The 55,664-nt window shown below is 69.2% G+C and carries 51 protein-coding genes and 1 tRNA gene (1 of these 52 running past the window's edge); 26 read left to right on the forward strand and 26 right to left on the reverse strand.

What is annotated here, in order from left to right; translation table 11 throughout:
- Positions 1 to 171 precede the first annotated feature (171 nt).
- Entirely contained in the window at positions 172 to 1,494 is a 1,323-nt protein-coding gene (locus ACIQBL_RS13865; RefSeq protein WP_401940752.1) for an ABC transporter substrate-binding protein, read from the reverse strand.
- Between the two features lie 330 nt (positions 1,495 to 1,824).
- On the opposite strand from ACIQBL_RS13865, the gene ACIQBL_RS13870 reads away from it, so the two are divergent.
- Entirely contained in the window at positions 1,825 to 2,880 is a 1,056-nt protein-coding gene (locus ACIQBL_RS13870) for a LacI family DNA-binding transcriptional regulator (RefSeq protein WP_401940755.1), read from the forward strand.
- Between the two features lie 64 nt (positions 2,881 to 2,944).
- Complete coding sequence (locus ACIQBL_RS13875) at positions 2,945 to 3,730, forward strand: serine/threonine protein kinase (RefSeq protein WP_401940758.1); 786 nt, start codon at positions 2,945 to 2,947, stop codon at positions 3,728 to 3,730.
- Here ACIQBL_RS13875 and ACIQBL_RS13880 read toward each other — a convergent pair.
- The 5 genes from ACIQBL_RS13880 to ACIQBL_RS13900 form a co-directional block, all read right to left on the reverse strand.
- Entirely contained in the window at positions 3,702 to 4,199 is a 498-nt protein-coding gene (locus ACIQBL_RS13880; protein ID WP_401940760.1) for a GNAT family N-acetyltransferase, read from the reverse strand. The genes ACIQBL_RS13875 and ACIQBL_RS13880 overlap by 29 nt on opposite strands.
- Before the next feature lie 69 nt (positions 4,200 to 4,268).
- Positions 4,269 to 4,341: transfer RNA gene (locus ACIQBL_RS13885), tRNA-His, on the reverse strand.
- 82 nt (positions 4,342 to 4,423) lie between these two features.
- Entirely contained in the window at positions 4,424 to 5,026 is a 603-nt protein-coding gene (gene orn / locus ACIQBL_RS13890) for an oligoribonuclease (RefSeq protein ID WP_078651394.1), read from the reverse strand.
- Between the two features lie 120 nt (positions 5,027 to 5,146).
- On the reverse strand, positions 5,147 to 6,415 hold the full coding sequence (locus tag ACIQBL_RS13895; RefSeq protein ID WP_401940763.1) for a GlxA family transcriptional regulator: 1,269 nt from the start codon (positions 6,413 to 6,415) through the stop codon (positions 5,147 to 5,149).
- Between the two features lie 386 nt (positions 6,416 to 6,801).
- A complete protein-coding gene (locus ACIQBL_RS13900) occupies positions 6,802 to 7,122 on the reverse strand; it encodes a hypothetical protein (protein WP_401940766.1) in 321 nt (106 codons plus the stop codon).
- A 322-nt stretch (positions 7,123 to 7,444) separates the two neighbouring features.
- Between ACIQBL_RS13900 and ACIQBL_RS13905 the strand changes: the two genes are divergently transcribed.
- Positions 7,445 to 7,972, forward strand: a complete 528-nt coding sequence (locus ACIQBL_RS13905) for a universal stress protein (protein ID WP_019065779.1) — start codon at positions 7,445 to 7,447, stop codon at positions 7,970 to 7,972.
- A 120-nt stretch (positions 7,973 to 8,092) separates the two neighbouring features.
- Positions 8,093 to 8,665, forward strand: a complete 573-nt coding sequence (locus ACIQBL_RS13910) for a GPR1/FUN34/YaaH family transporter (protein WP_401940769.1) — start codon at positions 8,093 to 8,095, stop codon at positions 8,663 to 8,665.
- Between the two features lie 115 nt (positions 8,666 to 8,780).
- Here the strand turns inward: ACIQBL_RS13910 and glmS are convergent, their stop codons facing one another.
- Positions 8,781 to 10,598 carry a glutamine--fructose-6-phosphate transaminase (isomerizing) gene (gene glmS, locus ACIQBL_RS13915; RefSeq protein ID WP_401940772.1) on the reverse strand — a complete coding sequence of 606 codons (1,818 nt, stop codon included), beginning with the start codon at positions 10,596 to 10,598 and terminating at the stop codon, positions 8,781 to 8,783.
- A gap of 14 nt (positions 10,599 to 10,612) precedes the next feature.
- A complete protein-coding gene (locus tag ACIQBL_RS13920) occupies positions 10,613 to 10,870 on the reverse strand; it encodes a hypothetical protein (RefSeq protein WP_352184416.1) in 258 nt (85 codons plus the stop codon).
- Positions 10,871 to 11,035: 165 nt separating this feature from the next.
- Between ACIQBL_RS13920 and ACIQBL_RS13925 the strand changes: the two genes are divergently transcribed.
- Positions 11,036 to 12,607 (forward strand): purple acid phosphatase family protein, encoded by a 1,572-nt coding sequence (locus ACIQBL_RS13925; RefSeq protein WP_401940775.1) that lies wholly within the window; start codon positions 11,036 to 11,038, stop codon positions 12,605 to 12,607.
- A 70-nt stretch (positions 12,608 to 12,677) separates the two neighbouring features.
- Here ACIQBL_RS13925 and ACIQBL_RS13930 read toward each other — a convergent pair whose 3' ends face one another.
- Positions 12,678 to 13,556, reverse strand: coding sequence for a DUF4429 domain-containing protein (locus ACIQBL_RS13930; protein ID WP_401940778.1), 879 nt, complete (start codon positions 13,554 to 13,556; stop codon positions 12,678 to 12,680).
- Positions 13,557 to 13,652: 96 nt separating this feature from the next.
- On the opposite strand from ACIQBL_RS13930, the gene ACIQBL_RS13935 reads away from it, so the two are divergent.
- Positions 13,653 to 15,242: a beta-N-acetylhexosaminidase gene (locus ACIQBL_RS13935; RefSeq protein ID WP_401942484.1), complete on the forward strand. Its 1,590-nt coding sequence runs from the start codon at positions 13,653 to 13,655 to the stop codon at positions 15,240 to 15,242.
- A gap of 66 nt (positions 15,243 to 15,308) precedes the next feature.
- Here ACIQBL_RS13935 and ACIQBL_RS13940 read toward each other — a convergent pair whose 3' ends face one another.
- The 6 genes from ACIQBL_RS13940 to ACIQBL_RS13965 all read right to left on the reverse strand — a co-directional run bounded on the left by ACIQBL_RS13940 (position 15,309) and on the right by ACIQBL_RS13965 (position 22,505).
- Positions 15,309 to 17,087, reverse strand: a complete 1,779-nt coding sequence (locus tag ACIQBL_RS13940) for an IucA/IucC family protein (RefSeq protein WP_401940781.1) — start codon at positions 17,085 to 17,087, stop codon at positions 15,309 to 15,311.
- Positions 17,084 to 17,650 carry a GNAT family N-acetyltransferase gene (locus tag ACIQBL_RS13945; protein ID WP_401940783.1) on the reverse strand — a complete coding sequence of 189 codons (567 nt, stop codon included), beginning with the start codon at positions 17,648 to 17,650 and terminating at the stop codon, positions 17,084 to 17,086. The genes ACIQBL_RS13940 and ACIQBL_RS13945 overlap by 4 nt, the downstream gene beginning before the upstream one ends.
- The gene (locus tag ACIQBL_RS13950; protein ID WP_401940786.1) at positions 17,647 to 18,930 is read right to left on the reverse strand and encodes a lysine N(6)-hydroxylase/L-ornithine N(5)-oxygenase family protein; all 1,284 of its coding nucleotides are present in this window, start codon (positions 18,928 to 18,930) and stop codon (positions 17,647 to 17,649) included. Before ACIQBL_RS13950 ends, ACIQBL_RS13945 begins: the two co-directional genes overlap by 4 nt.
- Entirely contained in the window at positions 18,914 to 20,356 is a 1,443-nt protein-coding gene (gene desA, locus ACIQBL_RS13955; protein WP_401940788.1) for a lysine decarboxylase DesA, read from the reverse strand. The genes ACIQBL_RS13950 and desA overlap by 17 nt, the downstream gene beginning before the upstream one ends.
- A 152-nt stretch (positions 20,357 to 20,508) precedes the next feature.
- Positions 20,509 to 21,342, reverse strand: a complete 834-nt coding sequence (locus tag ACIQBL_RS13960; RefSeq protein ID WP_401940791.1) for a siderophore-interacting protein — start codon at positions 21,340 to 21,342, stop codon at positions 20,509 to 20,511.
- Between the two features lie 113 nt (positions 21,343 to 21,455).
- Positions 21,456 to 22,505, reverse strand: coding sequence for an ABC transporter substrate-binding protein (locus ACIQBL_RS13965; RefSeq protein ID WP_401940793.1), 1,050 nt, complete (start codon positions 22,503 to 22,505; stop codon positions 21,456 to 21,458).
- 263 nt (positions 22,506 to 22,768) lie between these two features.
- Between ACIQBL_RS13965 and ACIQBL_RS13970 the strand changes: the two genes are divergently transcribed.
- Both ACIQBL_RS13970 and ACIQBL_RS13975 read left to right on the forward strand, forming a co-directional pair.
- Entirely contained in the window at positions 22,769 to 23,860 is a 1,092-nt protein-coding gene (locus ACIQBL_RS13970) for a polyprenyl synthetase family protein (RefSeq protein ID WP_401940795.1), read from the forward strand.
- Positions 23,857 to 24,504 (forward strand): biliverdin-producing heme oxygenase, encoded by a 648-nt coding sequence (locus tag ACIQBL_RS13975; protein ID WP_401940796.1) that lies wholly within the window; start codon positions 23,857 to 23,859, stop codon positions 24,502 to 24,504. The genes ACIQBL_RS13970 and ACIQBL_RS13975 overlap by 4 nt, the downstream gene beginning before the upstream one ends.
- A 9-nt stretch (positions 24,505 to 24,513) precedes the next feature.
- Here ACIQBL_RS13975 and ACIQBL_RS13980 read toward each other — a convergent pair whose 3' ends face one another.
- The 4 genes from ACIQBL_RS13980 to ACIQBL_RS13995 are packed head-to-tail and all read right to left on the reverse strand — an operon-like array spanning position 24,514 to position 30,199.
- Entirely contained in the window at positions 24,514 to 25,674 is a 1,161-nt protein-coding gene (locus ACIQBL_RS13980; protein WP_401940799.1) for an acyl-CoA dehydrogenase family protein, read from the reverse strand.
- Between the two features lie 6 nt (positions 25,675 to 25,680).
- Positions 25,681 to 26,619, reverse strand: coding sequence for a hydroxymethylglutaryl-CoA lyase (locus tag ACIQBL_RS13985; RefSeq protein ID WP_401942487.1), 939 nt, complete (start codon positions 26,617 to 26,619; stop codon positions 25,681 to 25,683).
- An 8-nt stretch (positions 26,620 to 26,627) separates the two neighbouring features.
- Positions 26,628 to 28,541, reverse strand: a complete 1,914-nt coding sequence (locus ACIQBL_RS13990) for an acetyl/propionyl/methylcrotonyl-CoA carboxylase subunit alpha (RefSeq protein WP_401942488.1) — start codon at positions 28,539 to 28,541, stop codon at positions 26,628 to 26,630.
- A 41-nt stretch (positions 28,542 to 28,582) separates the two neighbouring features.
- Positions 28,583 to 30,199, reverse strand: coding sequence for a carboxyl transferase domain-containing protein (locus ACIQBL_RS13995; protein WP_401940801.1), 1,617 nt, complete (start codon positions 30,197 to 30,199; stop codon positions 28,583 to 28,585).
- A gap of 106 nt (positions 30,200 to 30,305) precedes the next feature.
- Between ACIQBL_RS13995 and ACIQBL_RS14000 the strand changes: the two genes are divergently transcribed.
- The 4 genes from ACIQBL_RS14000 to ACIQBL_RS14015 all read left to right on the forward strand — a co-directional run bounded on the left by ACIQBL_RS14000 (position 30,306) and on the right by ACIQBL_RS14015 (position 34,311).
- A complete protein-coding gene (locus tag ACIQBL_RS14000; RefSeq protein WP_401940804.1) occupies positions 30,306 to 30,908 on the forward strand; it encodes a TetR/AcrR family transcriptional regulator in 603 nt (200 codons plus the stop codon).
- A 360-nt stretch (positions 30,909 to 31,268) separates the two neighbouring features.
- Positions 31,269 to 32,426 (forward strand): acyl-CoA dehydrogenase family protein, encoded by a 1,158-nt coding sequence (locus ACIQBL_RS14005; protein ID WP_401940806.1) that lies wholly within the window; start codon positions 31,269 to 31,271, stop codon positions 32,424 to 32,426.
- A 36-nt stretch (positions 32,427 to 32,462) separates the two neighbouring features.
- Positions 32,463 to 33,335 (forward strand): acyl-CoA thioesterase, encoded by an 873-nt coding sequence (locus tag ACIQBL_RS14010; RefSeq protein WP_401940808.1) that lies wholly within the window; start codon positions 32,463 to 32,465, stop codon positions 33,333 to 33,335.
- A gap of 4 nt (positions 33,336 to 33,339) precedes the next feature.
- Positions 33,340 to 34,311 (forward strand): cation diffusion facilitator family transporter, encoded by a 972-nt coding sequence (locus ACIQBL_RS14015; protein ID WP_401940810.1) that lies wholly within the window; start codon positions 33,340 to 33,342, stop codon positions 34,309 to 34,311.
- A gap of 22 nt (positions 34,312 to 34,333) precedes the next feature.
- Here ACIQBL_RS14015 and ACIQBL_RS14020 read toward each other — a convergent pair whose 3' ends face one another.
- Positions 34,334 to 35,122 carry a phosphatase gene (locus ACIQBL_RS14020; RefSeq protein WP_401940812.1) on the reverse strand — a complete coding sequence of 263 codons (789 nt, stop codon included), beginning with the start codon at positions 35,120 to 35,122 and terminating at the stop codon, positions 34,334 to 34,336.
- An 80-nt stretch (positions 35,123 to 35,202) separates the two neighbouring features.
- Positions 35,203 to 36,741, reverse strand: coding sequence for a PucR family transcriptional regulator ligand-binding domain-containing protein (locus ACIQBL_RS14025; RefSeq protein WP_401940814.1), 1,539 nt, complete (start codon positions 36,739 to 36,741; stop codon positions 35,203 to 35,205).
- A gap of 146 nt (positions 36,742 to 36,887) precedes the next feature.
- On the opposite strand from ACIQBL_RS14025, the gene ACIQBL_RS14030 reads away from it, so the two are divergent.
- The 3 genes from ACIQBL_RS14030 to ACIQBL_RS14040 all read left to right on the forward strand — a co-directional run bounded on the left by ACIQBL_RS14030 (position 36,888) and on the right by ACIQBL_RS14040 (position 41,237).
- A complete protein-coding gene (locus tag ACIQBL_RS14030) occupies positions 36,888 to 38,357 on the forward strand; it encodes a sodium:solute symporter (RefSeq protein WP_401940816.1) in 1,470 nt (489 codons plus the stop codon).
- Positions 38,358 to 38,419: 62 nt separating this feature from the next.
- On the forward strand, positions 38,420 to 39,388 hold the full coding sequence (gene speB / locus ACIQBL_RS14035; protein ID WP_401940819.1) for an agmatinase: 969 nt from the start codon (positions 38,420 to 38,422) through the stop codon (positions 39,386 to 39,388).
- Positions 39,389 to 39,539: 151 nt separating this feature from the next.
- Positions 39,540 to 41,237, forward strand: a complete 1,698-nt coding sequence (locus tag ACIQBL_RS14040) for a thiamine pyrophosphate-binding protein (RefSeq protein ID WP_401940820.1) — start codon at positions 39,540 to 39,542, stop codon at positions 41,235 to 41,237.
- Positions 41,238 to 41,266: 29 nt separating this feature from the next.
- On the opposite strand, the gene ACIQBL_RS14045 is transcribed toward ACIQBL_RS14040, so the two are convergent.
- Positions 41,267 to 42,253: an ArsR/SmtB family transcription factor gene (locus ACIQBL_RS14045; protein WP_401940823.1), complete on the reverse strand. Its 987-nt coding sequence runs from the start codon at positions 42,251 to 42,253 to the stop codon at positions 41,267 to 41,269.
- A 242-nt stretch (positions 42,254 to 42,495) separates the two neighbouring features.
- On the opposite strand from ACIQBL_RS14045, the gene ACIQBL_RS14050 reads away from it, so the two are divergent.
- Both ACIQBL_RS14050 and ACIQBL_RS14055 read left to right on the forward strand, forming a co-directional pair.
- Complete coding sequence (locus tag ACIQBL_RS14050; protein ID WP_401940825.1) at positions 42,496 to 42,951, forward strand: hypothetical protein; 456 nt, start codon at positions 42,496 to 42,498, stop codon at positions 42,949 to 42,951.
- Positions 42,952 to 43,015: 64 nt separating this feature from the next.
- The gene (locus tag ACIQBL_RS14055) at positions 43,016 to 43,885 is read left to right on the forward strand and encodes a hypothetical protein (protein ID WP_401940828.1); all 870 of its coding nucleotides are present in this window, start codon (positions 43,016 to 43,018) and stop codon (positions 43,883 to 43,885) included.
- 369 nt (positions 43,886 to 44,254) lie between these two features.
- Here ACIQBL_RS14055 and ACIQBL_RS14060 read toward each other — a convergent pair whose 3' ends face one another.
- Positions 44,255 to 44,605: a hypothetical protein gene (locus ACIQBL_RS14060; RefSeq protein WP_401940830.1), complete on the reverse strand. Its 351-nt coding sequence runs from the start codon at positions 44,603 to 44,605 to the stop codon at positions 44,255 to 44,257.
- 185 nt (positions 44,606 to 44,790) lie between these two features.
- On the opposite strand from ACIQBL_RS14060, the gene ACIQBL_RS14065 reads away from it, so the two are divergent.
- From ACIQBL_RS14065 to ACIQBL_RS14075, 3 genes are read left to right on the forward strand one after another with little or no spacing between them, the layout of a single operon-like run.
- Entirely contained in the window at positions 44,791 to 45,042 is a 252-nt protein-coding gene (locus ACIQBL_RS14065) for a hypothetical protein (protein WP_401940833.1), read from the forward strand.
- The gene (locus ACIQBL_RS14070) at positions 45,005 to 45,520 is read left to right on the forward strand and encodes a DUF6879 family protein (RefSeq protein WP_401940836.1); all 516 of its coding nucleotides are present in this window, start codon (positions 45,005 to 45,007) and stop codon (positions 45,518 to 45,520) included. Before ACIQBL_RS14065 ends, ACIQBL_RS14070 begins: the two co-directional genes overlap by 38 nt.
- Positions 45,521 to 45,540: 20 nt before the next feature.
- Complete coding sequence (locus ACIQBL_RS14075) at positions 45,541 to 46,392, forward strand: helix-turn-helix domain-containing protein (protein ID WP_401940838.1); 852 nt, start codon at positions 45,541 to 45,543, stop codon at positions 46,390 to 46,392.
- A gap of 617 nt (positions 46,393 to 47,009) precedes the next feature.
- Here the strand turns inward: ACIQBL_RS14075 and ACIQBL_RS14080 are convergent.
- A complete protein-coding gene (locus ACIQBL_RS14080) occupies positions 47,010 to 47,405 on the reverse strand; it encodes an ATP-binding protein (protein ID WP_401942490.1) in 396 nt (131 codons plus the stop codon).
- A gap of 220 nt (positions 47,406 to 47,625) precedes the next feature.
- Between ACIQBL_RS14080 and ACIQBL_RS14085 the strand changes: the two genes are divergently transcribed.
- The 3 genes from ACIQBL_RS14085 (at position 47,626) to ACIQBL_RS14095 (ending at position 49,576) form a co-directional block, all read left to right on the forward strand.
- Positions 47,626 to 48,411 (forward strand): GntR family transcriptional regulator, encoded by a 786-nt coding sequence (locus ACIQBL_RS14085; RefSeq protein ID WP_401940840.1) that lies wholly within the window; start codon positions 47,626 to 47,628, stop codon positions 48,409 to 48,411.
- Positions 48,412 to 48,640: 229 nt separating this feature from the next.
- Positions 48,641 to 49,069, forward strand: coding sequence for a hypothetical protein (locus ACIQBL_RS14090; RefSeq protein WP_401940842.1), 429 nt, complete (start codon positions 48,641 to 48,643; stop codon positions 49,067 to 49,069).
- 312 nt (positions 49,070 to 49,381) lie between these two features.
- The gene (locus ACIQBL_RS14095) at positions 49,382 to 49,576 is read left to right on the forward strand and encodes a hypothetical protein (RefSeq protein WP_401940845.1); all 195 of its coding nucleotides are present in this window, start codon (positions 49,382 to 49,384) and stop codon (positions 49,574 to 49,576) included.
- Between the two features lie 308 nt (positions 49,577 to 49,884).
- Here the strand turns inward: ACIQBL_RS14095 and ACIQBL_RS14100 are convergent, their stop codons facing one another.
- Both ACIQBL_RS14100 and ACIQBL_RS14105 read right to left on the reverse strand, forming a co-directional pair.
- Positions 49,885 to 50,691, reverse strand: a complete 807-nt coding sequence (locus tag ACIQBL_RS14100; protein ID WP_401940848.1) for an endonuclease I family protein — start codon at positions 50,689 to 50,691, stop codon at positions 49,885 to 49,887.
- Between the two features lie 217 nt (positions 50,692 to 50,908).
- A complete protein-coding gene (locus ACIQBL_RS14105) occupies positions 50,909 to 53,233 on the reverse strand; it encodes an ArnT family glycosyltransferase (protein ID WP_401940849.1) in 2,325 nt (774 codons plus the stop codon).
- Between the two features lie 292 nt (positions 53,234 to 53,525).
- Here ACIQBL_RS14105 and ACIQBL_RS14110 point away from each other — a divergent pair, with 292 nt between their 5' ends.
- The 3 genes from ACIQBL_RS14110 to ACIQBL_RS14120 form a co-directional block, all read left to right on the forward strand.
- A complete protein-coding gene (locus ACIQBL_RS14110) occupies positions 53,526 to 54,791 on the forward strand; it encodes an ATP/GTP-binding protein (protein ID WP_401940852.1) in 1,266 nt (421 codons plus the stop codon).
- Positions 54,791 to 55,468 (forward strand): RloB family protein, encoded by a 678-nt coding sequence (locus ACIQBL_RS14115; protein ID WP_401940854.1) that lies wholly within the window; start codon positions 54,791 to 54,793, stop codon positions 55,466 to 55,468. Before ACIQBL_RS14110 ends, ACIQBL_RS14115 begins: the two co-directional genes overlap by 1 nt.
- A 140-nt stretch (positions 55,469 to 55,608) precedes the next feature.
- On the forward strand, positions 55,609 to 55,664 hold the beginning of the coding sequence (locus tag ACIQBL_RS14120; protein WP_401940857.1) for an N-6 DNA methylase. The gene runs 2,557 nt beyond the window's last position; only the first 56 of its 2,613 coding nucleotides appear in the window; the start codon lies at positions 55,609 to 55,611; its stop codon lies beyond the right edge, outside the window.

Raw genomic sequence — 55,664 nt, forward strand, 5'->3', positions numbered from 1 at the left:
TCCCCGCTCCCGGCGCCCCCGTCTCGCCCCCGGGTCCCCCCGGCCCCCCCCCCCACCGGGGGCGGGGCGCGGGGTCCCCGCCCCGGGGGGCGCCGGGGGCGGCGCGGGGGTGGGCGCGGGGCGCGGCGCCGGAGCCCGGCGCGGGGTGTGCGAGGGCCTGCTTCGAACTGCTCACTGCCCGAGCACGTCCTTGATCTCCTTGGTGGCGGCGCTCCATCCCTGGGCCGGGGTCTTGCCCTTCTGCTCCACCTGGAGGATGCCGACATCAGTGATCGCGGTGCCGATCGGCTGGTCCTTGATACCGAAGACCTGCACCGGGATCGTCTTCGCCGAGTCGGAGAAGATCTGGGTGATCGGCGCGTTCGAGAAGTAGGCCGTCGTGTCGGCCGCGGGCTTCAGGCCGGCGTACGCCGCCGGGGTCGACGGGAAGCTGGCCTGCTTGGCGAAGACCTTCGCCTGCTGCTCGGGCGCGGTCAGCCACTTCGCCAGCGCCACGGCGTCGGCCTGGTGCTTGGTCGCCGTCGGCACGCCGAGGAACGAACCGCCCCAGTTGGCCGCGGTCGGCGCAGCCGCCACGTCCCAGTTGCCCTTGCCGGAGTCGCCCGACTTCTGCTCGATGTAGCCGATCATCCAGGCGGGGCAGGCCACCGTCGCGAAACTGGCGTTGGCGAAACCCTGGTCCCAGGTCGGGTCGAACTGCTTGAGCTTCGCCGACATGTTGCTGGTCGCCACCGCCATCGCCGCGTTCCAAGCCGCCTTCACACCGGTCGACTTGTCCCAGATGACGTTGCCGTCCTTGTCGTAGTACCGCTGGCTCTCGCCGCCGATGGCCGCGTTGTAGACGGACGACGCGGAGTCCACGAACTTGGTGCCCTTGGGCGCCTTCTTCATGTAGTCCTTGCCGACGTTGACGTACTTCGTCCAGTCGCCCTTCCACAGGCTGGCGAGCTGGGTGCGGTCGGTGGGCAGACCGGCCTTCTTGAAGAGGTCCTTGCGGTAGCAGATCGCCATCGGACCGGTGTCGGTGCCGAGGCCTATCTGCTTGCCGTCCTTGGTGGTGGCCTGGGCGTTCTTCCAGGGCAGCCACTGCGACGTGTCGACGTCCTTGCCGAGGTCGACGAACTTGTCGGCCTGCGTCTGGACCGCCTCGGTGATGTTGCCGACCTCGATGGCCTGGATGTCGTCGGTGCCCGAACCGGCCTGGAGCCGGGTGAGGACCTTCGGCCAGTACACGTCGGTACGGGTGGTGACGTCCTCCTTGATGGTGATGTTCGGGTGGAGCTTCATGTACTCGTCGTACAGACCGGCCTGCTTGTAGCCGAAGACGCCGAAGGTACCGACGGTCAGCGTGGTCTTGCCCTTGGAAGTGCCGCCGCTCGAATTCGACGAGGTGCCGTTCGAGTCACTGGAGCAGCCGGCCAGCACCCCTGTGGTCAGTGCGGCGACGGCCGCGAGGGCCATCAGCCGATGGGACCGTCGGGTACTCGTGCGCATTGCGTCCTCCTGTTGCCTGACGTGCCGACCCCCCGGCCAACTGCATTGTTGGGCCCGTTAGTTCACGCTGCGGCTCGGGCGGGGAACGTGCGGGATGTGTATGTGTCAGGTACCGTGGGAGCGCTCCCACCGGTGATGTGTTGAAGAGTCGTCGGTTCGCGCGGGGGTGTCAAGGGAGCGGACGCGGAGAGATGCGTTCAGTTATCGGGCTGTTAGCTAACCCCGGGGGAGGGACGGAATCGGCCGGAGGCGGGGCTCCGCACGCCCCTCTTCGCTGATCAGGACTGTTACATTCCAGGCCAACGGGTGGGTCGACAGGAGGCGGAGCCAATGGCAAGCCACGGAGCGCGGGGCCGGAGCGGTGGCCGGCCGACCTTGGAGGAGGTCGCGGCGCGCGCCGGTGTGGGCCGCGGCACGGTCTCCCGGGTGATCAACGGTTCGCCGAGGGTCAGCGACGCGACCCGCGCGGTGGTGGAGGCGGCGGTCGCCGAACTCGGCTACGTCCCCAACACGGCCGCCCGCGCCCTCGCCGCGAACCGCACCGACGCCATCGCCCTCGTCGTCCCCGAGCCGGAGACCCGCTTCTTCGCGGAACCGTACTTCTCGGACATGCTCAAGGGCGTCGGCTCCGAACTCTCCGAGACCGAGATGCAGTTGCTGCTGATCTTCGCGGGCAGCGACCGCGAACGACAGCGCCTCGCCCAGTACTTGGCCGCACACCGGGTGGACGGCGTCCTGCTGGTGTCCGTCCACGCGGACGACCCGCTTCCCGATCTGCTGGCGCAACTGGAGATCCCTGCGGTGATCAGCGGCCCGCGCTCGGCGCTGGAAACCCTGACCTCCGTCGACTCGGACAACTACGGCGGCGCGCGCTCCGCCGTGGAACACTTGTTGTCCCGGGGCCGCACCCGCATCGCCCACATCACCGGCCGCCTCGACGTCTACGGCGCCCAGCGCCGCGTCGACGGCTACCGCGAGGCGCTGCTCGACGCGGGCCACGAAGTGGACGAACACCTCATCCAGCCGGGTGACTTCACCGAGGAGGGCGGCCGACGGGCGATGAAGGAGTTGCTGGCCCGCCGCCCCGATGTGGACGCGGTCTTCGCCGGCTCGGACGTCATGGCGGCCGGCGCCCGCCAGGTCCTCCGCGAGGAGGGCCGCGTCATCCCCGACGACGTGGCCCTCGTCGGCTACGACGACTCGGCCATCGCCCGCCACATGGACCCGCCCCTCACCAGCGTCCGCCAGCCCATCGAGGAGATGGGCCGCGCGATGATCGACCTGCTGCTGGCCGAGATCGCGGACCGCCGCCCGGCCACGTCCCGGGGACTGGAGCGCCGACAGGCGGTACTGGCAACGGAGTTGGTGACGCGGGCGTCGTCCTGAAACGTGGGGTGCGTTCAGGGATTTCCGCTCCCCACCCGGCCCTTCACCGTCCAGGCTGGTTCCCATGACACCCCGTCCCCACCCCCTCCTGACCGTCGACAGAATCCCCGCGACCGAGCCCTACCTCCACACCGTGGGCAAAGTCTTCCGAGCCTTCCGCGAACAGGACTCCGGATGTGTCTCCTACGGCGTCCAATTCCCGGACGGGGAACGCTGGTTCGTGAAGGAGGCGACAACTCCCGCCGCCCAGGCCTCACTTGACGGCGCCTGGGCCTTCCACCGAGCCGTACGGCACCCGGCGATCGTCCCGCAACTCCACCGCATCACCGTGACGGACGGTGGCCGCACGGCGGTCGTCATGCCCTGGCGCCCCGGCGAGTCCCTGTACGGCCCCGCCCGTGCCCGCTTCCGTGCCCTGCCCCTCGCCTCCGTCCTCCGCGCGGTCGACCGCGTCCTGGACGCCCACCTCGCCGTGGAGGCGGCGGGCATGGTCGCGGTCGATCTCTACGACGGGGCGTTCCTCTACGACTTCTACGGCGACGCGCTCCACCTCGTCGACCTCGACGAGTACCGCCCCGGCCCCTTCGTCCTCCAGGACGACCGCCTCCCGGGCTCCGCCCGTTTCATGGCCCCCGAGGAGTGGCACCGCGGCGCCCGCATCGACATCCGCACGACGGTCTACGCCCTCGGCCGCACCGCCCGCCTCCTCCTCGACGCCGGCGACGGTGAACGGGCCTGGCGGGGTACGGCGGCCCAACTCGCCGTCCTGGAAAGGGCCACCCGCGCCGATCCCGCCGAACGGTTCGCGGGCGTACGGGAGTTCACGGACGCGTGGCGCGCCGCCACCTGACCTCGCCGTCCTGCCACTCGTCCGTCGGCGTCAGTCCCGCCGCCGTAGCGACTGCCGCGGATGCCTGGTGGTCCGGGTGGATGTGCGCGACGACCGTAGGAACCGCCTGTTCTTCGAGCCAGGACACCAGGCCCCGCGCCGCCTCGCTCGCCAGGCCTCGCCCCTGCCAGGGTGCGCCGACCACCCAGGCGATCTCGGCCTCGGACCCGGTCACGGTGGCTTGCACGGTGCCCGTGAGGCGGGCTTCGGTGCGGAGGCGGAGGACCCAGTTGAGCCAGGAGACCGCCGGGTCCGGGGAGCCGGCGACCAGGCGCTCGTAACGGGTGCGAAGGGCGGCGGGGGTGAGGGGAGCCCCGCCGGTGAAGGTGTGGAGGGCGGGGGAGGAGAGGACCGTGGCCATCTCGGTGGCGTGCTCCGCGCGGAGGGGGAGGAGGTCGAGACGGGGGGTGCGGATGCGCGCTGGGTACACGGGGGGGGCTCCCGGAAATAAAGAATCAGCCGGTGACTCCGTTTCCGGAGTCACCGGCTGATTACTCAGGGTGAGTGACGGGACTTGAACCCGCGACTTCCTGGACCACAACCAGGTGCTCTACCAGCTGAGCTACACCCACCATGCCCGGTCGTTCACTCAGTGAGTTTCCGACCGGCCGAGAAAAAGTGTACAGGGTCCGAAGGGGTGCTCGCGCACGCCTTTTACGAGGTGGGCAGGACGTGCTTCGCGGCGATCGTGCGGGCCGTGTCGGAGTCGGGGCCGGGCTGCGGGACGAAGATCGCCTCGCGGTAGTAGCGCAGTTCGGCGATGGACTCGCGGATGTCGGCGAGGGCGCGGTGGTTGCCCTTCTTCTCCGGGCTGTTGAAGTACGCCCGCGGGTACCAGCGCCGGGCCAGTTCCTTCACCGAGGAGACGTCCACGATGCGGTAGTGGAGGTACTCCTCCAGGGTCGGCATGTCACGGAGGAGGAAACCGCGGTCGGTGCCGACCGAGTTGCCGCACAGCGGGGCCTTGCCCGGCTCCTTGACGTGCTCCCGGATGTACGCCAGGACCAGCTCCTCGGCGTCGGCCAGCGTCGTACCGCCGGCCAACTCGTCGAGCAGGCCGGATGCGGTGTGCATCTGGCGTACTACGTCCGGCATCGTCTCCAGCGCCTGGTCCGGCGGGCGGATGACGATGTCCACCCCTTCCCCGAGCACGTTCAGCTCGGAGTCGGTGACGAGGGCGGCCACCTCGATGAGAGCGTCGTCGGACAGCGAGAGGCCGGTCATCTCGCAGTCGATCCACACCATGCGATCGTTCATGTGTCTAACCTTAAGGTGCGCGCCGCTCAGCTGAGCCGACCGTGCGGTGACCTTGTGGTCCGGGGGCACGCGAAAACCCCCGGAGATCCCCTGACGGAGACCTCCGGGAGCATGCGGTTGCTACGTCCCGCTCCGCTGGCCGGGCAGACTCGCGGCCCGGCTTGTGGCGTACGCCTCACGGCCGCCGTTCTCCGCGGAGGAGGCCGACGAAGCGGACGCCGTCGCCGACAGCGCACTCGCCGCCGCCCGGCGCGACTGCATCGGAACCGGGCCCTCCGGATGCAGCGAGGGCGGCAGCCCGGCCGGACCCAGGGACGCCGGACCGCCGGGCTGGCCGGGAGCGCTGTCGCTGTCCACCTGCTTGTCGCCCTGGGGCCTGCGGGCGCGGTACGCGGCCCGGTAGGCGGCCGGCGACGAGCCCAGCTGGCGCCGGAAGTGGCCGCGCAGGGCCACCGGCGAGCGGAAGCCGCAGCGGCCCGCGACCTCGTCCACCGAGTAGTCCGACGTCTCCAGCAGGCGCTGCGCCTGGAGCACCCGCTGCGTGATCAGCCACTGCAGGGGAGCGCTCCCGGTGAGCGAGCGGAAGCGGCGGTCGAACGTACGCCTGCTCATGTACGCGCGTGCCGCCAGCGTCTCCACGTCGAACTGTTCGTGGAGGTGCTCCAGCGCCCAGGCGACGACCTCCGCGAGCGGGTCGGCGCCGATCTCCTCCGGTAAAGACCGGTCGAGGTAGCGCTCCTGGCCGCCGCTTCGGCGCGGGGGGACCACCAGGCGCCGGGCGAGCGCGCCGGCCGCCTCGTTGCCGTGGTCCGTCCGCACGATGTGGAGACAGAGATCGATTCCGGCCGCCGTACCGGCGGACGTCAGTACGTCTCCGTCGTCGACGAAGAGTTCCCGCGGATCCACGTGCACCGACGGGTAGCGCTTGGCCAGCGTCGGCGCGTACATCCAGTGGGTGGTCGCGGGGCGGCCGTCCAACAGGCCCGCCGCCGCCAGCACGAAGGCGCCGGTGCACAGGCCCACTATGCGGGCCCCTTCCTCGTGCGCCCGGCGAATCGCGTCGAGTGCCTCCTCCGGCGGTGGCGAGGTGATCGACCGCCAGGCCGGCACGACGACGGTGCCCGCCCGTGAGATCGCTTCCAGGCCATGCGGTGTGGTGAGTTCCAGCCCTCCGGTGGTGCGCAGCGGGCCTTCTTCGCCGCCGCACACAAGGAGGCGGTAGCGCGGAACCCCGGCGTCCTGCCGGTCGATTCCGAACACCGACAGCGGTATGGAACTCTCGAAGATGGGGCCGCCGCTGAACAGCAGCACCGCGACGATCTCCTTGCGGCGTCGCCCGGAAAGCTTCCGGGCCGCGGCTTCCGGCGCGGCAGTGGAGTCGTGGCTCATACTGCTAAGCCCCCCTCGGTGGTCGCGGCGCCCCTAACTTGTCGGGCATGTCGCTCCAGCACGTTTCCCCTCGGTCCTGCACGAGTCCCCCGCCGTAAGACGTCAAGATCGAATCTACTGTGTCCAGTGGTGCCGGGGTGACCAGTTCGGCAACCGGCATATTGTCGACATGGCAACTTGGCGTGAAGCATTCGATCACGAAGCGTTGCACTCGTGGGCCGTGCAGGGAAGTGCGCCTCGTCGTAGTGGCCAATCCCCGTAGGGTGCGCAGGGCCTCCCAGACCCTTTCGGTGCAGGTGGAACGGGGGTTGGGGGGTGGTTCGGACAACAGATGCGCGGTGGCCGGAAGTTGGCTGAAAAGCGTCGGGCGCGTGCGCGGAAACCGGTCAGTCGACCGGTGTGCTTCCCCCGGCGTGCCGCCCGCCCCTGTGCGCCCCCGCCCCGGCCCGGTGCCGGTGGCCGCGGTGCGGGGGGTGTTCTTCGGCCAGCAGCCGGGGCGTGCCCTGCTCGGACCGGCGCAGCAGCATCCAGCAGGCGGCGGTGACGGCCGCGAGACCCAGGGCCGTACCGGCGGCGCCGGCGAGCGAGGTGCCGTACCAGAGGAGGACGAGGGGGACGAGGACGCAGCTGAAGACCGCCCAGCGGACCACGTCGCTCGCGGTGTCCGCGCTGGGGTGTGCCTCGGAGGTCGTGCGGTGTCCGGACATGGCGTGCTCCCTGGGGCGGTGGCTCGCCGGGTTCAACGCGTGTTCGATGCGTCGGTCACTGTAGGGCAGCCGATGGATGGACGCGGACGCCCCGCGGACAAGTGAATCCTGTGCAAACCGCCTGTACGGGGCAGCAACCATTGCGTTACGGGCGCCCCCTCGTGCATGCTCCGGGGAACTCCGCCGGAGCGTGTGCGGGATATGGGCTAAGGAGGAGTGCCGCCGTACCCTTGGGGGTATGGGGTTGGGAAGATGATTCCCGGACACAGCTCCGCCGCACACTGTTGTCCCCTCCCAAGAGGATCAAAAAGCCGAGACACCCATGGCCGGTCACGAATCTTTCGAACCCGCGGACCGCAAGCGGCCCGTCGCCGATCCCACGGCGGCCGAGCCCCTGGCGGCGGAACAGCCACGTCATTCCTGCGATCCCGCCTTCAAGCACGGCGTCGTCGTCGGTTTCGACGGCTCCACGTCCAGTGAGCGTGCCCTCGCGTACGCCATCGGCATGGCCCACCGCTCCGGCTCGGGCCTGGTGATCGTGCATGTCGCCAACCGGCTGCCCACCACGGTGTGGGCGGGCTGCGAGCCACCGGTCTTCGTCGACGTGCCGGATCACCGCACCGAAGTGCTCGGCCTTGAGCTGGCGTGCGCCGAATACCTCGCCGAAGTGCCCTGGATCCTCGTCGAGCGCGGCGGCGACATCTGCCACGAACTCGAAGAGGTGGGGCGGGAGTACGAGGCGGACGCGATCGTCGTGGGCTCGACCCACGGCATCGTGGGACGCATCTTCGGCTCCGTCGCGGGGCGGCTCGCCAAGCGGGCGCAGCGGCCCGTCGTCGTTATCCCGTAGTCGTCCCGTGGCGCGGCTGGGTTCCTTCTGAATTCGCTGTTGTGCAGAGGTGTTTGTGTCCTTGTGAAGGGCATATATCGGTCACACCGCACAACCGCACATGCACGAAGGGAGCCCGCCGTGGACAATGACGTCTCCGCGGGAAGCACGGGAAGCACCACCTCGATCGTCGGCCGACTCGCCCTGGGAATCACCCTGTTGGCCTTCGGGCTCGGGTACACGAATGTCATCAACGGAGTGTCGGCGGCTGACGCCGTGTCACTCGCCCACTACGTAGGCGGAGTTGCCCTCTTCGTCGCCGGGTTGTTCGCGTTCCGCGACGGCGACACCGTCACCGGTACGGCGTTCTCGGCGTTCGGTGCGCTCTGGTTCACCTGGGCCGTCGGGGCGGGGCACTCCGTGTCGGCCAACGCGACGGGGTTGTTCCTGGTCCTGTTCGCCCTGGTCGCGCTGTCGTTGACCCTCGCGGGAGGGGACCAACTCACCCAGGGGACCTACGGGTTGTTCTTCGTCTCCCTCGTGCTGCTCGCGATCGCCCAGTTCGCCGGGAACGACGGGCTGAGCAAGGTCGGGGGGTGGTTCGGTGTCGCGGCGGGGGCTGTTGCCTGGTATTCGGCGACGGCGGCGCTCGCACACTGGCCGACGGTTCTTCCTCGTCGGGCGGCCGGTCGGGGCGTGACGGCCATCAGTTGACCGGCAGCGGAAGGCCCCCCACGTGTATGAGGCACACGTGGGGGGCCTTTCTGTTGTCCTGCCTCTGCGGGTGCGTGGGGGCTGGTCGCGCAGTTCCCCGCGCCCCTTTGGGGCGCTACTCGACCGTGACCGACTTCGCGAGGTTCCTCGGCTTGTCGATGTCCCGGCCCAGCGCCAACGCCGTGTGGTAGGCGAGGAGTTGAAGAGGAATCCCCATCAGGATGGGATCCAGCTCGTCCTCGTTCTTCGGGACCACGATCGTCTGGTCGGCCTTTTCCTGGTGCTGGTGGGCCACCGCGAGGATGCGGCCGCTGCGGGCCTTGATCTCCTCCAGGGCGGCGCGGTTCTTCTCCAGGAGGTCGTCGTCGGGGACGATCGCGACCGTGGGGAGGGCGGGCTCGATCAGGGCGAGGGGGCCGTGCTTCAGCTCCGAGGCGGGGTAGGCCTCGGCGTGGATGTAGGAGACCTCCTTGAGCTTCAGGGAGGCCTCGCGGGCGACCGGGTAGCCGCGGACGCGGCCGATGAACAGCATCGAGCGGGCCTCGGCGTACTCGGCCGCCAGCTTCTTGATCTCGTCCTCGCGGTCGAGGATCTCGGAGATCTGGGCCGGCAGCTTGCGCAGGCCCTCGATGATGCGCTTGCCGTCGCGGACGGAGAGGTCGCGGGTGCGGCCGAGGTGGAGGGCCAACAGGGCGAAGGCGACTGTGGTGTTGGTGAAGCACTTGGTCGAGACGACACAGACCTCGGGGCCGGCGTGGACGTACATGCCGCCGTCCGCCTCGCGGGCGATCGCCGAGCCGACGACGTTGACCACGCCGAGGACCCGTGCGCCCTTGCGCTTCAGCTCCTGGACCGCGGCGAGGACGTCGTACGTCTCACCGGACTGCGAGACCGCGATGTAGAGGGTGTCGGGGTCCACGACCGCGTTGCGATAGCGGAACTCCGAAGCCGGCTCGGCGTCCGCGGGGATGCGGGCCAGCTCCTCGATCATCTGGGCGCCGATCATGCCCGCGTGGTACGAGGTGCCGCAGCCGAGGATCTTCACGCGGCGGATCTGCCGGGCCTCGCGGGCGTCCAGGTTCAGGCCGCCGAGGTGCACGGTGGAGAAGCGGTCGTCGATCCGGCCGCGCAGCACGCGGTCCACGGCGTCGGCCTGCTCGAAGATCTCCTTGTGCATGTAGGTGTCGTGGCCGCCCATGTCGTAGGAGGCGGCCTCCCACTCGACGGTGGTGGGCTCGGACGTGGTGCGGGTGCCCTCGGTGGTGTATGTCCGGAAGTCGTCGGCCTTGAGGGTCGCCATCTCGCCGTCGTCGAGGGTCACTATCTGGCGCGTGTGCGTCACCAGTGCGGCGATGTCCGAGGCGACGAACATCTCCTTTTCGCCGATGCCGAGGACCACCGGGGAGCCGTTTCGAGCCACCACGATGCGGTCGGGGAAGTCGGCGTGCAGGACGGCGATGCCGTAGGTGCCCTCGATCACGCGGAGCGCCTGGCGGACCTTCTCCTCCAGGGTCTCCGCCTGGGAGCGGGCGATGAGGTGGGTGAGGACCTCGGTGTCGGTCTCGGAGAGGAACTCGACGCCGTCCGCTTCGAGCTTCTTGCGGAGGTCGGAGGCGTTGTCGATGATGCCGTTGTGGACGACGGCGACCTTGTGGTCGGCCGACAGGTGCGGGTGGGCGTTCACGTCGGAGGGGGCGCCGTGCGTGGCCCAGCGGGTGTGGGCGATGCCGGTGGTGCCCTTGAAGCGTGCCGGGACCTTGGCCTCCAGGTCACGGACCCTTCCCTTGGCCTTGACCATCTTCAGGCCGGCCGCCTTCGGGGTCGTCACGACGATGCCCGCGGAGTCGTAGCCGCGGTACTCCAGCCGCTGCAGGCCCTCCAGCAGAAGCGGAGCAACGTCACGCTTGCCGATGTATCCGACGATTCCGCACATATATATACGTATTCCTAGCCGTAGACGATCCGGCGCAGCTGCCGGAGTGTGAGCTCCGGCGGGGCCACGGCCCGGTATTTCAGGTCCGCCTCGATCCGGTCGAAGATCGTCGCGTTGACCAGGCCCTGGGCCTGGAGTTCGCGGTGGCGGCGACGGACGTACTCCTCGGTCGTCTCGTCGAAGTAGGCGAGCACGTCCTGGATCACCCGCAGTGCCTCGCCCCGGTTGAGGGGCGTGGACCGCGTCAGATGATCAACGAGTTCGTCGTGCACCCGGATGATCCTGAGGCACCGGAGGGCGGTTTGCAAGAATCCTGCCCGATATCGGGCAACGGTCTGTTGAAAGTCTTATGGGGCTCTGTTCGTAAGCTGTCCATCCTGTGTCTTGCGCACCGTTGCTCATGTCGACGAGTTTCAGACGCCATGGACATTCCTCGTATGGGAGTACCCGCAGAGCTCGCCGAGCGCATGAGCATGGCGGAGCAGCACGAGTACCTGCGCGCGAGATTCTCGCGTCGCACGATGATCAGAGGCGGTGCCGTGACCCTCGGCGCCGTCGCGGGCGGCGTGTTCGTACCGGGCGCCGTCGCCCAGGCGGCCGTCCCCACCCGGACCACCGCCACCTACGCCGCCACCGAGACGGTGGACGGGGCCCTCGTCTCCCCGTTCGGCCGCCACCTCGCGTTCGGCAACGACCCGAGCACCGAGGTCACGGTCTCCTGGCAGGTCCCGACCAACGTCAAGAAGCCGTTCGTCCGCATAGGCGCGCACCCCTGGGACCTCTCCCGCAAGATCGAGGCCGAGGTGCGCACCCTGTACACCCCGGCGGGCGTCGGCGCGAGCGGCGACCACACCCAGTACTACCTGCACGCCAAGCTCACCCACCTGCGTCCGGGCAGGACCTACTACTACGGCGTCGGCCACGCGGGCTTCGACCCCGCCGAGGCCCACCTGCTCGGCACGCTTGGCACCTTCACCACCGCCCCCGACTGCGCCGTGCCGTTCACCTTCACCGCCTTCGGCGACGAGGGCGTCGGCTACCACGGCCTGGCCAACAACAGCCTGCTCCTCGGCCAGAACCCGGCCTTCCACCTGCACGCCGGCGACATCTGCTACGCCGACCCGGCCGGCGCGGGCAAGACCACCGACACCGGCTTCGACTCGCGGACGTGGGACCTGTTCCTCGCCCAGACCGAGTCGGTCGCCAAGTCCGTGCCGTGGATGCCCGCCTACGGCAACCACGACATGGAGGCCTGGTACTCGCCCAACGGCTACGGCGGCGAGGACGCCCGCTGGAACCTCCCGGACAACGGCCCCGACAAGGCGAACCTGCCGGGCGTCTACTCCTTCGTCTACGGCAACACGGCGGTCATCTCGCTGGACGCCAACGACGTGTCCTTCGAGATCCCGGCCAACCTCGGCATCTCCGGCGGCACCCAGACCACCTGGCTGGAGGCGCAGCTCAAGAAGTTCCGCGCGTCCAAGGGCATCGACTTCGTGGTGATCTTCTTCCACCACTGCGCGTACTGCACCTCCACCGCGCACTCCTCGGAGGGGGGAGTGCGCGACGAGTGGGTGCCGCTGTTCGAGAAGTACACGGTGGACCTGGTCATCAACGGCCACAACCACCAGTACGAGCGCACCGACGTCATCAAGAACAACGCCGTCGTCAAGAAGCTGCCGATCGGCGGCACGGCGTACCCGGAGACCGAGGGTGTCGTCTACGTGACGGCGGGCGCGGCCGGCCGCAGCCTGTACGCGTTCTCCGCCCCGGACTCCTACGAGGGTCACGTCGCCGACGTCGACTCCGTGGCCGCCTTCGTCAACACGAAGGACGGCAAGGTCAACGAGACGGTCGCCTGGTCCCGCGTCCGCTACCTCAACTACTCGTTCCTGCGGGTGGACGTCCAGCCCGCCTCGAAGGGCCGTACGGCCACCCTGACGGTCCGCGGCATCGCCGAGACCGGCGCCGAGGTCGACCGCTTCACGGTCGCCCGCAAGGCCAAGTAAGCCCCGTCAAGGCCGAGTAGCCTCCGTCGTACGCCCGGAAGGCAGGGCGTAGGCACACCGCAGGCGGTCCTCAGATGCGTTTGAGGACCGCCTGTTTGGCCATCGCGAACTCCTCGTCCGTGAGCACCCCGTCCCGGTGCAGCTCACCGAGTTCGCGCAACCGCCGCAGCAGCGCGTCGTGGCCGTCCTCCGTCGCGGCCGTCAACTCCCTTGCGGGTTCGGGCTGTTCGGGTCCTACGTCCGGCTCGGCCGCGGGGTGCGGGAGGCGGGCCTGCACGGCGGCGGCGACCAGGGCCATCAGCGGGTCCTTCTTGAAGCCCCACAGCTCAACGGAGTTGGGGTCGTACTTGGGCGGCGCCTTGGTCGGCGCGTTACGCACCGAGAAGCGGAGGTAGCCGTTCTCCAGCCCGGCCGACGGACGCCACTCCACGCCGACGAGATCCGCGACGGCGAGGGTCCGGGCGCCGGCGGCGGACTTGGCGTCCTCGGTCTTCCAGTTCCACTCCAGCCGTACGCGCTCGCCGTCGAAGCTCGCGGTGCCGTCCCCGGCGGACACCGAGAGCGGCACGGCCGGGCCCGGCAGCAGATACGCGTCCACCGGGTCGGCCGGTACCCGGTCGAGCAGCAGGGCGCCCCGCACCTCGTCCACGAAGTACTCGGCGACGCCGTAGCGGTCCGACTCGACGGCGAGCTGATAGGGGTCCTCGCTCTCGGCGAGCCGGCCGCCGGTGGCGTGCAGCAGCGGGTCGGCGCCGTCGCGCAGCCGCAGTCTCAGCCGCCCCGACCTCCGGCCCTGCTCGAACGAGACACCCGCCAACGCCCCCAGCGGGACGACGAGTTCACCCAGGGTCCGGCGGAACAGGCCGACGTTCCTGTCCCGGCCGGGAGTCAGCCGCAGGGCGTCGCCGTCGAAGACCCAGGTGCCGTCCTTCTGGATGATTTCCGCCATGGGAGGGATTCTTCCACCGGCCAGGCGACAGAATGGTCTGTACCTGTCCGGGCTCAACGGAAGTTCAAAGGAAGGGACCCGCTCGTGAGACGCCTTGTGAGACAGCGCCACAGAACGACCCGCCTCCTCGGTTCGCTGCTGCTCGTCGCCGCCGCGAGCGTGTCCGTCGCCGGCGCCGCACCCCCGGCACAGTCCGCCGCCGTCACCCCGCTGGGCCGGGTGATTCCGGCGCCCGCCTCGGTGACCCCGGGCGGACAGCCGTACCGGATCACGAGCGGTACCCGTATCCGCGTCGGCGAGTCACGCGAGTCGCGCCGGATCGGCGAGTACCTCGCGGGCATCCTGCGCCCCTCCACCGGTTACCGGCTGCCGGTCACCTCGCGGGGCAAGGGCGGCATCCAACTCCGGCTGTCCAAGGGCACGTTCGGCGCCGAGGGCTACCGTCTCGTCAGTGGTGCCTCCGGTGTCACCATCACCGCGAGCAGGTCCGCGGGCCTCTTCCACGGCGTGCAGACCCTGCGCCAACTCCTGCCCGCCGCCGTCGAGAAGGACTCCGTGCAGCGCGGCCCCTGGCGGATCGCGGGCGGCACCGTCGAGGACTCGCCGCGCTACGCCTACCGCGGCGCCATGCTCGACGTCTCCCGGCACTTCTTCACGGTCGACCAAGTCAAGCGCTACATCGACCAGTTGGCCCTCTACAAGATCAACGAACTGCATCTGCACCTGAGCGACGACCAGGGCTGGCGCATCGCCGTCAACTCCTGGCCCAGCCTGGCGACTTACGGCGGCTCGACCGAGGTCGGCGGCGGCACCGGCGGCCACTACACCAAGGACGACTACAAGGAGATCGTCCGCTACGCCGCCTCCCGCTATCTGGAGGTCGTCCCCGAGATCGACATGCCCGGCCACACCAACGCGGCCCTCGCCTCCTACGCCGACCTGAACTGCGACGGCGTGGCACCCCCGCTCTACACGGGCACGGACGTCGGCTTCAGCTCGCTGTGCGTCGGCAAGGACCTCACCTACAGCTTCGTGGACGACGTGGTCCGCGAGCTGGCCGCGCTCACCCCGGGCCGCTACCTCCACATCGGCGGCGACGAGGCGCACTCCACCAGCCATGACGACTACGTCAAGTTCATGGACCGGGTGCAGCCGATCGTCACCAAGTACGGCAAGACGGTGATCGCCTGGCACCAGATCACCGGAGCCCACCCCGTGAAGGGCGCCCTCGCCCAGTACTGGGGGCTCGACGACACCGACGCCGCCGAAAAGGCACAGGTCGCCGAGGCCGCGAAGAACGGCACCGGGCTGATCCTCTCGCCCGCCGACCGGGTCTACCTCGACATGAAGTACACCGAGGCCACCCCGCTCGGCCAGGACTGGGCGGGCCTGGTCGAGGTGAAGCGGTCCTACGACTGGGACCCGGGCAACTACCTTGCCGGGGTGCCGAGTTCGGCGATCCGTGGCGTCGAGGCACCGCTGTGGTCGGAGACCATCGTGACCGACGCCGACATCCAGTACATGGCCTTCCCCCGGCTGCCGGGCGTCGCCGAGCTGGGCTGGTCGCCGGCCTCGACGCACGACTGGGACACCTACAAGGTGCGGCTCGCGGCGCAGGCGCCGAGGTGGGAGGCGTTGGGGATCGACTACTACCGGTCGCCCCAAGTCCCGTGGCCGGCCCGGTAGTTGTTGCCGCATGAGGACGGGCACCCCGGAGGACCGTACTCCGGGGTGCCCGTCCTCATGCGGGGGTCAGAACCCGGCGATGGGGTTCTTCAGGGTGCCGACGAGCTGGAGCGCGCCGGACGGGTCCGCCAGGTCCACCATCTGCTTGTTGTTCCGCAACTGGAGGCGGTTGAGGCAGGACAGGGAGAACTCGGGGGCGAACATGTCGTACTGCCGGAACCTGTCGGCGAGTTCGGGTGCCGCGTCCTGGTACTCGCGGGTGACGTCCGCGACCGTACGCCAGAAGTCGTCCTCCTCCAGGACGCCCTCGGCTGCCAGTTGGGAGGCGAGGAAGCGGAAGAAGCAGTCGAAGACGTCGGTGAAGATCGACAGCAGCTTCTTGTCCTCGGGGACCTCGACCCGCAGCCGCTCCACCGTCGGCGGCAGCACCGCGTCCGGGTCCATGACGGCGATCTCCTCGGCGATGTCCTTGTAGATCGCGCGCTCGACCACGCCGTCCTTCAGGACGAGGATCACGTTCTCGCCGTGCGGCATGAACACCAGGTCGTAGGCGTAGAAGCTGTGCAGCAGCGGGGTGAAGTACGCCCGCAGATAGCGCCGCAGCCACTCCACCGGCGTCAGCCCCGACCGCGCGATCAGCGCGCCGGCGAAGGACGCGCCCTCGTGGTCCAGGTGCACCAGCGAGGCCATCGTCGCGAGGGACTCGCCGTCCCGGAGCGAGGAGACCGGGCTCTCGCGCCACAGGGCGGCGAGCATCTTGCGGTACGGCGAGTAGCGGTCGGTCGCCGCCTCGTACTCCAGGTGCCGATAGCCGACGGCGGCCCGCTCGCGGATGATCGACAGGCCGGTGGACTTCAACACCGGGTCGTTGTCGATGAGTTGGGCGAGCCAGTCGTTGATCGCCGGGGTCGCCTCCATGTAGGCGGCCGAAAGCCCGCGCATGAAGCCCATGTTGATGACGGACAGGGCCGTCTTCACATAGTGCTTCTCCGGGTTCGACCTGTTGAAGAAGGTCCGGATGGACTGCTGGGCGAGGTACTCGTCGTCGCCCTCGCCGAGGCAGACGAGATGGTCGCGGGCGACCTCGGCGGCGAAGGTGACGGTGAGCTTGTTCCACCACTGCCAGGGGTGGACGGGGATGAGGAGGTAGTCGTCGGGGTCGAGGCCCCGGTCGGCCAGGGTGGCGCGGAAGCGGTCCAGCGTGGCGCTGCCCAACTCGCCCTTGACGAACGACTCGTAGTCGATGCCCACGCCCGCCGTGAACGCCGCCCGCGAGCGGTGCGCGGCCAGCCACACCAGCCGGACCGGGCTCGCGGTCTCCGGGGCGTACGAGAGGTACTCGTGGATGCCGAAACCGAGCCGGCCGTTGTTGGCGACGAAGCAGGGGTGGCCCTCGGTCATCCCGGTCTCGATGGCCTGGAAGTCGCTCTTCACCAGCTCGGCGACCGGGGTCTGCGGCTTGGTGAGCTTGTAGCAGGTGCCGGAGAGGGTGGAGGAGATCTCCTCCAGGTAGACCGGCAGGATCTCCTCGCTCAGCCCGAGCGCCTGCTTCAGCTCGATGAAGAAGTCCAGGGCGGCGAGCGGGAGTTCGGCGCCGTCGCGGTGACGGGTGATCGAGTCGGCGTCGACCTGCCAGTGGTCGAGGGCGTACCGGGTGGCGGTGAACCGGTAGCGGGTCAGACCGTCGTCACTGCGGACGACGTACAAGTCGCCGTCTTGATCGGCCGGTTCAGGGGTGATCAGCCGCTCGTGCGCGAACTCGCCGAGGGCCTTGCGGATCAGCAGGCGGTTGGCCTTCTCCCAGCGCTCGGGGGAGAGGTGGGCCACGGCGTCGGCGAGGCTCATGCGGACACCGCCGTAGCGGCCAGGCTGTGCTCACCAAAGAAGCGTTCCCGTGTGCAGAAGCTCAACAAGGCCTTCTTCTCCGGCTTCTGGATCTCACGCTCGGGCACGAACCCGACCGCCTCGTTCAGGGCGTGCACGGCGGTGTTGGACACGTCCGGCTCCACGACGACACGGGCGACCGCCGGGTCCTCGAAGAGGCGGGCCATCACGGCGGTGATCACCGCACGGGTGAAGCCGTGGACGGGCGCCTCGGTGGCCGGCGTCAGGAAGTGCATGCCGACGTCACCGGGCAACGGCTCGTACAGGCCGACCAGTTCGCGATGACGGGGGTCGTAGTACTCCATCAGGAAGGCGGGGACACCGTCCTGGAGCCCGAGCAGCGCGTGCTGGTGCTCGTCGGCCGCGATCTCCATGTAGGCGCGCTCGACGTCCTCCAGTCTCGCGTCCTGCATCATCCAGAACGCGGCCTTGGGGTGGGTGAGCCACCGGTGCAGCAACTCGGCGTCCTGGAGCGGGTCGAGAGGGCGGAAGGTGAAGGTGCCTGTGGTGGTGAGGGCGGTCATACGGCGAACTCCTGGAACGCGATGGTCTGTTCGACCGGGTAGTACTCGGTGCCGAGCAGCTCACGGATGATGTACGAGTTGCGGTACGCGCCCATGCCCAGGTCCGGGGACGTGATGCTGTGCGCGTGGACGCCGGCGTTCTGGAGGAAGACGCCCCGGCCCGTGGTGTCGATCGAGTAGTTGCGCGCGATGTCGAAGTTGCCCCGCGAGTCGTAGCGCAGGCGCTCGTGGACGGGCTTGAGGAACTCCGGCTCCGCGTACTGGTAGCCGGTGGCGAGGATCAGGCCCTGGGAGCGCAGGGTGTAGTCCTTCTCCTGCTCCTCCTGGCGGAGGCCGAGTTCGTAGACGCCGTCACGGTAAGTGGCGCTGTCCAGCGAGGAGTTGGTGAGCAGCCGGGTGGGGACGGGACCGCCGACCTTCTTCTGGTAGAGCAGGTCGAAGATCTCGTTGACGAGGTCGCCGTCGATGCCCTTGAAGAGGCCCTTCTGCTCGGCCGTGAGGCGGTAGCGGGTCTGCTCCGGCAGGGCGTGGAAGTAGTCGATGTACTCCGGGGAGGTCATCTCCAGCGTGAGTTTCGTGTACTCCAGCGGGAAGAAGCGCGGGGACCGCGTCACCCAGTTCAACTCGTAGCCGTGGACGTCGATTTCACTCAGCAGGTCGTAGTAGATCTCGGCGGCGGACTGCCCGCTGCCGACCAGCGTGATCGACTCCTTGGCCTGCAACTCCGCTTTGTGCCGCACATAGCGGGAGTTGTGGATGAAGTCGCCGCCCAGACCCGCGACGGCCTCCGGGAGATACGGCGGCGTGCCGGTGCCCAGGACCAGATGCCGGGCGCGGTACACGTCACCGGCCCCGGTCCGGACGACGTAGACCTCGTACTCGTCCTCGTACGCGACTTCGGTCACCGTCGTGCCGAAGCGCACGTTGGAGAGCTTGCCTGCCGCCCAGCGGCAGTAGTCGTCGTACTCGACCCGCAGCGGATAGAAGTTCTCGCGGATGTAGAAGGGGTACAGACGCCCCTTCTCCTTCAGGTAGTTGAGGAAGGAGTACGGCGAGGTCGGGTCGGCGAGGGTGACCAGGTCGGACATGAACGGGGTCTGGAGGTGGGCGCCGTCGAGGAACATGCCGGCGTGCCACTCGAAGTCGGGCTTCGAGTCCAGGAAGATCCCGTCGAGTTCGGCGATCGGCTCGGTGAGGCAGGCGAGGCCGAGGTTGAAGGGCCCGAGCCCGATCCCCACGAAGTCGTAGGTCTTGTGCGAGGCTTCAGGAAGCGCGGTCAAGGGACTCTCCCAGGTACTGCTCGGCATGGCCGGCGATCAGGTCGAGGACGGCGGCGATGTCGTCGGCCGTCGTCTCGGGGTTGAGCAGGGTGAACTTCAGGTAGTGGCGGCCGGCGACCTTGGTGCCCGCGACCACCGCGTCACCGGAGGCGAACAGGGCCTTGCGGGCGTACAGGTTGGCGCGGTCGATCTCGGCGGGGTCGGTGACGGCGGCCGGGATGCAGCGGAAGACGAGGGTGGAGAGCGAGGGCTCTACGACGACGTCGAAGCGTGGGTCGGCGGCGAGCAGCTTCCACCCCTCCACCGCCAAGTCGCAGACCTCGTCGAAGAGTTGACCGACACCGTCGGCGCCCATCACGCGCAGCGTCATCCACAGCTTGAGCGCGTCGAAACGGCGGGTGGTCTGGAGGGACTTGTCGACCTGGTTGGGGATGCGTTCGTGCACCATCCGCTGCGGGTTGAGGTACTCCGCGTGATAGGTCGCGTGGCGCAGGGTGTCGGCGTCGCGGACCAGGACGGCGGACGAACTCACCGGCTGGAAGAAGGACTTGTGGTAGTCGACGGTGACGGAGTCGGCGCGCTCGATGCCGTCGAGCCGGCCCCGGTACTTCAGCGAGGCGAGCAGACCGCAGCCGTAGGCCGCGTCGACGTGCATCCACACCCCGAACTGCGCGCACAGCTCGGCTATTTCGGGCAGCGGGTCGATGGAGCCGAAGTCGGTGGTGCCGGAGGTGGCGATGACGGCCATGGGCACGAGCCCGGCGTCCTTGCAGCGCTCCAGCTCACGGGCGAGCGCGACCGTCTGCATCCGCTTGTCGGCACCGACGGGTATCGACACCACCGCATCCTGCCCAAGTCCCAGCAGTTTCGCGGACTTCTTCACGCTGAAGTGGCTGACCTCGGAGGCGAAGATGCGCAGTTTCGCCAGGCTGTCGGTCTTGGCCTCCTCGCGGGCCAGCAGCAGCGCCTGGAGGTTGGACTGGCTGCCGCCGGAGGTGAACACCCCGTCGGCGTGCGGCCCGAGGCCGATCCGCTCATTCGTCCAGTCGATCAGCTTGCGCTCGATGAGGGTGCCGCCGGCCGACTGGTCCCAGGTGTCCAGGGAGGAGTTGACGGCGGAGAGCACCGCCTCGCCGAGCACCGCGGGGATGACGACCGGGCAGTTGAGGTGGGCGAGGTAGCGCGGGTGGTGGAAGTAGACCGCGTCCCGCAGATAGACCTCGTCCAGCTCGTCGAGCACCGCGGCGGTGTCGTGGAGCGGGCGGTCGAGGTCGATCCGGTCGATGAGGGGGGAGAGGGCGTCGACCGTGACGCCGGTGAACGGTCGTTCGGTGGTGGCGAGTTTGGCCGCCACCCGCTCCACGCCTTCCGTCACGGAGCGGCGGTAGTGCTCCGCAGTCGTGTCATTGAGCAGGTGCGAGCGCATGTGGGGGTCCTCCGGTGGGGAAGTCCGTGCGGGACAGGCGAGCGGCGGGGTTCCGCAACATCAACTTAGGTAAGCCTAACCTAACTTAATGTCCGGGAAACCCGCCCCATCCGTGACAGCCGTCACTCACGCATCACGGGCCCGTCGCACGGTCATCCGGCCTCGCGCAGCTGCTCCTCACTGAGCCCCTGCCGCCAGTACCCGACGAAGGTCACCCGCCGCCGGTCGATCCCCCGCTCACCCACGAAGTGCCGCCGCAGCACCTTCACTTGACCGGACTCGCCCGCGATCCACACGTACGGCCGCCCGGCGGGCGGGAGTTGGGCGGCACGAAGGGCGCCGAGGGCCATGGGGGACCCCTCGGTGCCCTCGTTCCCCCGTACCAGCCAGGTGACCTCGGCGTCGGCCGCGGTCACCAAGTCCTGGATGTCACCGGCGTGTTGGACCTCCAGCCAGACCCGCGCACGGGTGCCGGCCGGCAGCGCTTCGAGGATGGCGGACGCGGCCGGTACGGCGGTCTCGTCACCCCAGACGACCACCAGGTCGGTGTCCTCCGGCGGCCGGAACCGAATCGCCCGATTGTCCGCGACCGCCGGCCCGAGCAGCACGACCCGGTCACCGGCGGAGGCACGGGACGCCCACCCGGAGGCGGGCCCCGCCGGTTCGTGCAGCACGAAGTCGATGTCGATCTCGTCGGGATCACGGCGCAGGGCGCGGAGCGTGTACGACCGCATCACCGCCCGTACACCGTCCGGCAGTTCACGCCACCCCTGCCACCACCCGTCCCCGAGTTCGTACGGCACGGCGGGCCGCGACTGGCCCGGATGCGGCAGAAAGAGCGACAGGGACTGATCACACCCGTCGGAGAAGAAGTACGCGAGATCATCCCCGGCGAAGGTGACCCGGACCAGAGACGGCCCGAGCCGCTCCGTCCGCACAACCTGGAGTGAGAAGAAACGGAAGGGAGCGGCGACGGCCATAGTCATGGAGGGGGGCTCCTTTGGAGGGGTGTCAGGTGTCCTACCTAAGGGGCGCGGGGAACTGCGCGCCCAGCCACATCCGGCCCGCAGCTCCCCACGAAAGCGAAACCACCCCTAAATCAACTGACCTTCTTCGCGCTCTCGATCGCCTTCGCCAAGTCCTCAAGCAGCGGCGCACACTTGTCGTACGACAGAATCGGCTCAGGATTACGCGCGATGACCTGCCCGGCCTTCACAGCGGGAAGCTTCTTCCACGTGCCTTCGGTAATGTCAGCGGGCTGAATCGCCGAAGTCCGGTTGTCCATCATGATGATGTCCGCCCCGTACTTGTCGACGTTCTCCCAGCTGAGGTTCTCGAACCAGCCACCACTCGCCTTGAGCGCAGCCGCCGACGGCTCGACGAAGTTCACGCCGAGAGCCTTGTAGTACTCGAGGTCGATGGAGAGGTTGGACCCGGAGACGTAGAAGATGTCCTGGCTCGCGGAACCGGCGAGGACCTTGATGTCCGGCTTCGCCTTGGCCGCGGCGCGCAGCCGTGCCGCGGCGTCCTCGAACCGCTTCTTGGCCGCCGTGATCGTAGAAGAAGTGGTGTCGGCGCCAAGGGACTTGGCGAGTTCCAGCATGCGCGCGAGCGGCGTCGGCAACTGGACGTCGTACGCGGAGATGCCGACGGTCGGCGCGCCCACGGCGAGGATCTTCTTCTTCGACTCCTCCGGGACGTACCAGAGCGTGCCGGCCGCGTCGAACATCGTGGTGATGAGGACGTCGGGGGAGAGGGCCGCGTACTTCTCGATGTTGAACTGGCCCCACTCGTTGCCGATGCTCGTGACCTTGCTGATGTCCAGGTCACCGGCCTGCACATCGGCCTTGCCGTCCTTCAGCTTCGTAGGCCCGAAGACGCCCTTGGACTCGATGCCGTAGTCGTGCAGCGCGGCGGCGACACCGATGAAGGAGACGATGTTCGCCGGGGTCCTGTCGGTCTTCGCGGTGGTGCCCCGGTCGTCCTTGAAGGTCCAGGGCCCGGCCTTGGCGGCCGTCGTCTCCTTGTCCGAGCCACCGCTTTTCGCGTCGTCGTCGCCGCAGGCCGCGAGCACGGCGCCGAGGCCGAGGGCGCCGCCCGCGGCGAGGATGCCGCGGCGGGAGAGGTGGGTGGCACGGGCGTTGGACATGTGTGGCTGCTTTCGAACAGGGCGGATCACCCGCCGGACAATTCGAAGGTAGGTTAGCCTAACCTCACTAGATGTCCAGTGGGTGGGGTGCTCATCGCCCGGCCCCGTGGCACCCCTGTGCCGACCCTGTGACTGCGCGTCTCGCGCACTTTGGCTTTCAACCTCCTTGTCCCGTCCATCCGTTGTGATCACGCTCGGTCGTAACGAGCTCCGCGCACGGATGTTCGGTGATATTCGGAGGTGGAGTGGCTACCACGGTGGACATGACGGGTGTGGAAGCGGTCGTGCGGAGCGACGCCGCGCTGCTGGAGGACGACCTGGCCGAGTTCCTCGGCTCGCTGACCGCCCCGGCGCGGGCGGCGGCCTCCGTGTACGACGCGGCGCTGCGCCGCGCCCTGTACGAACCGGTCGCCGACGCCGTCGGATCCAGGATCGGCCAGCAGGCCCTGCCGCCCGCCGCCGGCGCACCCGGCGGCCGGGCTCCCCTGCGCCCCTCGATGGTCTACTGGGCCTACCGCAACTACCGGGGCTTCCCCGAAGGGGCCGAGAGGGCCGCCGACTTCGCGGTGATCCGCCGAACGGCAGTTGCAGTAAGGATTCTGCTGAAGGCCGCCGTCGCCCTCGACGACATCCAGGACGGCAGCGTCGTCCGCTACGGCGAACCCGCCCTCCACACCACCCACGGCGCCCCGCTCGCCCTCAACACCGGCGCCTGGCTGATCATGTCCGCGCTGCGGCACGCGGCCGACCCGGCCGTCGTGGACAGCCTGGTGCGCTCGGTCGGCGACGGCTTCACCGGACAGGCCGTCGACCTGTCCTCGCGTACGGCCCTCACCCGTGCCGAGCTGACGGCCGCGCCGCGTGCCACGCGGGTCGACTTCTGGGAGTCGACGGCCGCCCTCAAGACCGGCACCCTGTTCTGGATGCCGCTCGACGCGGCGGTCGCCGGGCTGCGGGTGGTCGAGGACGACCGGCAGGCACTGGACGGCGCGATGCGCCAACTCGGCCTCGCCAGCCAGCTGTTCAACGACCTGACCGACTTCGTGCCCGAACTCGGCGGCGCCAACATCCACGAGGACTTCGACGGCCTGGGCAACCGGGTCTTCCTGGAGCTGCTCGACGACGCACCGCCCGGCGGGGACTTCAAACCGTACGTTCTCGGTCACCCGAAACTGCGGCGCACGCTCCTCGCGCTCGCCGAGGAGGCCGTGGCCCTGAAGCGCGCCGCGAAGGACGCCGTCCACGGGGTGTGCCGTTCCGAACGCAGCGCCGCCTACTTCGACGTGACGATCGAGCGCAAGGGCCACCTCATCGACCGTCTGCTCACGACGGTTCGGCAGCGGAGCGGCGCATGACGGACATGGACACGGACACGCTGAGCCGACGCCTGAGGAACGGCACCCGCACCTGGCACGAGGCCCTGGAAACCACCGGGTTCGCCACCGCGATGCTCACCGGAACCCTCCCCCTCGACCGCTACGTCGGCCAACTCGCCGCCTACCACGTGGTGTTGAAGACGCTGGAGGCCGAACTGGCCCACACCACCTGCCCGTCCGTCGGCTCGGTGTGGTCGCCGGACCTGGTCAAGCTCCCCCTCGTCGAGCACGACCTCCGCCACTTCGCCGCCCAGGGCGCCTCCCCCGAACCCTGCCCCGCCGCCGAGGAGTTCGCTGACGAGATACGGCGAACGGCGGCGACCGAACCCCGCGAACTCCTCGGCTTCCTCTACGTGTTGGAGGGCTCGACCCTCGGCGCCCTGTTCCTCCTCCGGTACGTCACCGAGGCGTACCGGCTCACCGACGGGAACGGTGTGTCGTACTACGGCAGCGGCGACCGCACCCGCTGGGCGGCCTTCGCAGAGCGCCTCGACCGGGCGCTCGGCGAACCCGACGTACAGGAAAGGGTGCTGGCCGCCGCCGAGCGGGCGTACCACCATGTCGCCGTGATCTCACGGGAGTTGTCGGCGGGTCTGGGCAGTCCGGCCCGTGCGCCGGTGTAGTCGGCGCGGTCAGCCCGTGAGGCCCAACTCGCGGGCGATCAGCATCCGTTGGACCTCGCTGGTGCCCTCACCGATCTCCAGGATCTTGGAGTCGCGCCACATCCGGGCCACCGGGTACTCGTTCATGAAGCCGTAGCCGCCGTGCACCTGGGTGGCGTCGCGGGCGTTGTCGACGGCGATGGTGGAGGAGTACAGCTTGGCGAGGGCCGCCTCCTTCTTGAAGGGCTCGCCGGCGACCAGGCGGGAGGCCGCGTCCCGCCAGGCGAGGCGGGCGGTGTGGGCCTTCATCTCCATGTCGGCGATCTTGAACTGGATGGCCTGGTTGGCGCCGATCGGCCGCCCGAACGCGTGCCGTTCCTTGGCGTACTTCACCGACTCGTCGACGCAGCCCTGCGCCAGACCGGTGGCCAGCGCGGCGATCGCGATGCGGCCCTCGTCCAGGATGCGCAGGAACTGGGCGTAGCCGCGCCCCTGTTCACCGAGCAGGTTCGCCGCCGGGACCCGTACGTCCGCGAAGGACAGCTCACGGGTGTCGGAGGCGTTCCAGCCGACCTTCGAGTACGGCGCCGCTACCGTGAAGCCGGGTGTCCCGGACGGCACGATGATCGCCGAGATCAGCGGCTTGCCGTCGGGTTTGCGGCCGGTGACGGCGGTGACCGTCACCAGACCCGTGATGTCCGTACCGGAGTTGGTGATGAAGCACTTCGAACCGTTGATCACCCACTCGTCGGTGTCCGGGTCGAGCCGGGCCGTCGTCCGGGTCGCCCCCGCGTCCGAGCCCCCGTCCGGCTCGGTCAGCCCGAAGGCACCGAGGATCTCGCCGGAGCACAGCCGGGGCAGCCACTCGGCCTTCTGCGCGTCGGTGCCGAAGAGATGGATCGGCATCGCGCCCAGCGACACCCCCGCCTCCAGCGTGATCGCGACCGACGAGTCGACCCGGGCCAGCTCCTCCAGGACGAGACCCAGCGCCAGATAGTCGCCGCCCATCCCGCCGTACTCCTCGGGGAACGGCAGCCCGAACAGGCCCATGCGGCCCATCTCGCGGACGATCTCGTACGGGAACTCGTGCCGCTCGTAGAAGTCGCCGATCTTCGGCGCCACCACGTCGTGCGCGAACTCCTCGACCGTACGGCGGAGTTCTTCCAGCTCGGGGGAGAGACGGTGGTCCATGGCGGGTCACTGCTCCTTGTGGGGCTGTGTCGTTTTGCCGAGTGCCCGGACGGTGCGGGACGGGCTGGGTCGGCCCAGTTGGTCGGCCATCCACACGCTGGTGGCGGTGAGACGGGCGAGGTCGACTCCGGAGTCGATGCCGAGACCCTGGAGCATCCACACGAGGTCCTCGGTGGCGAGGTTGCCGGTGGCGGACTTGGCGAACGGGCAGCCGCCGAGGCCGCCCGCCGAGGCGTCCACGGTGGTGACGCCGTGCTGGAGGGCGGCCAGGGTGTTGGCGAGCGCCTGGCCGTAGGTGTCGTGGAAGTGCACGCCCAACACGTCGGTGGGGACGTGCCGTTCGTTGAGCGCGGCGAGAAGTTCCAGTACGTGCCCCGGAGTCGCGACGCCGATCGTGTCGCCGAGGCTCAGCTCGTCGCAGCCCATGTCGACCAACTCCCGGCAGACACGCACCACTTGAGCGATCGGGACCGCGCCCTCCCAGGGGTCGCCGAAGCACATGGAGACATAGCCGCGCACATGGGCACCCTCCTCCTTGGCGCGGGCCACGACAGGGGCGAACACGGCCAGCGACTCGTCCACCGTCCGGTTGAGGTTGGCCTTCGCGAAGGACTCGGTGGCACTGGCGAAGACGGCGACGCGGGTCGCCTTCAGGGCCAGGGCCCGGTCCAGCCCGCGGCCGTTCGGCACGAGGACGGGCAGGTGGACGCCCTTCAGGTCGCGCACGAGCGGGAACAGCCGCTCGGCGTCGGCCAGTTGGGGCACCCACTTGGGGTGGACGAAGCTGGTGGCCTCGACGGTGGTCAGGCCCGCGTCGGCCAGCCGGCGCACGAACTCGGCCTTGACCTCCGTCGGCACGGTCGCCTTCTCGTTCTGCAGCCCGTCACGGGCCCCGACCTCGTGGATACGCACCCGGGCGGGCAGATCGGGGGCCGGTACGACCATCGGGAGTGTCACTGGTCCTCCTCCGCAGGTGTGACGACCGCCAGCACCTGGTCCATGGCGACCGTCGCGCCGGGGGTCACATCGATTTCGGTGACGATGCCGGGGTGCGGCGCGGAGACGACGTGCTCCATCTTCATCGCCTCCACCACCAACAGGCTCTGCCCAGCGACCACTTGATCCCCCACGGCGACCTTCACCACGGTCACGGTCCCAGGCATCGGCGCGGTCAGCGAACCGGCACCGGACCGGTCGGCCCCGCTGAGCGAGGCGGCCACCGGATCGTGGTCCCGCACCTGCCAGGCATCCCCGTCCCGCCCGAGCCAGTCACCGGCCCGATGGAAGGTGTGCCGGACCCCGTCGAGGGTGACGGCGACCCGGTCCTCGGTGACGGTGTGGCTGCCGCGCGGGACGTACTCCACGGGCTCGGTCACCCGCAGGTGGAACCCGACCGGCTTCGGAGCACCGCCCAGCCGCCAGCCGCTCGGCACCGAGAACGGGTCGGTCCAGCCCTCGCCCTTCGGCCGCAGAGCCTCCAGCCGTACGGCGGCTGCCGCCTCGTACACCTCCTCGGGCACCTCGTCCGGGATCAGGGAGTCCGCCTCCCGCTCGACCAGCCCGGTGTCCAACTCGCCCGCCACGACGTCCGGATGGGCCAGGAGCCTGCGCAGGAACCCCGCGTTCGTCGGCACGCCCAGCGTGACCGTGTCCGCGAGGGCCGCCCGGAGCTTCCTGAGCGCGGTCGCACGGTCGGGGCCGTAGGCGATGACCTTGGAGAGCATCGGGTCGTAGAGGCTGCCGATCTCGGTGCCTTCGGAGAGCCCGGAGTCGGTGCGGACGCCGTCGCCGGAGGGCTCGCGCAGCCGGATCACCGTGCCGCCGGAGGGGAGGAACCCGCGGGCAGGGTCCTCCGCGCAGATACGCGCCTCGACGGCGTGCCCGGTGAGCGTGATGTCGTCCTGCACGAACGGCAGCCGCTCGCCCGCAGCCACCCGCAGCTGCCACTCCACCAGGTCGAGCCCGGTGACCAACTCCGTTACCGGGTGCTCCACTTGGAGACGGGTGTTCATCTCCATGAAGTAGTACGACGACGGGTCGTTGCCCGGCACGATGAACTCCACCGTGCCCGCGCCCGCGTACCCGCACGAACGGGCCGCCTGCACCGCCGCCTCGCCCATCGCCGCGCGCGTGGCGGAGTCCAGGAGCACGCTCGGGGCCTCCTCGACGACCTTCTGGTGCCGGCGCTGCAAGGAGCACTCGCGTTCGCCGAGGTGGACGACGTTGCCGTGGCCGTCGGCCAGGATCTGGATCTCGATGTGCCGGGGGCGGTCGACCCACCGCTCGACGAGGAGGGTGTCGTCGCCGAAGGAGGCGCGGGCCTCGCGCCGGGCGGCGGCGATCTCCTCCTCCAGGACGGTCAGATCGCGGACCAGGCGCATGCCCTTGCCGCCACCGCCCGCCGACGGTTTGAGGAGGACGGGTGCGCCCAACTCATGCGCGGCCTTGGCGAGTTCGGGGTCCCGACCGCCGGGGACGACCGGGACCCCGGCAGCCTCCACCGTCTCCTTGGCGCGGATCTTGTCGCCCATGAGGGCGATCGCGTCGGCCGGCGGTCCGATGAAGACCAGCCCGGCGTCGGCGCACGCGCGCGCGAAGGCCGCGTTCTCCGCGAGGAAGCCGTATCCCGGGTGCACGGCCTGCGCGCCGGTGCGGGCCGCCGCCTCCAGCAGCCGCTCCACCGACAGATAGCTCTCGGCGGCCGGTGCGGGACCGATCCGTACGGCCGTGTCGGCCTCCCGGACGTGCCGGGCGTCCGCGTCGGCGTCGGAGAAGACGGCCACCGAGCGCACGCCGAGCGAGCGCAGGGTGCGGATCACGCGGACCGCGATCTCGCCCCGGTTGGCCACCAGGACCGTCGAGAACATCTCGAATGTGTCGACCGTTTCCGGCATCTCGGGCACCTTCATCACATCCGGAAGACGCCGAACTGGGTGTCACCCAGCGGCGCGTTGGCACAGGCGGTCAGGGCGAGACCCAGCACCTGGCGGGTCTCCAGGGGGTCGATGACCCCGTCGTCCCAGAGGCGGGCGGTGGCGTAATAGGCGTTGCCCTGACGCTCGTACTGCTGCCGGATGGGGTCCTTGAAGCCGCTCTCGTCGGCCGCCGACCACTCCTCCCCGCGCGCCTCCAACTGGTCGCGTTTCACGGTCGCGAGGACCGACGCGGCCTGTTCGCCGCCCATCACGGAGATCTTGGCGCCGGGCCACATCCACAGGAAGCGGGGGGAGTAGGCCCGGCCGCACATCGAGTAGTTGCCCGCGCCGTACGAGCCGCCGACCACCACGGTCAGCTTGGGCACGCGCGCGCAGGCGACGGCGGTGACCATCTTGGCGCCGTTCTTGGCGATGCCGCCCGCCTCGTAGTCCTTGCCGACCATGAACCCTGAGATGTTCTGCAGGAACACGAGCGGGATGCCGCGCTGGTCGCACAACTCGATGAAGTGGGCGCCCTTCTGGGCGGATTCGGAGAACAGGATGCCGTTGTTGGCGACGATGCCGACCGGGTGACCATGGATCCGGGCGAAGCCGGTGACCAGGGTCTGCCCGAACTCGGCCTTGAACTCGGCGAAACGGGAGCCGTCGACCACGCGCGCGATGATCTCCCGTACGTCGTAGGGCGTACGGGAGTCGACCGGGACGGCGCCGTAGATCCCGTACGGGTCGACCTTGGGCTCGACCGCCTCGGTGACCTCCCAGGGGAGCGGCCCGCGCGCGGGGAGTGTGGCGGCGATGTTCCGGACGATCCGCAGGGCGTGCGCGTCGTCCTCCGCGAGGTGGTCGGTGACACCCGACACGCGCGCGTGGACGTCGCCGCCGCCCAGCTCCTCGGCGGTGACGACCTCACCGGTGGCGGCCTTCACCAGGGGCGGCCCACCCAGGAAGATGGTCCCCTGATTCCGGACGATGACGGCCTCGTCGCTCATGGCCGGCACATAGGCCCCACCGGCGGTACACGACCCCAGCACGGCGGCGATCTGCGGAATCCCCGCCCCCGACATCCGGGCCTGGTTGAAGAAGATCCGCCCGAAGTGGTCCCGGTCCGGGAACACCTCGTCCTGCATGGGCAGGAAGGCACCCCCGGAGTCGACGAGATAGATGCACGGAAGCCGATTCTCCAGGGCGATCTCCTGGGCCCGCAGATGCTTCTTCACGGTCATCGGGTAGTACGTCCCGCCCTTGACCGTGGCGTCGTTCGCGACGATCACGCACTCGCGCCCGCTCACCCGCCCGATCCCGGCGATCACACCGGCGGCCGGGGCGGCCCCGTCGTACATCCCGTCGGCAGCCAGCGGAGCCAGCTCCAGGAAGGGAGAGCCCGGATCGAGAAGCGTGTCGACACGGTCACGGGGAAGCAGCTTGCCGCGCGCGGTGTGCCGTTCCCGGGCCCGCTCACCCCCGCCGAGCCGGGCCACGGCCAGCTTCTGCCGCAGCTCCTCACTCAACGCACGGTGCGCCGCCTCGTTGGCCCGCCACGCCTCCGACGCGGGGTCCGCCGCGCTCGTCAGCTCCGGTGCCTCTTGCATTCCGTGGGTCCCCTCGCACAGCGATCGGCCGCTCTCGGCTGTTAATGAGCGTTAACCATTTCCTTCAGGTTAACGACCGCTAACCTCCCTGTCTAGAATTGCTTCCATGGCCACGAGAACCGACGCCCCCACCCGCCGCGAGCAGATCCTCAAGGAGGCCGCGCGGCTCTTCGCCGAGCGGGGTTTCCACGGCGTCGGCGTGGACGAGATAGGCGCCGCGGTCGGCATCAGCGGCCCCGGCCTCTACCGCCACTTCCCCGGCAAGGACGCGATGCTCGCGGAACTCCTGGTAGGCATCAGCGGCCAACTCCTGACAGGCGCGAAGCGCCGCCTGGCAGAGGCGGAGGGCGTGACCTCCTCCGAGACCTTCCTCGACTCCCTCATCGAGGGCCACATCGATTTCGCCCTGGACGACCGCCCCCTGATCACCCTCCACGACCGCGAACTGGACCGCCTCCGCGACACCGACCGCAAGCTGGTACGCCAGCTCCAGCGCCAGTACGTCGAACTGTGGGTGGAGGTCGTACGAGACGTGTACCCGGACCTGTCCGAACCCAGCGCACGGTCGGCGGTCCACTCGGTGTTCGGACTCCTCAACTCGACTCCGCACCTGGGCCGACCGGGCTCGCTGCCCGGGCGGGGGGCGACGGCGGAACTGCTGCACCGGATGGCGCGGGGGGCGTTCGGGGCGGCGGCTTCGACGGGCTGACGGGCCCGGCGGTCGCGAACCGAAGGCCGCCGGACGACAGAGGGAAGCCGCAAGCCGCAAGCTGCAAGCCGCAGGCTGGAGGCGCGAAGCCGAAAACCGGCAGCCGAGGGCCGGAGACCGGGCAAGCCACGGCTCGGGCGCGGTCGGCGGACGCAGGCGCGGCCGAGCCGCCCCCGGGGTCCGGGGCAGAGCCCCGTGTCGGGACTTCTCGGCCTACCGAGTCGGGCGCGTGGGTGGGCAGAACCGGCGTGACGAGCGTTACGTACCCGTCCCGCTGGACGCTCCCCCTACTCGCCGGTACCGTAATGTTCTGAGCAAGCGCTTAGAAACGGACCCTTGGGCTAGCTGGAGGTGGCGGCGGTGCGCCGTACGGTGTTTGACGAGGACCACGAGGCGTTCCGGGAGACCCTCCGGGCCTTCATCGAGGCCGAGGTCGTGCCCGTCTACGACGAGTGGTTCGCGGCCGGCCAGGCGCCGCGCGAGTTCTACTACAAGCTCGCCGAGCTGGGCGTCTTCGGCATCCGCGTGGACGAGGAGTACGGCGGCGCGGGCATCGACTCGTACAAGTTCGAGGCCGTCCTCTACGAGGAGACCGCGCGCGCGGGCGTCTCCTTCGGCGGCTCCGGTGTGCACGTGCTGCTCGGCCTGCCCTACATCAAGCTGCTCGCCAACGACGAGCAGAAGAAGAAGTACCTCCCGAAGTTCGTCTCCGGCGAGGAGATGTGGGCCATCGCGATGACCGAGCCGGGCACCGGCTCCGACCTCGCGGGCATGAAGACCACCGCCAAGCTCTCCGAGGACGGCACGCACTACGTCCTCAACGGCGCCAAGACCTTCATCACCGGCGGTGTGCACGCCGACCGCATGATCGTCTGCGCCCGCACCGACGCGCCCTCCAAGGAGGACCGCCGCCACGGCATCTCCCTGTTCGTGGTGGACACCAAGGCCGAGGGCTACTCGGTCGGCCGCAAGCTCGACAAGCTGGGCCTGAAGACCTCCGACACCGCCGAGCTGGCGTTCGTCGACGTGAAGGTGCCCGTCGAGGACCTCCTCGGTGAGGAGAACAAGGGCTTCTCCTACCTCGGCCACAACCTCGCCTCCGAGCGCTGGGGCATCGCCTTCGGCGCGTACGCGCAGGCCAAGGCAGCCGTCCGGTTCGCCAAGCAGTACGTGCAGGACCGTGTCGTCTTCGGCCAGCCCGTCGCCGCGTTCCAGAACACCAAGTTCGAACTGGCCTCCTGCCAGGCCGAGGTGGACGCCGCCGAGGCCGTCGCCGACCGCGCGACCGAGGCCCTCGACGCCGGTGAGCTGACGCCCGCCGAGGCCGCCTCCGCGAAGCTGTTCTGCACCGAGGTCGCCCACCGCGTGATCGACCGCTGCCTCCAGCTGCACGGCGGCTACGGCTTCATGAACGAGTACCCGATCGCCCGCCTGTACGCGGACAACCGCGTCAACCGCATCTACGGCGGCACCAGCGAGATCATGAAGACGATCATCGCCAAGGACATGGGTCTGTAAGGTCCCGGCAATTACGGCCCGGTACAACTGGACGCCATGAACCAGGCACTACAGGATCTCCTCGATCTGCTCGACCTCGAGCAGATCGAGGAGAACATCTTCCGCGGCCGGTCCCGCTCCGCCGTCGTCCCCCGTGTCTTCGGGGGCCAGGTGGCGGCGCAGGCGCTGGTCGCCGCCGGGCGTACGGTCCCCGCCGACCGGTACGCCCACTCCCTGCACGCGTACTTCCTGCGCATGGGCGACCCGGGCGCGCCCATCGTCTACACCGTCGAGCGGATCCGCGACGGCCGTTCCTTCACCACCCGCCGCGTGCTCGCCGTCCAGCACGGCCGGCCGATCTTCGCGCTGTCGGCGTCCTTCCAGACGTACGAGGAAGGCCTCGACCACCAGGCGCCCATGCCGACCGCCCCCGACCCGGAGACGGTTCCCACCGGCCAGGAGCGGCTGCGCGGCTACGACCACCTCGACCGGGGGATCGTTGAACGATTCCTGGAGGCCCGTGAGGCGATCGACCTGCGCTACGTCGACGACCCGCCGTACGGCAGGTTCGGCGAGCCGCGCGAACCGCACTCCCAGGTGTGGTTCCGCACCAACGGCAAGCTCGCCGACGACCCCCTCCTCCACGTAGTCCTCGCGACCTACGTCTCCGACATGACCCTCCTCGACTCGATCCTCCTCGCGCACGGCCGCGGCGGCTGGGCTATCGGTGACGTCGTAGGAGCCTCCCTCGACCACGCGATGTGGTTCCACCGGCCGTTCCGCGCGGACGAGTGGCTGCTCTACGACCAGGAGTCGCCGTCGGCGTCCGGCGGGCGCGGGCTCGGGCAGGCACGGATCTACACGCAGGACGGACAGCTCGCCATCTCCGTGATTCAGGAAGGTGTGGTCCGGGTTCCCCGGGAACACTGAGGGCATGGCAGAAACAGAGGAAGGTGAGGGTGGAGGAGAGTCCACCCTCACGGTGATCGTCGCCGCCGTCGCCAACCTGGGCATCGCACTGGCGAAGGCGGTCGCCGGCGTCATCAGCGGCTCCAGCGCGATGCTGTCCGAGGCCGCGCACTCCGTCGCCGACACCGTCACCGAACTCCTCCTCCTCACCGCCCTGAAGCGCAGCGGGAAACCCGCCGACGAGGAACACCCCCTCGGCTACGGCCCCGAGCGCTACATCTGGGCGATGCTCGCCGCCGTCGCCACCTTCGTCGGCGGCGCGGTCTTCTCGATCTACGACGGAATCCACACCCTGGTCGCCGGCGAGGACCTCGGCGACCCGCTCATCTCGTACATCGTGCTCGGCGTCGCCTTCCTCCTGGAGGGCTACTCCCTGCGGACGGGCGTACGCCAGGCGCGCGGCGAGGCGGCCCGCTTCGACGCCTCCTTCAAGCGCTACCTCCGCTACACCCCCGACACCGCCGTCAAGGCCGTGGTCCTGGAGGACTCCGCCGCCCTCGTCGGCCTGGTCCTGGCCGCCGGCGGCCTGCTCGGCGGACAACTCACGGGCTCCGGCGCCTGGGACGGCCTCGCGTCCCTCTGCATCGGCCTCCTGCTGCTCTACGTCGCCTGGGTGCTCGGCCGCTCCAACGCCGAACTCCTCATCGGACGCCCGCTGCCCAAGGCCATGCGGGAGCGGATCAAGGAGGAGCTGCTCGGCGTCGAACACATCGAAGCCGTACTGGAGTTGACGACCCTCGTGCAGGGCCCGCGCGAGGCGCTGGTCGCCGCGAAGATCGACTTCCGGGACAGGTCGACGGCCGCCCAGATCGAGTGGGCCTGCGAACAGGCCGAGCAGCGACTGCGAGAGGCGTTCCCGGCGGTGAGCCGGGTGTATCTGGACCCGACACCCGGGTATGCGCAGCGGCGGGCGGAGGGGCTGAACCCCTGGCCGTGACAGGGGAGTTGGATCCCGTCCCTCAGTCGAGCCCGGCCTCCGCCAGCAGATACGCCACCATCGGGTCGTAGTACCTGGGGCTGACCACATGGTCGTCGAGCGGGACCGCGACCTGTACGGTGCCCTCCGACTCGGCGAGGAAGAGCGCCGGGTCGTTCGAGTCGGCGTAGCCGACGGAGTCGACGCCGTGGCGGCCCGCGTAGCCCGCCCAGCCGTGGTCGGCGACGACCAGGTCGGGCAGCGGGCGGCCCTCGCGCTCCAGGGCGGTGAGGATCGCCTTCATCGGCTCGCCGGAGTGGGTGTGCCAGAGCGTGGCGCCGTGTTCGAGGACGGCCACGTCCGCGAACTGCATGACGTACCCCTCCTCCGTCTGGAGTCCCTCCGGGATCACGACGATCTCGCAGCCGGCCGTGCGCAGGGCGGCGGCCGTGGCGTGGTGCACGTCGAGCAGGCCGCCCGGGTGGCCGGTGGCGAGGAGGACCCGCTGCTGCCCGTCGGCCGCCTTGCGCAGCCGCGCCGCCAGGCGGTCGAGGCCCGCGATCGTCAGCTCCGGGTCGATGCTGTCCTGGCCGTAGCGGTACTCGGGATCGTCGTTCACGCCCACCCGCTCCGCCAGCACCGCCAGCACGTCCTGCTCGTCGGTCCAGCGGCTGCCGAACTCCAGGCCGAACCAGTAGTGGCGGTCGCCGTTCGCGAGCTTGCGGTAGTGGGAGAGGTTGTTCTCGCGGGGCGTGGCCACATCGCCCGCGATACGGGTCTTCACAAGGTGGTCGACGAGCTCGGCGCGGCTGGGTGTCCCGGGTATCGGCATGCTTCCCATTGTGGAGCAGAGGACTGTGCCCGTACCCGACGTCCCGAACGCTGGGATGTGGATCACTCGCACCCGCCCGCTCACAGATGACGCAGGCCGAACCACAACTCCATCCGTACGTCCGGATCGTCCAGGTCCGCGTCGAGCAGTGCCGCGCACCGGGCGATCCGCTGCCGCACGGTGTTGCGGTGCACGGCCAGGGCGACCGCCGTACGGTCCCAACTCCCGTGCAGGGAGAGCCAGGTGCGCAGGGTCTCGGTGAGCGCGGGGTGGCCGGCGAGCGGCGCGAGGAGGGTGCGGGCGTGCGCCTCGGCCTCGTCGTGGGGGACCAGTTCGGCGAGGCCGGGGCGGCCGGAGGCGCCGTGCCGGACCAGCGGGGCCCGGGTCGCCCGCGCGCGGGCCAGGGCACGGGCCGCCTGGGTGTCGGCGGCGGGCCAGTCCCTCGGGGTCACGGCGGCACTGACCCCGAGGGTCCAGCCGGGCTGCGGGGCGGGTTCGCCCTCGCCGGGGACGAGGACCCGTACGACGTCCGGAGCGAGGTCGATCAGCGCGGAACCGAGCGCGGCGCCCAGCGCGGACGCGGTGACGGGGTCGGGGGCGGTATCGCTCCCGGGCGCCGCGTGCACGACGGTCCACCGGTCACCGCCGAGCAGGGCCGCGACGTCCTCCGGCGGGGCGCCCAGCAGCAGTCGTACGAGCGCCGACGAACGGTCCGCTCCCGTACGGCTCTGGTGTTCGCCGGTGAGGAGGGAGAGGAGTACGGCGGCGACGGAGGCGATGGTGTGGTCGCCGGGGTCGCGCTGCGGGGCGGCGACCCCGAGGACGAAGCCCTGGCCGGTGCCGAGGGCGTAGGCGGCGAGGTGGGCGCCGGGGACGGTGTCGGTGGCCGACGTGGGTGAGGGGGACGGAGACGAAGGTGTGACGGTGGGCGGCCGTACCACCCGCGCCAGCCCCGCCAACGCCTCCCGCGCCTCCACCCCCGGCGCACCCCGCCCCGCCGCCGCGATCTCCGTGCCGTCCGGTCCGTACAGCACCGCGCGACCGCTGACCCGCTGGGCGAGTTGCCGTAGCACCGAAGGCACCGGGTCCGGGCGGGAGGCCGCTGCCGCGAGGCTCTGCTGGGCCTCGGTGACGCGGCGGAGTTCGGCGAGGCGGGCCTGGGCCATCAGCTGCCAGACCGCGCGGGCCACGCCGGAGAAGGTGGTGCGGGGCGGGACCTCGATGAGCGGGAGGTCGTAGTGGTCGCAGGCGGCGACCAGCGCTCTCGGCACGGTGTCGTGGACCGGCGCGACGCCGAAGCCGAGGGCGACGCCGCCCGCCTCGACGATCCGGGAGACGTAGTCGGCGAAGTACGTGCCCGAGCCGGCCGCCTCCGGGATGTGCACGCCGGCGGTGAGGAGCAGCTCGCCGCCCAGCAGATACGGGTACGGGTTCGGCATCTCCGAGGTGTGCGCCCAGTGGATCGCGATGCCGGGGTCGGACGGCCCGGCGATCTGCCGCAGCCCCAGGTCCTCGCGGGCCAGGAGGGCGGCGAGGGGCACGGGTGGGGTGGGCGGTGTCGGGGGCGTGGGTGGCGCGGGGGGTGTGGGTGGCGCGGGCGGAACCGTGAGGTCCGGCATGGTGGACGTTTCCTCCATCACCTCGGGTTCGGGTGGATGAAACGTACACTTCGCAGCCGCTTTCCGGCCACCTAGGGTCGGTCGCGGCGCAAGCCGTCCCCCGACACTCCCCGAGACTCCGAGCACGCGCGTAAGGAGGCCCCCGTATGGCCGTCGACTACACCGTCATCGTCGTCTACCTGGCCGGCATGCTGGCCATGGGCTGGTGGGGCATGCGCCGCGCCAGGTCCAAGAGCGACTTCCTGGTCGCGGGCCGCCGCCTGGGCCCGGTCATGTACTCCGGCACCATGGCCGCGATCGTCCTCGGCGGCGCGTCCACCATCGGCGGGGTCGGTCTCGGCTACCAGTACGGCCTGTCCGGCGCCTGGATGGTCTTCACCATCGGCCTCGGCCTGCTCGCCCTCTCCGTCTTCTTCTCCGCCCGCATCGCCCGCCTCAAGGTGTACACGGTCTCCGAGATGCTCGATCTCCGGTACGGCTGCCGGGCGGGCGTGATCTCCGGCATCGTCATGTGGGCGTACACCCTGATGCTCGCCGTCACCTCGACGATCGCCTACGCCACGATCTTCGACGTCCTCTTCGACATGAACCGGACCCTCGCGATCGTCCTCGGCGGCTCGATCGTCGTCGCGTACTCGACGCTCGGCGGCATGTGGTCCATCACGCTGACGGACATGGTGCAGTTCGTGGTGAAGACGATCGGCGTGCTCCTGCTCCTGCTGCCCGTCGCGGTCGTCAAGGCGGGCGGGTTCGGCGAGATGAGGGCGAAGCTGCCCACCGAGTACTTCGACCCGCTGGGCATCGGCGGCGAGACGATCTTCACGTACGTCCTGATCTACACGTTCGGCATGCTCATCGGCCAGGACATCTGGCAGCGCGTGTTCACGGCCGGCAGCGACAGGACGGCCAAGTGGGGCGGCACGGTCGCCGGTACCTACTGCCTCGTCTACGCCCTCGCCGGTGCCGTCATCGGTACGGCGGCCAAGGTCCTGTACCCGGACCTCGGCAGCCCGGACGACGCCTTCGCGACCATCGTCAAGGACGAACTCCCGGTCGGTGTACGGGGATTGGTGCTGGCCGCCGCGCTCGCCGCCGTGATGTCGACGTCGTCCGGCGCGCTGATCGCCTGCGCCACGGTCGCCAACAACGACATCTGGTCGCGGCTGCGCGGAGCCGTACGGCGGGACGGCGGGGAGGCGGAGCGCGACGAGGTGCGCGGCAACCGCGTCTTCATCCTCGCCATGGGCGTCGCGGTGATCGGCACGGCGATCGCGCTGAACAACGTCGTGGAGGCGCTGACGGTCGCCTACAACCTCCTCGTCGGCGGCCTCCTCGTGCCCATCCTCGGCGGACTGCTGTGGAAGCGCGGCACCGCACAGGGCGCACTCGCCTCGGTCGTCGTCGGCGGCCTCGCGGTCGTCGGCCTGATGGCGTCCTACGGCATCCTCGCCAACGAGCCTGTCTACTACGGCCTGTTGTCGTCTCTGGCCGCGTATGTGACCGTCTCTCTCGCGACACCGGCGACCGACGCGGCCGTACTCGCCGCGTGGCGGGACCGGCTCGCGGGACGCAGTGCACCCGAACGCGCGTCCGAGCCGGTCCCGGCTCACCAGTAGAGTCATCACCAGAGGTACGAAAACCCCATACGCGACGAAGCGTAGGAAAGAAGGCAGTGCCCATGACCAGCAACGAGACGCCCCGCGGCCCCGTCGACTCCTCCCGCACCCCGCGCTACGCCGGACCCGCGACCTACGCGCGGCTGCCGCGCCTGGACGAGGTCGGCAGGACCGACGTCGCGGTGGTCGGGGTTCCGTTCGACGCCGGTGTCTCGTACCGGCCGGGCGCGCGCTTCGGCGGCAACGCGATCCGCGAGGCGTCCCGGCTGCTGCGGCCGTACAACCCGGCGCAGGACGCGTCCCCGTTCGCGCTGGCGCAGGTCGCGGACGCCGGTGACATCGCGGCGAACCCGTTCAACATCAACGAGGCCGTCGAGACGATCGAGGCGGCGGCGGACGAACTCCTGGGCAGCGGCACGAGGTTGATGACCCTGGGCGGCGACCACACCATCGCCCTGCCGCTGTTGAGGTCCGTCGCGAAGAAGCACGGCCCGGTGGCGCTGCTGCACTTCGACGCCCATCTCGACACCTGGGACACGTACTTCGGCGCCGAGTACACCCACGGGACGCCGTTCCGCCGGGCGGTGGAGGAGGGCATCCTCGACACGGAGGCGCTCTCGCACGTCGGCATCCGCGGGCCGCTGTACGGCAAGCAGGACCTCAAGGACGACGAGAAGATGGGCTTCGGCATCGTGACGTCGGCGGACGTCTACCGCCGGGGCGCCGACGAGGTCGCCGACCAGCTGCGCCAGCGCATCGGCAACCGGCCCCTGTACATCTCCATCGACATCGACTGCCTCGACCCGGCCCACGCACCCGGCACCGGCACACCCGAGGCCGGCGGCCTGACCTCCCGCGAACTTCTGGAGATCCTGCGCGGCCTGGCATCCTGCAACCTGGTGTCGGCGGACGTCGTCGAGGTGGCACCGGCGTACGACCACGCCGAGATCACCTCGGTGGCCGCGTCCCACACCGCGTACGACCTGATCACCATCATGTCCCGTCAGATCGCCGAGGCGCGCAACTCGTAACGCGGGCCGGGCAGTTGGCGACGCGACGGGCAAACGGTCACGCGATGGGCAAACGGTGACGCGATGGGCAATCGGTGACGCGCCAGAGAGACCTTGAGAGAACCTTGCAGAGAGACCTCGCAGAGCGACCTCGTAGAAAGACAGAGACGACGTGACGCACGACCACGACCTGGAACTCCGCCCGACGGCCGCGCAGACCGCCGCCGCCCTGAACCCGCCCCCCGGGCGCAACGGCGGCGACCTCGTCGTGGAGACCCTGGCCGGGCTCGGCGCGACGACCGTCTTCGGGCTGCCCGGCCAGCACGCGCTCGGCATGTTCGACGCGCTGCGCCGCTCCGACCTCCGGTACATCGGGCTGCGGGTGGAGAACAACGCCGGGTTCGCGGCGGACGCGTACGGTCGCATCACGGGCGAGGCGGCACCGCTGCTGCTGTCCACCGGGCCGGGCGCGCTGACCTCCCTGGCCGCACTCCAGGAGGCGCGGGCGGCCTCGGCCCCCGTCCTGGCGATCAGCAGCCAGATCCCGACGGCGGGCCTGGGCGGCGGCAGGCACGGGTATCTGCACGAACTCCCGGACCAGTCCGCCTCGTTCAGGGGGGTGGTGAAGTCGGTCCACACGGTCCGCGCGCAGTCCCAGATCCCGTCGGCGATCGCGGAGGCCTGGAAGTCGGCGCTCACGGCTCCGCACGGCCCGGTGTGGGTGGAGATCCCGCAGGACGTGCTGCTGGCTCCGACGCCGCTCCCGGTGGTGACGGCGGTGGACGCGACCCCGGAGGACCTGGTCCCGCGCCCCGAACTGACGGCGGTGGCGGCCGACTTGCTGTCGAGGGCATCCCGCCCGGCGATCATCGCGGGCGGGGGAGTGGTACGGGCGGACGCGTCGAAGAAGCTGCGGCAGCTGGCGGAGAGACTCCAGGCACCGGTGGTCACGACCCCCGGCGGCAAGGGCGCGTTCCCGTGGAACCATCCGTTGTCGTTGCAGTCCTGGCTGGAGGACCGCCACACGACGGACTTCCTGGAGGACGCGGACGTACTGCTGGTAGTGGGCTCGGGCCTCGGCGAACTCTCCTCCAACTACCACACGTTCGCCCCGCGCGGCCGGGTCGTCCAGATCGAGGCGGACCTCGGCAAACTGGAGTCCAACCACCCGGCGTTGGGCATCCACGCGGACGCGTGGCACGCGGTGCAGGCGCTGTTGGAGACAGTGGGCGAGCGCACGGATCCGACGGCGGAGGAGCGCGTACGGGATCTGCTGGCGCGGGTGCGGGAGCGTATCGACTCCCAGGAACTGACCCTGGAACAGGGCGTGTTGGAGTCGGTGCGCAGGGCGCTGCCGGCCGACTCCCCGTCGTTCTGGGACATGACGATCCTCGCCTACTGGGCCTGGTCCGCCTTCGACGCGAAGGGCCCCAACCACCTCCACTCCGCCCAGGGCGCCGGCGGCCTCGGCTACGGCTTCCCGGCAGCGCTGGGCGCGGCTGCGGCGGATCCGACGCGGCCGGTGCTGGCGGTGTCGGGGGACGGGGGTGCGCTGTACTCGATCGCGGAGCTGGCCACGGCCAAGCAGTACGACCTGAACGTCACGTGGCTCATCGTCGACGACGGCGGCTACGGCATCCTGCGCGAGTACATGACGGACGCGTTCGGCGAGGCGACGGCGACGGAGCTGACCCGGCCGGACTATGTGGCGCTGGCGGAGTCGTTCGGGGTGCGGGGGGTGCGGACTTCGCCGGAGGCGTTGGAGGCGGACCTCGCGAAGGCGTTGGGGGAGACGGGGCCTTCCGTGGTCGTACTTCCGGCCGTGTTGCGGATGTTCGCGGCTACGCATCTCGACTCGGGCGAGCGGTAGGGCAGTTGACCGGCGGCGGCAGCGGCGGGTCAGGGCAGGGAGGACACCGGCTTGCCCGCGGCGCGCAGCAGGGCCGCCCCGAGTGGGGTGAGTGTGTGCAGGACGCTCGTGCCGAACCGGAGGCTGTTGATCAGCCCCGCGTCCCGCAGAGCCGTGATGTGCTGGCTCACCGTGGGGGCCGACACCCCTGCCAGCCGGGCCAGTTCGCCGGTGGTCGCGCCGGGTGCGATGCCCCGCAGCACCTGTGCCCGGGTCCGGCCGAGCAGCACGCCGAGGGGCCGGCCGACGGCGACCGGCCGCGTCTCGCGCAGCACGGGGTAGACCAGCACGGGCGGCAGTGACGAGTCGGCCAGCGCGATCGGCGTGCCCCAGCAGAAGTACGACGGCACGAGGGTCAGCCCGCGCCCGTCGAGTCTCAGGTCGCGCTCTTCCGCCGGATAGTGCACATGGAGCACCGGTGCCTCCCAGCGCATCTGCGGTCCCAGCCCGCCGAGCAGTCCGTCCGCTCCGTCGGCCAGCAGGACCCGCCCCCGGAGCGACCGGTCCGCCTCCACCCGGGCCAGCGCCCGGTCCCGGTAGGGCGCCACGGCGATGTCGTAATACCGCCGTAGGGAATCCGCCACGTCCTGACGCGTGTCGCGTTCCACGAGCCGCGGTGCCCAGGGCGGCGCGCCGACCGCCGTGAAGCGCGCCACCTCCTGGCGCACCCGGTCGGCGGGGGTGTCCACCAGCGCCGCGAGCCCGGCGGTGAGGCCCTGGGTGCTTTCCGCCGGGGTCAGGAAGTCCGGGAAGTAGGCCGTTCGCGGGAAGAGCGGCAGCAGGAGGTGCCGCAGGACCCCCTCCAGCCCGTGGTCCGCGAGCCGCACGCGGGTCGTCCGGTACCACTCCGCGTGCGCGCTGCGCCCCTGCTGGGTCTGCAACCGGTGCAGGCTCAGGGCGATCTCCCAGAGCGGATCCGGCTCGGACGCCAGCCGGGTGCGGGCCAGGTCGGCCTCGGTGAAATGGATGCGCAGCATGACGGTCCCCCCGTCCGGCCGTTGTGGCCGCGCGAGTCATCATGGCCGCCGCCGGACACGGCTGACAACACCTGCAACAGGCGTTATTCAGACATGAGTTCATCCGTCCGAGCCTCGCCGTGCTTGCCGGAATTCCGCCGCTGACCTGTGCTTTTCGGCCAGGGCCGCAAAGCATGGGAATACGGTCCGGCCGCTGTCAGTGTTGCTCGGGTCACCCCGAGCCCGACAGAAAGGGAAATGTCATGTCTATGACCTTGAGGTCCAGATGGGCCCGGTCGCGCAGGGCGTTCGCGGCGACCGCCGGAGTGGCCGCGGCGCTCACCGTCGGCGGAGTCCTCACGGCGTCCCCGGCATCGGCCGGCACTCACTGCTCCAGCGGCTACCACTGCGTGTTCTGGTCCACCTTCAACAGCGCCAGGCACTCGTACTTCAACAGCGACAGCAACTTCACGAACGACACCTTCAACAGCACGACGTACGGCAGCAGCGGCTCCGGTACGACCGTCAACGACAACGTCGGGTACGCCAGCAACTCCAGTACCGGCAGCTACTACTCCCGGTACTACCTGGACATCAACTACGGCGGCGGCATGGTCTTCTGCGTCGCGCCCGGCGGGGACGCGGACGCCATCGTCGGGGGGTCGGCCAGCTCTCTCTCGCTGACGACCTCGAACCCGGGCGGCTGCTGGGACGACTGACCCGCGCCCTGTGGTGGATCCGGCGGAGCGCCGCCGGATCCACCCTGCTGGGAGGAGGAAGACCTTGGTAACACGCAAGTTCGCCGCGCTCGCGACCGCCGTGGTCGTCGTCGCCTGTGCCGCCTGGGTGTACGTCGGCCGGTCGGGTCCGTCCGCGACCGACACCCCGCAGCCGGGGCCGGACATCGGCCGCCTGAGTGCCGGCCTGCCCTTCTACCCGCTCCGGCACGCGCCCAGCGATCGACGGTGGCGGATCGACCGGGCCGTCCGGAAACTGACCATCACCTGCATGGCCGCCCGCGGCTACCGGTACACGCCGGCCGCCGTCCCCCGGCCGACCGCGGCCACCGTCGACCATCCGCTGCCGTTCGGCCTGGAGTCGCTCGCCACCGCCACCGCCACCCCCGAACCGGGCGCGTCGGAACAGCCGAAGAGCAAGGCGTTCCTCGTCGCGCTCTACGGTCCCGCCGACCGGCGTATCTCCGCCCGGGGCAAGCTCATCAAGGTGTCCGTGCCGGCCACGGGCTGCCAGGCCGAGGCCAAGAAGCGGCTGCTGGGCTCCCAGCGTCGGCAGTGGCTCCAGGTGACCATCGATCTCGGCGAGGGCGAGCAGCAGGCCCGCAAGAACCTCGACAAGGACCCGGCCTTCCGCGCGGCCAACGCCCGTTGGGCGCGGTGCGTACTGGCCGCCGGAATCGAGACGGACGACCCCGTCCACCTGCTGCAAAGCCTTCCTCGTGACACCGACTTCGCCACCAGCCCCGTCGCCAAGGCGGATGTGCGCTGCAAGTCCGACACCGACTACCTGCGTACGGCCTACACCCGGCTGGCCGTCGCCCAGCGGGCCTGGCTCGACGCGCACCCTGCGGTTCTCGCGAGCTGGCGGTCTCTGATGCGACGTCAGGACAGCGCCGCGAGAGGCGTCTTGGGGTGACGGAACGGCTGTACGGGTGCTACGGATGCGCCCTGTGCGGCCGTCCAGTCATCGGCGTTCCGGTTGGGCGGGGGTGGCGCCGGGCTCTCGTCGGGAGAACTCCTCGCGGTATTCGTGGTGCTGCGGATGTTCGCGCCGGGGCGGAGACTGCGTTACTCGGCTGCTGGGCGTGCTGGCGGGGAACTTCGGCCTGATCGCCGGTGTACGTGAGCCTCTCCGAGGCTCTGTTCAGCCCGGGGCTCCCTATGCCTCCTTACTGGACACACGAGTTGGAGATCGACTGTGTGTCCAGGGCCGGAGGCCCATGGATGTCGTGGGCGCTGTAGGGCTCGCCGGGCCTGATCGCCCACTGGCACTTCCCGCAGATCCTCACCGGCGGACACTCCTCACCGCGCGCCACAGGGCCAGGCCGGTCTCGCAACGGGAGACGTCGTCCACGCACTGTTCGCAGGACGGGGCGTGGTCGAGGATCGCCCGGTAGGCGTTCTCGCCGACGCAGGGATGGCAGCCGCGAGGGAACCACTGCGCACCTCCTACGTCCGTTTCGTTCGTTCGCTCGCCGAGGTCGACGGCTGTCTCGATCGTGAGCGTCAGGCCGCACCAGACGCAGTCCCGTCCCCGGATCCGGCGCTCGGACAGGTCCTCCACATCCGGTAGCGGCACGAAGAAGGCCGGGTTCTTTTCGAGTGCTGGAGTGCCCGGTCCTTTGTCGGCTGTCATCCGCATACCTCCCGAGGTGTCTGCCGCGACCGTAGGGAAGCGCGGTTTGCGGATTCCACTGACTTGCACTGGCTTGCATGTCAGTTGTTGACCGAGTTGAGCAGCAGGACACGCTCTTGACGGCATGAGATACCCGGTCGAAGGTGGTGCAAGTCCATGTAAGCAACTGGATGTTGGAGGGCACCATGGCGCTACGGCTCATCGGAATCGATCCCGATACCGACAAGGATCACTGCCCCACCGTCTGGGTGGACGAGGAGAAGGGCGAGTTCGTCATCCAGGGCTGGAAGGCGGACGAGCGGCTTGAGGAGGAAGTCCGGGCGGCCGGCCCGCTGCCGGACTACGAAGCCGTCGTGCGTATCCCGGTGCGCATGGTCGACATCCTGAAGGAGGCGTGCGATGTCGCCGATGCCCGCGTTCAGGGAACTGATCGCTGAGGCCAAGCACTCGGCCGTCCATCTGGAGCTGCGGGACTCGTACTTCAGTAATCCCCGCTTCGAGGCGTGGCAGCGGGGAGAACGTGTCAACTGGGCAGACCGGGCTTCCTGGTGGGACTCCTTCGAGGACTCGATCGCGGACGCCGTAGCGCGGGGTGTGACGGTTCGTCGGGCCCGTGTGGTCTCGGAGCCGGTGACGGAGTACATCCGCTGGGAGCACTACGTCACGCGCGGCAATGTGGAAGCTGGGGAACTCGTCCGGTGGCTTCCGCGCCGTCGGGCGTCGGACCTGCTCCTGCCGGGCAACGACTTCTGGATCTTCGACGACTCCCTGATCCGCGTGCACCACTTCTCCGGCGACGGCGGGTCGGTGGACGATGAACTGCTCGACGACCCGGAGCTGATCCGAGTCTGCGCAACGGCCTTCGAGCGCATCTGGGAGCGCGCCATCCCTCACGACCAGTACGAGACCAAGTAAGCGAGCGCGACAGTTCGGCCATGCCACCCACCTCCCCCTCGTCGAGAGTCGAGGCCGCCCGCAAGGCGCTTGCCGGTCGGCTCCGTGAGATCCGCCTGGACGCGGGGATCACGAAGCGAGAACTTGCCGCGCGCTGTGAGTGGAGCGAAGCGAAGTCCTCGCGCATCGAGAACGCCCGCACGGCACCCTCCGACGAGGACATCCGGTCGTGGTGCTGTGCGTGCGGTGCCGAGGACCTGGCGCCCGACCTCGTGGCCGCCAATCGTGACGCCGACTCCATGTACGTCCAGTGGCGGCGCCTCCAGCGCACGGGCCTGAAACGGCTCCAGCAGTCCACGGTGCCGCTGTACAAGCGAACCCGGAACTTCAAGGTCTACTGCCACAACGTCGTACCGGGATTCCTCCAGACGCCTGGATACGCCACGGCCCTCCTGCGTGCCATCGCTGCTTTCCGAGACCTTCCGGACGACGTCGCCGAGGCCGTCAGAGCCCGAACGGACCGCTCCCGCATCATCCGTGAGGGCGACCACCGTTTCGCGATCGTCGTTGAGGAGGCCGTCCTCAGGTACCGCCTCGGCGACGCGGGAGTCATGTCGGGCCAACTCGGCCACCTGCTCTCCGTGATGGACCTGCCGGCCGTCTCGCTCGGCGTCATCCCGGCGGACATCGAGCGGACGATGTGGCCCATCGAATCCTTCACGATCTTCGACGACGGGCGCGTGGACCACGAACCGCTCTCGGCCTCCGTGAAGATCACCGCTCCGGACGAAGTAGGCCAGTACGTCAAGGCGTTCGGGGAGATGCATCGCCAGGCGGTTTACGGGGCTGAGGCGCGGGCCTTGATCCTCAGAGCCATCGAGGTCCTGCACTGAACACGCTTCGTCGCGGTTCTCCGAGAAGGAGTCCGGCACTACGGTTCCCGGGCCCTCGGTGGCTGAATTTCTCACGGCACCGCGGTAGTCCAGCTCGGCCGGGACCATCGGTGACACCACGAGTCGGTCGACCAGAGCAAGAGCTTGTACGGAGGACTCATGATGGGCGTCCTTCCGGTTGTAGACGGCGAGGAGGACCGAGGTGTCCGCGACGCCGAACAGATGCCGCTTCAACGGCCACCTTCCTCGAACAGTCTCGCCGGATCGAGTGGCCAGGTCGGAAGGCCCGTCGAACATGGCCCGGGCCAGAACGGCCATCGCCTCCGAGTCCTCCCCCAAGGGCGAGGAGAAGGACAACGGGACGCCACGTGCGATGTGGTCCAACGCCACTTCCTCTGGCGTACGTCCCTCCAGGAGCGCGAGTGTACGCAGCACTTCGGCCTGGTCGCCGGTGTAAGTGAGTGTGACCGTGACGGCGTCGTCCGGTGTGGCCGGTCGGTCCGACGGGGGAGCGGAGGCGTCGTGCACGGGGATCTACTCAATACGCGCGGCGAGATGCGGTGTACGACGATTTCAACGGTATCGATGCATCAGCGGTATCGCAGTGTTGCCCGCGTTCATCGTGGCAGCGGCAGCTCTGCCCATGTCGCCTTTCCGATGCCGTGCAGCCTGGGGCAGCATCCCCAACGCTCCGCCAAGGCCTGGACGAGAGAGAGTCCCCGGCCTCCTTCGTCTTCGAGAGCCGCTTCTCGGGGTCGGGGCTGGCGATCGCTCGCGTCGGCGACCTCCACGCGCAGCCGTCCGTCGTACGAGGCGAAGCGCACGCTGATCTCGCGGCCGGGCGGAGTCCGTGCGTGCCGGATGGAGTTGGTGACGAGTTCCGAGAGCAGCAACTCGGCGGTGTCGACGACTTCGCCAGCAATCTTCCAGTCCGTGAGCTGCAAGCGAAGGAGCGCGCGTGCGCGCCCAGCACTGCGCGGGCTGTGCGGGAGTTGCCATTGAGCCTCCCGCATGCCGGGGCTTGCGGGTTGTGCGGTCGCGGTGTGGGCTGACAAGAAGACCTCCACGGCAGGTAGCAGCAGACAGGCTTACATCTCTAGAGATATGGGCCCAGTCAGTGAAGCGGTCCGCGTGTAGGCGTGTCAATAGATCTCTAGAGATGTGCAAAATTGCTCGTCCCGGATCAGCGGTCGGCTGTGAGGGTGTGGCGGCTGGTGCCTAGGATGTCTAGAGATGACCGGAGGAGAGGCCTGGATGAGCGGCGGGGACACGGGGCGTCAGCCGAAGTACCAGCGCATCGCGGCGCAGCTGCGGGCGGCTGTCGAGGCCGGCGAGTATGGGCCCGGTGAGCGGCTTCCCGGCGAGAACGACCTCATGGCCGAGCATGGTGTGGCGCGGATGACGGCTCGGCAGGCCCTGGGTGTTCTACAGACGGAGGGCATCGCGGAAGCACGCAAGGGGGCGGGGGTGTTCGTCCGTGACTTCAAGCCGATCCGGCGGCGCGGGCTCGAACGCCTCGCGCACGCGCAGTGGGGCGAGGGGCGTTCCATCTGGACGACCGATGCAGGAGACCGTGAACTCGTCGTCGACTCGGTCGAGGTGACTGAGGAGGACGCTCCGGCCGCGATTGCGGGAGTGCTGAGCCTGGGCGTCGACGAGGAGGTACGGGTTTGCGTGCGTCGTCGCCGGTACGTCCTCGATGGCAAGCCGGTACTGCTGTCCACCTCATACCTTCCAGCCGAACTGGTCGCCGGTACACGGATCGCGCAGCCCGACACCGGCCCAGGCGGTATGTACGCCAGGCTTGAGGAACTCGGTCGCCGCCCCGTCCGCTTCCGCGAGGAAATCCGCTCCCGCATGCCCAGTGCCCAGGAGGCCGACCGGCTCGCCCTGTCGTCAGGTGTGCCGGTGGTGCTCGTCGTGCGCACGGCGTTCGACGCGGAGGGGCGGGTGGTCGAGGTGAATGACATGGTGCTGGACGCGGCGTCGTACATCTTGGAGTACGACTTCGAGGGTTGAGCGCGCCTCGTGCGGATACATGGTGTTGCAGTTCTTTGACCTGGAGGAGGGCATCTTTCTGGGGTGCCCGCCTGGGCGACCTGCCTAAGCGGTACGCCGAGGATTGTGCAATCCTCTGGTCTGCTGGATAGGCTGAACTATGAGTGATGTCACCTTCCTCAGGCAGCGAGAGCCCGTTGACGAGTACGGGCGGGCTTTGTACGCGGTCTCCCGCTCAATCTTGAGAGCAATGCTCGACCAGCTGAGTACTCAAGACCTAACAGACCTAAACGTTGATCGCGTTGATGCCACGATGCGCCAGTTGTCGCATTATGCCCGCCTTGAGCGAGATAAGGGTATGCGAGGTGACGGCTTCGAGTGGGCCGTCCATGAGGCAATTGCTGGCGGTGAACCATTGGTGACCGAGCTCGTTGCCGATGCCCTTGGTCGCACGTCGCCCAAAGTCTTTCGTGGCTCGTCTGGAACATCCTCACTTCTCTTCGGTTATGAGCGAGCCAAGTATCTGGGGTTTCTTGAGGCAGTGGTTGAAAACGCTGGCGAAGAGGCCGTCCTCCTGCCGGATAGTCAAGGTAGGCCGTATCGATTCGCGAGTGATTGGCTCAAGCATGCCGCACGTGGGGCAAATGCCGAGGCCATCCTGGGTGAGCGAATTAAGTAGATCTGGAAGACGGACGTCTTTCTCTCTGATGAGAATGCTCGGCGATACGCCGCAGCAACGATCAAGAGCAATCATGTGCATTTGGAGGGCGGCCCCGGACTGCGCGTAGCCATCGTTCCAGCAGCCACCAATCTGCGTCCAGGTGTTCGGTTCGATCGCACTCATGGGCTTTGGCTCGCGGTCCTGCCTGACCCTGACGGTTTCATGGGGCTTTTTAATGACGCTTACTGGTCTGTGGCGTCGGCTGTCTACACGATAGGGAAACAGGAGCGCCCTCCCTACTACCTGAAGCCGAGCGTCAAAGGGCAGAGAGTGGCAGAGCAGCTCGAAAAGTACCCCACCGCGAAGGTTGTTGATATTGAGAATGCTCTCGATGAAGCGGCTCAGCAGCATCTTGTCGAAGTGAAACAGCAGCTGGTTTCGGTTGAAGCACCGGAATGGTTGCACATCAATGAGCTGCGGACGCCCGTAATCGCGCCGAGGCCGCAATTTGAGCCACTTGATTGATCGTTCTTGAGCGTCGAATGGTATCCGACGTTGGATTCCAGATGCTGCGCCGGTTGCATTTGGTGATCCGGTGGCAGTACCGCCACATTGCTGTCGAAGTCCGAGAGGTTCGGATCTCCTCGGCGATTTCGTGTGGCCGACCCGTGTCGCTTGTCGGAGTTGATGGCTGGGCACACTCTGTTTGATTGCCTGCGGTTCGACCGCAAGTTGGTTCGGTGAACTCCATTGGATAGCTGTCCAGTTGACTGCCCTTCTGGCAACGATCGGGCTCCCCGCAGATCGCGAGGAGCCCGGCCAGGTACCGCCGTCTACCAGATGTCCTCCACCCACTCCGGGTGGTCGATGAACGGGTTCCGGTTGTGCTGGTACGTGTTGTAGATGACGTTGTTGCGGTTCTCCTCAAAGGAGTCCGGCGGGTCCTCGTCGTTCCACTGCTTGAGGACGGAGAGCTTGCCGATGTACGGCGTGCTGCCGTTGGCGACCTTGTCGTCGGGCTCCAGGTCGGCGAAGCCGTCGTCGCCCTCGTAGCGGACCGCCATGTAGAGGATCATGCGGGCCACATCGCCCTTGACGGCGTCACGGGGCTCGAAGGAGTCCGAATCGGCCTTGCTGCCACCGCTGTTGGTGAACGTGCTGCCGCCCTCGTCGAAGTCGAGGTTGCCGCGCTTGCCGTTGACCGCCACGTCCTCGGGGCGGATGTGGTGCAGGTCCGTGCCGGGGCCGGTGGACGTGGTGAGGTCGCCGTGCGAGATCGCCCAGACGTGCTCGCGGTTCCAGTCGCCGCTGTCCCCGCCGTTGAGGGACTTGCTGCGGGAGATGCCCGAGTACAGCAGGATCACGTTGCTGCTGTTGCTCGGGTCCTGGTCCGTCACCTTCAGCGCGTCCCAGAGCGCCGAGTACGACAGCTTGCTGACACCGCTGCTGATGATCGTGTGCAGCGAGGACTTCAGGGTCGTACCCGTCTTGCCGACCGCGTTCTTGTAGTACGTCGAGTCGTACGCGGTCGTCGTGGCGGCGGCCGGGGTCGCTGTCAGGGTCGGGGCCGTGAGGCCGACCAGGACGGCGGCGGTGGTCAACGCCACCGATTTCCAGCGGTGGATGCGAGTCGCCAACATAAAGAGTGTCCCATCTACGCGGGTTGAATGGGGCGGCAAACGGGAGCGTGGCATGCACATGCGGTCGTGTAAATAAACGAGGTGTGTCGATCGGGTGACCGGAAGCGACAATTTGCCCCGTGTCTACGCGAGTTGACTGTGCGGGAGGCGCACGGGAACGGCCCCCGACCGGTGGGTCGGGGGCCGTTCGTTGTTGTCTACGTCGGTCGTGTCGGCGCTACTTCACGTCCGACGGGTCCAGCCGGTACAGCGTCGACGTGTTGGTCGTCGAGGTCGTGGAGGTGGAGGACGAAGAACCCGAACTCGTCTTCGTCGACGCGCTCTTGTCGTACGCGCTCTCCTTCACCGCCGTCGCGTTCTTCTGCACCCACGCCGTGATCTCGGTGTTCAGGCTGCTGTTGCCGCCCATACCGCCGCCGCCGAGCTGGATGTAGTGCAACTCGCCCTTCTTCACCAGCTCCTTGAGCTTGGCGAGGGTCATCGCCTTGTCGGAGCCGGTGAAGCCCCACATGGAGATGACGGGCTTGTGGGTGCTGAGGATCAGCTGGCCCGCACTCTGCGAATTGGACACCGCGAGCAGCCACTTGGCGCCGTCCTGGTGCTTCTCCAGGTACGCGATGAGCGCGCTGGACGTGGTGCCGCCCATACCGCCGCCGCCCATTCCGCCGCCGCCGAAGCCGCCACGCGTACCGCCGGTGCCGCCGCCCGGAGCCGTACCGGTACCGCCCGCCGTACCCGTGCCGCCAGGAGCCGTACCGCCGCCGGGGAACTCCCCGTTGGTACCGCCCTGTTGACCACCCGTCGCGCCACCTGCCGTACCGCCACTCGGCGCCCCGCTCGGTGCTCCGCCCTGCGGCAGCTCGCCCGTTCCGCCGCCACCCGGCGTCATCCCGCCAGGCGCCTCGCCGTTCGCCTGGCCGCCGCCCTGCTGGGTGCCGCCGGGCATCTCGCCGGTCCGGTTGCCGCCGAAGCCGCCCCGGCCGCCGCCCCCGCCGGGACCGCCCATGCCGCCGCCGGTCGACGGACCGGCCGTCGGGTTGGTGCCGCCCATGCCGCCGGTGGTGCTGGAGGCCGCCGGAGTCACGGCGTACGCCGTCGGACCGGCCAGGGCCGCGACGATCGCCGCCACGATGGACGCGGTCAGCAGCCGGGCCCGGTTGCCGGAGCCGGTGCGGAAGACGAACAGGCCCACGACCGCCAGGACCATCAGCACACCCACCGTCGGCCACAGCCAGGTGTTCCAGCCGGAGGCACGGCGGAGCACCACGATCGCCCAGATGCCGGTGACCGCCAGGCCAGCCGGCAGGACCCAGGACCAGCGGGCGTCGCCGCCGCGGAAGGCGCGCCACAGCATGACGCCGCCGCCACCGCACAGCGCCGCGATGCCGGGAGCGAGCGCGGTCGTGTAGTAGGGGTGCATCGTGCCCTGGGCCATGCTGAACGTGACGTAGTGGAGCAGCGTCCAGCCGCCCCACATGACCAGCGCGGCGCGCGTCGCGTCGGTGCGCGGGGCGCGGCCGACCAGGACCAGGCCGGCGATCAGGGCGATCGCAGAGAAGGGGAGCAGCCAGGAGATCTGGCCGCCGAGGATGTCGTTGAACATCCGGCCGATGCCCGCGGTGCCGGCGAAGGTGCCGCCGCCCCCGCCTCCGCCGCCGTTGCCCTCGCCGCCGAACACGCGGCCGAAGCCGTCGTAGCCCATGATCAGGTCCCAGGCCGTGCCGTCCGTCGAGCCGCCGATGTACGGGCGGTCGGAGGCGGGGACGAGGGAGACCGCAGTGGCCCACCAGAAGCTGGAGACGGCCAACGCGACCGTGGCCAGGGCCAGTTGGACCAGCTTCTTCTTCCAGCCGAGCTTCGACGCGAACAGGTACACGGCGAAGACGGCGGGCAGTGCGATGTAGCCCTGGAGGAGCTTGGTGTTGAACGCGAAGCCGAAGCAGACCGCCGAGCCGAGCAGGGGAAGCAGCTTCTCGGTGCGCACGGCGCGCAGGCCGAGGGCCGCGCCCGCCACCATCAGCAGGACGAGGAGGGTGTCGGGGTTGTTGTCACGGTTGATGGCGACCGTGATCGGGGTCAGCGCGAGGACGAGCGCGGCGATCGCCGCGGCCACGTGCCCGAAGTACCGCTTCACGGAGGAGTGCAGGATCCAGATCGTGCCGAGCGCGGCGGCGACCTCCGGCAGCATCATCTGCCAGGTGCCGAAGCCGAGGATCCGGCACGACAGGCCCATCACCATCAGGGAGAAGGGCGGCTTGTCGACCGTGAGGAAGTTGCCCGCGTCCAGCGAACCGAAGAACCAGGCCTTCCAGTTCTGCGTGCCGCTGTAAACGGCGCTGCTGTAGAAGCTGTTGAGGCTGGAGCCGGTCAGGTTCCAGGAGTACAGCACCGCGGCGAGGACCATGATGGCGATCAGCGCGGGCAGCGACCAGCGGGGCGTGGTGAGTGTGGGGGGCGGTCCCTGTGGCGGCTCGGCGGTCGGTGCGCCGGGGGCCACGGAGTGACCGGGGGCCGGGGGCAGGGGGTCGGTGGCAGATGTCACCACTGCACCCTGCATACGGCCGATGGGTGCAGGCTGTGCTCTGCCTGGGGGCAGGCTGTGGGTGGATGAAATACAGGTAAGAGTGTGACGGGCCGGTGGTCCGAACCCCCGACCCAGGCACCCTTGTGATCGCATCGGCATCCGTGCTCGTCGCCGACGGACACGCTACGGCGATCACTCGTTCGGCTGCCTCGGGCCGTTGGTGAACGATATGTTCCCGTAGGCCAGAGCCGTCCCCGGGCGGGCCACTGTCGGACCCGGCGACTACCCTGAGCACGGAGAGGAGGGCAGCTTGCTACTGAGATTCCGTGTCGCAAACGTACGGTCCCTGCGCGATGAGCAGGAGCTGTCCTTCCTCGGGCCCGAGCCCGGGACCGAGGACGATTCGAGCTCTGCTGCCCGGCCGGTCGAGCTGGCCGGCGGCCGGTCACTGGGCGTCCTTCCGCTGATCGGCATCTTCGGTGCCAACGCGTCGGGCAAGTCGAATGTGCTCACCGCACTCGTCGACATGCGTAGCGCGGTCCTCAACTCCTATGCGCGCTGGGCCTCCTTCGAGGGCATCCCGCGTGCCGTCTTCGCGCTCGACCCCAGGGGGCAGAGCGAGCCGAGCTTCTTCGAAGTGGACCTCGTCATGGACGGGGTGCGCTGGACATACGGGTTCGAGCTCGGCAGGACCCGTGTCGAAGCCGAATGGCTGCACAGCTACCCGCGTGGCCATCGCCAGGTGTGGCTGGACCGGGACGCCTCCAGGGCAGAGGTGTACGAGTGGCCGGGAACCCGGGTCAAGGATCGCGCTCAGCTCGTCCGGCGCACCCGTCCGAACGCACTGCTGCTCTCCACGGCAGGCACGGACAACCACCCGCAGCTGTCTCCGCTCTTCCACTGGTTCCGCCGCAACCTGTGGCTGATCAATCCGGAGGACGAACGGGCACAGCGCGAGGCGTTCACCCGACAGGAACTCTCCGGAGCCCGATCCCGCCGTATCGAAGAACTGTTGCGCGTGGCCGACCTCGGCATCACCGGAACCGAAGTCGTCGACGACGGCAAGGGCCGGGCGACGGTGAAACTGGTCCATCGTTCGGCCACGGGTGAGGTCGCCTTCGACTGGCAGACCGAGTCGTTGGGCACCCGGTCCTGGTTCGCCCTGCTCGGGCCGCTTCTACTGGCCCTCGACGAGGGCGCGGTGCTGCTCGTCGACGAGCTGGACGCCAGCCTCCATCCGCGCTTCGCGGCCGAGGTCGTCCGGCTCTTCCACGACCCGTACGCCAATCCGAACGGCGCGCAGCTGGTCTTCACCTCGCACGATCCGTCGGTGCTCACCACGCCGAGTGGCGGGCGACTGCTGGAACCCGACCAGGTGTGGCTGGCGGAGAAGGACAAGGACGGGGCGACGGAGCTCTATCCGCTGACCGCGGCATCTCCCGGGGAGGACGAGGACCTGATGAAGTCGTATTTGGCCGGGGCCTTCGGCGCGGTCCCGTCTCTCATCGAGGGACAGATCGCCCGGCGTCTGCTGGCCGACAGTGAGTATGCCGAGCACGAGGTGGAGCAGGCCTGATGGCGAGGACGCGGGGGAAGGACTCGCTGGGGCCTGCGCAGCGCCGGGGACGGCGTAAGAGAGTCGTCCACGTCTTCACCGAGGGGCTGGTCACCGAACCCTCGTACATCGAGATCATCAAGCAGTACGGCGTCCCGGCCGACCCGGCGTTGACCGTGGAGGTCCGCATCGCGAACGCCTCCGCCCCCGGTTCCCAGCGCAAGCCGCTCAAACTGGTCGAAGCGGCGGTCAGGCTGATGCGGGACGAGCAACGGCAGGCGAAGCGCAGCGGTCTGGAGAAGAAGTACCTGCCCCAGGTCTGGTGCCTGTTCGACCGGGACGAGCACGAGGGCATCGAGACCGCGTTGAAGCAGGCGCGTGAGGGGGACGTCCGAGTCGCCTTCTCCCATCCCTGCTTCGAGGTCTGGCGGCTGCTGCACCACAAGTCGGTGACCGGCACGTTCGGCGGGGTCTGCGGCCAGGTGACGACGAGACTGCCGTTCGCGAAGACACCGAAGGACTCGGCGAACATCAAGCTCGTACTGCCCCACCAGGTCACCGGCGGCTACCTGGACGCGAGGAAGCGCGCCCTTCAGATGAACGCACAGCACGGCGACCACGTGGCCCTCGTCAACCGGGACCCGTACACCGACGTTCACGAATTCGTGGAGCAAGGGCTAGGAATCGCCTCGTACTGACCGCGTTCGGGCAGTGCCGTTTCAGACGGTGCCGTTTCGGGCGGTCGCGAATCCCGACCGACACCGGCAAGCGGATTTCGGTCCAGGCCGCTGCGCCCTTAGGGTTCCTACGTCACTCTTCAGGTCGTAGGGAGTCGTACGTGGCCAAGCTCACGCTCGCGCAGTTGGAGCGGCATCTCTTCGCCGCCGCGGACAT

The sequence above is a fragment of the Streptomyces sp. NPDC088350 genome, from assembly GCF_044753545.1.
Classification (GTDB): Bacteria; Actinomycetota; Actinomycetes; order Streptomycetales; family Streptomycetaceae; genus Streptomyces.

Excerpts from the sequence above, each read along its gene's own strand:
- ACIQBL_RS13865 (WP_401940752.1), bottom strand. The coding sequence starts at position 1,494 with ATGCGCACGAGTACCCGACGGTCCCATCGGCTGATGGCCCTCGCGGCC.
- ACIQBL_RS13870 (WP_401940755.1), top strand. The coding sequence starts at position 1,825 with ATGGCAAGCCACGGAGCGCGGGGCCGGAGCGGTGGCCGGCCGACCTTG.
- ACIQBL_RS13875 (WP_401940758.1), top strand. The coding sequence starts at position 2,945 with ATGACACCCCGTCCCCACCCCCTCCTGACCGTCGACAGAATCCCCGCG.
- orn (WP_078651394.1), bottom strand. The coding sequence starts at position 5,026 with ATGAACGATCGCATGGTGTGGATCGACTGCGAGATGACCGGCCTCTCG.
- ACIQBL_RS13895 (WP_401940763.1), bottom strand. The coding sequence starts at position 6,415 with ATGAGCCACGACTCCACTGCCGCGCCGGAAGCCGCGGCCCGGAAGCTT.
- ACIQBL_RS13900 (WP_401940766.1), bottom strand. The coding sequence starts at position 7,122 with ATGTCCGGACACCGCACGACCTCCGAGGCACACCCCAGCGCGGACACC.
- ACIQBL_RS13905 (WP_019065779.1), top strand. The coding sequence starts at position 7,445 with ATGGCCGGTCACGAATCTTTCGAACCCGCGGACCGCAAGCGGCCCGTC.
- glmS (WP_401940772.1), bottom strand. The coding sequence starts at position 10,598 with ATGTGCGGAATCGTCGGATACATCGGCAAGCGTGACGTTGCTCCGCTT.
- ACIQBL_RS13925 (WP_401940775.1), top strand. The coding sequence starts at position 11,036 with ATGGGAGTACCCGCAGAGCTCGCCGAGCGCATGAGCATGGCGGAGCAG.
- ACIQBL_RS13930 (WP_401940778.1), bottom strand. The coding sequence starts at position 13,556 with ATGGCGGAAATCATCCAGAAGGACGGCACCTGGGTCTTCGACGGCGAC.
- ACIQBL_RS13940 (WP_401940781.1), bottom strand. The coding sequence starts at position 17,087 with ATGAGCCTCGCCGACGCCGTGGCCCACCTCTCCCCCGAGCGCTGGGAG.
- ACIQBL_RS13945 (WP_401940783.1), bottom strand. The coding sequence starts at position 17,650 with ATGACCGCCCTCACCACCACAGGCACCTTCACCTTCCGCCCTCTCGAC.
- desA (WP_401940788.1), bottom strand. The coding sequence starts at position 20,356 with ATGCGCTCGCACCTGCTCAATGACACGACTGCGGAGCACTACCGCCGC.
- ACIQBL_RS13960 (WP_401940791.1), bottom strand. The coding sequence starts at position 21,342 with ATGACTATGGCCGTCGCCGCTCCCTTCCGTTTCTTCTCACTCCAGGTT.
- ACIQBL_RS13965 (WP_401940793.1), bottom strand. The coding sequence starts at position 22,505 with ATGTCCAACGCCCGTGCCACCCACCTCTCCCGCCGCGGCATCCTCGCC.
- ACIQBL_RS13970 (WP_401940795.1), top strand. The coding sequence starts at position 22,769 with ATGACGGGTGTGGAAGCGGTCGTGCGGAGCGACGCCGCGCTGCTGGAG.
- ACIQBL_RS13975 (WP_401940796.1), top strand. The coding sequence starts at position 23,857 with ATGACGGACATGGACACGGACACGCTGAGCCGACGCCTGAGGAACGGC.
- ACIQBL_RS13980 (WP_401940799.1), bottom strand. The coding sequence starts at position 25,674 with ATGGACCACCGTCTCTCCCCCGAGCTGGAAGAACTCCGCCGTACGGTC.
- ACIQBL_RS13985 (WP_401942487.1), bottom strand. The coding sequence starts at position 26,619 with ATGGTCGTACCGGCCCCCGATCTGCCCGCCCGGGTGCGTATCCACGAG.
- ACIQBL_RS13990 (WP_401942488.1), bottom strand. The coding sequence starts at position 28,541 with ATGTTCTCGACGGTCCTGGTGGCCAACCGGGGCGAGATCGCGGTCCGC.
- ACIQBL_RS13995 (WP_401940801.1), bottom strand. The coding sequence starts at position 30,199 with ATGCAAGAGGCACCGGAGCTGACGAGCGCGGCGGACCCCGCGTCGGAG.
- ACIQBL_RS14000 (WP_401940804.1), top strand. The coding sequence starts at position 30,306 with ATGGCCACGAGAACCGACGCCCCCACCCGCCGCGAGCAGATCCTCAAG.
- ACIQBL_RS14010 (WP_401940808.1), top strand. The coding sequence starts at position 32,463 with ATGAACCAGGCACTACAGGATCTCCTCGATCTGCTCGACCTCGAGCAG.
- ACIQBL_RS14015 (WP_401940810.1), top strand. The coding sequence starts at position 33,340 with ATGGCAGAAACAGAGGAAGGTGAGGGTGGAGGAGAGTCCACCCTCACG.
- ACIQBL_RS14020 (WP_401940812.1), bottom strand. The coding sequence starts at position 35,122 with ATGCCGATACCCGGGACACCCAGCCGCGCCGAGCTCGTCGACCACCTT.
- ACIQBL_RS14025 (WP_401940814.1), bottom strand. The coding sequence starts at position 36,741 with ATGCCGGACCTCACGGTTCCGCCCGCGCCACCCACACCCCCCGCGCCA.
- ACIQBL_RS14030 (WP_401940816.1), top strand. The coding sequence starts at position 36,888 with ATGGCCGTCGACTACACCGTCATCGTCGTCTACCTGGCCGGCATGCTG.
- speB (WP_401940819.1), top strand. The coding sequence starts at position 38,420 with ATGACCAGCAACGAGACGCCCCGCGGCCCCGTCGACTCCTCCCGCACC.
- ACIQBL_RS14045 (WP_401940823.1), bottom strand. The coding sequence starts at position 42,253 with ATGCTGCGCATCCATTTCACCGAGGCCGACCTGGCCCGCACCCGGCTG.
- ACIQBL_RS14050 (WP_401940825.1), top strand. The coding sequence starts at position 42,496 with ATGTCTATGACCTTGAGGTCCAGATGGGCCCGGTCGCGCAGGGCGTTC.
- ACIQBL_RS14060 (WP_401940830.1), bottom strand. The coding sequence starts at position 44,605 with ATGACAGCCGACAAAGGACCGGGCACTCCAGCACTCGAAAAGAACCCG.
- ACIQBL_RS14065 (WP_401940833.1), top strand. The coding sequence starts at position 44,791 with ATGGCGCTACGGCTCATCGGAATCGATCCCGATACCGACAAGGATCAC.
- ACIQBL_RS14070 (WP_401940836.1), top strand. The coding sequence starts at position 45,005 with ATGTCGCCGATGCCCGCGTTCAGGGAACTGATCGCTGAGGCCAAGCAC.
- ACIQBL_RS14075 (WP_401940838.1), top strand. The coding sequence starts at position 45,541 with ATGCCACCCACCTCCCCCTCGTCGAGAGTCGAGGCCGCCCGCAAGGCG.
- ACIQBL_RS14080 (WP_401942490.1), bottom strand. The coding sequence starts at position 47,405 with ATGCGGGAGGCTCAATGGCAACTCCCGCACAGCCCGCGCAGTGCTGGG.
- ACIQBL_RS14085 (WP_401940840.1), top strand. The coding sequence starts at position 47,626 with ATGACCGGAGGAGAGGCCTGGATGAGCGGCGGGGACACGGGGCGTCAG.
- ACIQBL_RS14090 (WP_401940842.1), top strand. The coding sequence starts at position 48,641 with ATGCTCGACCAGCTGAGTACTCAAGACCTAACAGACCTAAACGTTGAT.
- ACIQBL_RS14100 (WP_401940848.1), bottom strand. The coding sequence starts at position 50,691 with ATGTTGGCGACTCGCATCCACCGCTGGAAATCGGTGGCGTTGACCACC.
- ACIQBL_RS14115 (WP_401940854.1), top strand. The coding sequence starts at position 54,791 with ATGGCGAGGACGCGGGGGAAGGACTCGCTGGGGCCTGCGCAGCGCCGG.